Origin of the sequence: Paenibacillus oralis, assembly GCF_003863965.1 — a bacterium.
Taxonomy (GTDB): Bacteria; Bacillota; Bacilli; order Paenibacillales; family Paenibacillaceae; genus Fontibacillus; species Fontibacillus oralis.
Genome location: NZ_RRCN01000001.1, coordinates 6,113,426 through 6,171,096, shown reverse-complemented (window position 1 = coordinate 6,171,096; position 57,671 = coordinate 6,113,426). Strand labels below are relative to the sequence as shown.

Below are 57,671 nucleotides of genomic sequence, written 5' to 3'. Positions count from 1 at the left end.
ACGTGTGCCGGGAAGGCAAGAAACGTATGAAAAAGCCGAGAAGCAGGAAAAATAAAGAAGAAGCGTGACCCAGCAGACAAAGATAAATAGTAGAGGATGAGAGACCCCATGAAATGCATTTCGGTGTATACCGACAGCTTTGAACAGTTTTCGGATGTGTTTGAGCAAGTGATTGACCTGCAGTTAGGCGAAAATGATGAACGCGAAGTGGAAGGTTTGATCGTCAGCAACTCCGGCGAAGTGCCCGAGCACTATTTGGAACGGATGTCCGCCAAACCGGAAGTCGTCGTGATGAAAGACAAAACCAGAGGCATCACTATTTTGCAGCACGGAAAAGTATTTGAAATCCTGCTTCCTTCCGATGAAGCTGCGGAGATCGTAAGCTAAGCCTGCGACAAACCAACAGAATCCCCTTTGCTTAAGCCGATGAGCATTCCTCCGGTTTAGGCGGAGGGGATTTTTTTGTGCTTGCTGGCCTTGGTGAACTCCGGCTCTCGTGTTCGCTCCCACCCGTTCACCGAGCACGGAAATAACGCCCCTAAAAGGCGTTATTTTGTCTATTTTAAGTGTTCAGAACAAAATAGGGACATTTTATGGCTTTATTTGGAGGGAGACGTAGATCACAGGCCGATTTTCCGGCCATTCCGGTGAAATAAGAACATAAATTTCCGTTATTTTCCTCCAACAAAATAAAAATACCAAAATAACGCCCCAAAAGTCCTCTATTTCGATTCGCGAGATACTTCGGAAGGGCAATTGAGAATTTGAAATGTAACCGGATCCATGTAATTCATATGTCAATTAATATGACGCGATTTTTGACTGATTTGTTAACTCGGCGCAAAATCGACAGAATTTGGTGATACGTTAATTGACGCGGTTTTAACGTGAAATTATGATATAGATAAATTTTTACAGTTTATTCAAATTATTCGGGCCCGTTGATTTGGAAAGCTGACAATGAAGGAAAAGAAAGGAGAGGGGCGCATGGATTCCGCAAGTGAAGCCGCCAGTTCATTCGTGAATGGGGATGTCGCCAGGCACCCCTGCTACAGTGAAGCTGCGCACCGTTATTTCGCGCGGATGCACGTACCGGTGGCCCCGGCTTGCAATATCGGGTGCCATTATTGCAACCGGAAGTTTGACTGCGTTAACGAGAGCAGGCCCGGCGTCGTCAGCGAGCTGCTGACTCCGGAAGAAGCGGCCCGCAAAGCGGCGGGCGTTGCCGCCCAGCTTCTGCAATTGTCCGTCGTCGGCATTGCCGGTCCGGGCGATCCACTGGCCAATCCGGATAAGACGTTTGATACGTTCCGCCGGATCCGCAGCGCCGTTCCGGATGTCACGCTTTGCCTAAGCACAAACGGCTTGAACCTGATGAAATACCTTGATCAAATTGTTGAACTTGGCATTGCCCACGTCACGATTACGATCAATGCGGTCGATCCGGACATCGGCAGCCAAATTTACGGCTGGGTGTATGACGAGGAATCTGGCCGCAAATATGAAGGCCGGGAAGCGGCAAGCTTGCTTATCTCCCGCCAGTTGCTCGGGCTGAAAGCTCTAAGCGACAAGGGGGTGCTGGTCAAAGTCAACTCCGTGCTGATCCCGGACGTCAATGACGAGCATATGCCGGTTCTGGCCGGCATGGTGAAGCGCTTGGGGGCTTTTATGCACAACATTATGCCTTTGATTGTCGCTCCGGGCAGCCGTTATGAACAGGAAGGCCGCGCGGCGCCGCCGCCTAAGCTGCTGCACGCCGTCCAAGAAGCTTGCGGCGGGGCGGGGGCGCAGATCATGAGGCATTGCCGGCAGTGCCGCGCCGATGCCATCGGCCTGCTCGGCGAGGATCGCAGCGGTGACTTCACGCGGGAGAAGCTCGCGTCGGCGCCGCCGATTGATCCGGCAGCGCGGGAGCGGCTGCAAGCCGATCTGGAGGAGAAGGTGAAGCGTCTGGAGGAACGCCAGGCGGCGAAAGCGGCTGCCGGACGAAAGTCCGGGAGCAGGTGCGCTTGCCCGGCGGCCACCGCTTCGGGAGCGCCCGCGGAAGCTGCTGGCTACAGGCTGCGCGCAGCGGTCGCCTCCCGGGGCGAAGGCCGGGTCAACCTGCATTTCGGCCACGCCAAAGAGTTTATGGTGTATGAGACCGATGGACAGAACGTCACCTTCCTCGGAATTCGCAAAGTGCAGGCTTATTGTCACGGCAAAGCGAGCTGTAACGGGGACAAGGCGGCGACGCTGCGGGAAATTATCGCCAGCTTAAGCGATTGTTCGGTGCTTTTTTCGGCGGGCATCGGCAAAGTACCCGAAGCTAAACTGAAGGCGGCCGGCATCATCCCGGTAGTCAAACCCGGCCATATTGAAGAGCTGATTTTGCAGCATGCCAAATATGACCGTTACTTGCGTCCGCGGCCCGAGGCCCCCGCAAACCCGCTCGCAGGCACGTAACACGTTAATTCCCGTCGCTATTTTTTCAACTCAAATCAAATTTCCTAAATGGAGGTCATTCCTATGAGACAAATCGCATTTTACGGAAAAGGCGGAATCGGCAAATCGACGACTTCGCAAAATACGCTGGCCCAGCTGGCCAAAAAATTCAATCAACAAATTATGATTGTCGGCTGTGACCCGAAAGCGGACTCCACCCGGCTGATCCTGAACACGAAAGCGCAGCAAACCGTTTTGCATTTGGCGGCGGAGCGGGGTTCGGTCGAGGATTTGGAGCTGGCGGACGTCATTCAGGAAGGGTTCGCCGGCATCCAGTGCGTGGAATGCGGCGGTCCGGAACCGGGTGTCGGCTGCGCGGGGCGCGGCATTATAACGGCGATCAATTTCCTCGAAGAGGAAGGCGCCTATGAAGGGTTGGATTTCGTTTCGTACGACGTGCTTGGCGACGTGGTTTGCGGCGGTTTCGCCATGCCGATCCGGGAGAAGAAAGCGGAGGAAATTTACATCGTCTGCTCCGGCGAAATGATGGCCATGTACGCCGCCAACAACATTGCGCGCGGCATTTTGAAATACGCCAACAGCGGCGGCGTGCGCCTCGGGGGCTTAATCTGCAACAGCCGCAACACGGACCGCGAGGATGAGCTGATCACCGAGCTTGCCCGCCGCCTGAACACACAGATGATCCACTTCGTGCCGCGGGATAACGTGGTGCAGCATGCCGAGCTGCGGAGAATGACCGTTACCCAGTACAACGAAAGCCATTCCCAGGCCGCCGAATACGAGCAGCTGGCCGACAAAATTCTGCACAACGACATGCTGACGATACCGACACCAATCAGCATGGAGGAGCTGGAAGACCTGCTGATGGAGTTCGGGGTCATCGAAAACGAGGAAGAGGCCATGAAGCGGATGAAAACCGCGCTTTAAGCGCAGCCGCGCGTTTGACTCCAGATTAAGAGATAAATAAAGGAGCGGGAGGTTGGAGAATGGGAACGACGGACGTGATCCAAAAGAAACAGCTCGTCGAGGAGATCCTGGAGATTTTCCCCGAAAAGGCGAAAAAAGAGCGCAAACGCCACTACGAAGTGATAGAGGAGGACAACAAGCAGGACTGCAGCAAATGCGCCATCAAATCCAACGTCAAGTCACGGCCGGGCGTGATGACGATCCGCGGCTGCGCCTACGCCGGCTCCAAAGGCGTGGTATGGGGACCGATCAAGGACATGGTCCACATCAGCCACGGGCCGATCGGCTGCGGCCAATACAGCTGGGCCACGCGGCGGAATTATGCCAGCGGCATGCTGGGGATCGACAATTTTACGGCCATGCAGGTGACCAGCGATTTTCAGGAAACGGATATCGTGTTTGGCGGGGACAAAAAGCTGGAGGTCATTTGCCGGGAAATCAAGGAAATGTTTCCGCTGGCCAAAGGGATTACCATCCAGTCGGAATGCCCGGTCGGCCTGATCGGCGACGACATCGAAGCCGTGGCCAAAAAAATGAGCAAGGAGCTGGGTATCCCGATCGTGCCGGTACGCTGCGAAGGCTTCCGCGGCGTCAGCCAGTCGCTTGGGCATCATATCGCCAACGACGCCATCCGCGACTTTCTGATGGGCCGGGCGGAGCTTAAGGAATGCGGCCCTTACGACGTCAACGTTATCGGCGATTACAATATCGGCGGGGATGCCTGGGCATCGCGGATTTTGCTGGAGGAGATGGGCCTAAGGGTCATCGGGCAATGGTCCGGCGACGGCACGCTCCAGGAGATTATGACCGCGCATAAAGCGAAGCTGAACCTCATCCATTGCTTCCGCTCGATGAACTACATGTGCGAAGTGATGGAGAACCAGTACGGGATCCCGTCCTTGGAGTACAACTTCTTCGGTCCGACCAAAACGATTGAAAGCTTGCGCAAGATCGCGGCCTTTTTTGATGAGACGATCCAGGAAAATTGCGAAAAAGTAATCGCCCGCTATAAGGACGAAATGGACGCGGTAATCGCCAAATACCGTCCGCGCCTCGACGGCAAGAAGGTCATGCTCTTGATCGGCGGCCTGCGGGCCCGGCATACGATCGGCGCTTACGAGGACCTGGGCATGGAAATCGTGGCGACCGGTTATGAATTCGCCCACAAGGACGACTATTTAAAAACGATTCCCGAGCTGAAACAAGCGACGATCCTGATGGACGATCCGGGCTCGTACGAACTGGAGGAGATCGCCCAGCGGCTTGATATCGACCTGATGGGCGCCGGCGTGAAGGAAAAATACGTTTACCACAAAATGGGCATCCCGTTCCGGCAAATGCATTCCTGGGATTACAGCGGCCCTTATCATGGATTTGACGGGTTTAAGGTGTTCGCCAGGGACATGGATATGGCTATCAACAGTCCGGTATGGAATTTGGTGAAGGACCGGCAAAAAAAGGAGGTGACGGCATGAGCGAACCTAGGACGATTTTGGACCATAACAAGCTGTTCGACAGTGAAAAATACGTCCGGCAGCGGGAAAGAAAACGCGAGTTCGAAAACGCCTGCCCGGAGGAAGAGGTGCTGCAAACCGCAGCATATACCAGGTCGCAGGAGTATATGGACAAAAACTTTGCCCGCCAGGCGGTGGTTGTGAACCCGGCGAAAGCTTGCCAGCCGCTCGGCGCGGTGATGGCCGCCTTGGGCTTTGAAAAAACGCTGCCGTTCATCCACGGCTCGCAAGGGTGCACCGCCTATTTTCGCAGCCATTTCGCCCGCCACTTCAAAGAGCCGGTTCCCGCGGTGTCCTCGTCGATGACGGAGGACGGCGCCGTGTTCGGCGGGATGCGCAATTTGATCGATGGGCTGGAGACAAGCGTCGCGCTCTACAAACCCGAAATGATCGCGATGAGCACCACCTGCATGGCCGAGGTGATCGGCGACGACTTGTCGGCCTTTATCGGCAACGCCCGGAAGGAAGGCGTGCTGCCGGAGGGGATGCCGATTCCTTTTGCCAATACGCCCAGCTTTTCCGGCTCGCATATCACCGGCTACGACAACATGCTGAAGGCGATTGTTAGTTACCTGTACGAACGTTCCTCAGGGCAAGCCGCCGATCCGGACAGCAGCGGCAAGCTGAACGTTCTGCTTGGATTCGAGCCGTATACCGGCAACTTCTCCGAGCTTAGGCGCATCCTGGAGCTGTTTGGGGCGGACTACACCGTGCTGGGCGATCACAGCGGCAATTTCGATTCCGGAGCGGACGGAACTTATGCGTATTATTACGGCGGAACCCGGCTGGCCGATGTGCCGGCCGCGGCGAATGCGGCGGGGACGCTGGCACTGCAAAAATACAGCCTGCGCAAAACGGCGGAATATATCGGGGAGGCTTGGGGGCAGCCGGTCCAGTCGCTGCACACGCCGCTGGGCGTCGCGGCCACCGACCGCCTGCTGGAAACGATCGGCGAATTGAGCGGCAGGCCGGTCCCGGAAACGCTGCTGCAGGAACGGGCCCGGGTCGTCGACGCGATAACCGATTCCCACAATTACCTGCACGGCAAACGGGTGGCGATGGCCGGAGACCCGGACTTGCTATTGGGTTTGATCGGCTTTTGTCTGGAGCTGGGGATGGAGCCGGTTCATATCGTTTGCTCCAACGGTGACGCCGAATTCGCACAGGAGGCAAACTTGGCTTTGTCGTCCAGCCCTTACGGCGCGGAGGGTAAAGTGCATATCGGCCGCGATCTTTGGCATATGCGCTCCCTATTGTTTAATGAGCCGGTGGATCTGGCCGTCGGCAGCAGCCATCTGAAATACGCGGCCAAAGAGGCCGGGGTGCCGCTGCTCCGGGTGGGCTTTCCGATATTTGACCGGCATCATCTGCAGCGCTATCCGATCATCGGATATCAAGGTACCTTGAATCTGCTGACCTTATTCGTAAATACGGTGCTTGAGCGGCTGGATGAAGACGCTCCGGCCCACAGCTTTGACCTTGTGCGTTAACGTACAGGGTCAATCGGTTATCCGCCAGGATGCCGGGATGCCGGGACAAGAACATTTCGGATAGCAGGAGGGATCAGAACGGATGGAAGCGATGAGTATCACAGGTTATGCCGGAATGGGCGATTCCTGCGGCAAAGAGGAACCGCAAAGCAAGCCGTGTCCAAGGCCAAAACCCGGCGAAGCGGCGGGCGGATGTTCGTTTGACGGAGCGCAAATTACGCTTGTTCCGATCGCGGACGCGGCGCATCTGGTTCACGGTCCCAGCGCGTGCGCCGGGAACAGCTGGGGGACGAGGGGCAGCTTGTCGAGCGGGCCACGGCTGTCGGCGTATGGTTTTACGACCGATCTGGGCGAACACGATATCATTTTCGGCGGAGAGAAAAAATTGCGCGCGGCGATCGAATACATCGCGAAGCGTTTTGCGCCGCCGGCGGTTTTTGTATATTCGACCTGCGTCTCGGCGCTTACGGGGGAAGACATCGATGCGGTATGCAAGCGGGCGGCCGCCGAACTGGGGATCGCCTGCATTCCCGTCAACAGCCCCGGATTCGTCGGCAGCAAAAACTTAGGCACCCGCTTAGCCGGGGAGGCGCTCCTTCAATACGTGATCGGCACCGCGGAGCCTAACGCCGCCATGGACACGGCCGTAAATCTGATTGGTGAATACAACATCGCCGGCGAAATCTGGGATATTGAAAAGCTCCTGAATCAGGCCGGCATTCAAATTCATGCCAAAATTACAGGGGACGGAAGATATAAGGAAATTGCCGGGGCGCACCGGGCCAAAGTCAATATGATCGTGTGCAGCCGGGCGCTGCTGGGCCTTGGGGTCAAAATGGAGCGCAAATACGGGATTCCTTATTTTGAGGGATCGTTTTACGGGGCCAAGGAAACGAGCTATTCCCTGCGTCAGCTGGCCTATCTGCTGGGCAGCCGGGAGGTGGAGCGGCGCGTCGACCGCCTGGTCGAGCATGAGGAAGCCCGCGTGATGCGCGAGCTGGCACCGCTCCGCAAACAGCTCAAAGGCAAACGGGCGGTGCTGTATACCGGCGGCGTCAAAAGCTGGTCGGTGATCTCCGCGTTGCAGGAGCTCGGGATCAAGGTGGTTGGTGTCGGCACGAATAAAAGCACCGACGGAGAAATCGCCCGGATCGCCGAACGGGTCGGAGACGACGCGGTATACATTGCCGAAGGGGGAGCCGGGCGCATCCTCAAAACGGTGCGCGAACGCAAGGCCGACTTGGTCATCGCCGGCGGACGCAACATGTACATGGCCTTAAAAGAGCAGATTCCGTTCGTGGACATCAATCAGGAACGGCATACCGCGTTTGCGGGTTATGACGGGTTAATCCGCCTTGCCAAGCAGATGGCGTTTGCCCTCGAGCATCCGGTGTGGGATCTGGTGCGGACGCCGGCTCCTTGGGAAAGGGAGGGACATGATGACGATTAACAAAACGAACAAGCCGTTAAGCAGCAATCCCCTGAAAATCGGCCAGCCTCTCGGCGGAGTGCTGGCGCTGCAGGGCATTTACCGTTCGATGCCGATCATCCACGGGTCCCAAGGCTGCGCCGCGTTTGCGAAAACGCTGCTGACGCGGCATTACCGGGAGCCGATCGCGGTGCAGACAACCGCGCTGCAGGAGATGGACGTGATTTTCGATGCCGACCGGAATTTGGAGGAGGCGCTTGAGACGGTGCTGGCGAAGCATCGCCCGGATTGCATAGGCGTCATTAGCACCGCGCTCACGGAGGCGTCGGGCGCGGATTACGCCGGAAGAATCAAAACATTCAAGCGCAAGCGCAATCTCCGCGACACGCTGCTGGTCACCTGTTCGCTGCCCGATTACCGCGGCTCCCTGGAGTCGGGGTACGGCGCGATGGTCGAGTCGGTCATCGACGGCCTGCTGGAGCAGACGGGGCGCAAACCGCAGCGGCCGGTAAAAAGGCAAGTTAACCTGCTGCCCGGTTCTTTTCTGACGGCGGCGGACGTGATGGAGCTCAAAGAAACCATCGCTTCGTTCGGTCTGGAGGTCATCGCCTTGCCCGATGTGTCCACCTCGTTATCGGGGCATCTGCTGACCGGTTTTTCGCCGCTCACCCGCGGCGGGGTGCCGCTGGATTCCGCCCGCCAATTGCTCCGCTCGGAGCTGACGATCGCCATCGGTTCCAGCATGGAGCGTCCCGCCCGGAGACTGCAAAACGCGGCGGGCGTTCCTTACCGGGTATTTGAGGGCGTAACGGGCCTTAAGGCGAGCGACGAATTTTTTTATTTTCTACAGGAATTCAGCGGGGAACCCGTCCCTTGGCGTTACCGCTGGCAGCGGGAAAATCTGCTCGACGGCATGCTGGACGCCCACTTCAATTATGCCGGGGCAACGGCGGTCGTAGCCCTGGAGCCGGATCACCTCGGTTCGGCGGTCTCCTGGCTGAAGGAGATGGGCGTTGGCTTTCAAGGTCTGGTCGCCTCTTGCGAGACGCCATCTTTGCAGCGGCGGGACGAGAAAATCTGGATCGGCGATTTGGAGGATGCCGAGCGGCTGGCGGCCGGGGCGGACCTCTGGATCAGCAATTCGCACGGAAAAAGCGGGGCCGAGCGCTGCGGCGCAGCGTTTATGGCGATGGGTTTTCCGGTTCTCGACGAGCTTGGAGCCTACATGTCCCTGACGGTGGGATACCGCGGGACGCTGGAGCTGATCAACAAAGCGGGCAACCGGCTCATCCGAAGGGAGGAGAACCAGCATGCGCGTAGCGTTTGCCACGGATGACGGCGTTCATGTAAACGCCCATTTCGGACACAGCCCGATGTTTGCCGTTTATGAAGTCCGCCCCGGGGACGCCAGGTTTATAGAAAACCGGATCGTTCCCACGCAAATTTCCCCGGATGAATCGGGCAAAATCGATGTGCGGATTTCCCTGATCGGCGATTGTACGCTGGTGTTTTTGATGCAAATCGGAGCATCGGCCGCGGCGCGCGTGACCCGGCGGAAAATGATGCCGGTAAAGGTGGCGCCCGGCGTTCCGATCGAGGAACAAATCGGCAGGCTGCTGGAAATGCTGCGCGGCAAGCCGCCGATGTGGCTGAGCAAAGTGCTGCTTGCCGAGGAGGAGGCCGCTTCGGAGCAAGAAGAGGAGAGCCGCAACGAGGGATAACAAGGAGGGGGAGGCATGGAAGGAGCTAAACGATGGGAAGGACGAAATGCTGAATTTGCGGGGGAACGGGACCGGCGATTGTTAGCGTCTTTTAACCGGTCTCTTTGTCAAATGATCGATGCTTACGATTACTTCGGCAAGGGCAGAGGCCTAAGCGAGGAAGACAAGATCGTCCGGCTGCTGTTATTTACTCCGGAGGAGAAGCAGGCGCTAAGTCAGGACTGCACACCCAACTCCAAGCTGCGGTTACAGGTCGAGCATGTGTTTCAAGCAATGGCGGTGACGCTCGAGGTGGAAACGGAGCAGCTTATGCAAAGCATGGTGGAAATGAACGGGGAGGGGTTCGGAAGGGCTATCGTGTCCAGCGGCCGGTTGATCCTCTCCTCGGTCACGCTGCGGGCCGGGCTGCGGTTTCCGTTTACTTCCGCGGCGAAACTGGAGAAATTTGTGTTAAACCAAATGCGGGAGGCGCTGGATTGGCTGGATCGGCATCAGGAAGTCGCGGCTGCGCGCTAACGGGGACATCTTTAAGTTTTTAAAAAGGGAGGGGGGACGACGTGCCGGGAACTACGGAGCAAAACGCGGTGGAGAAGATGGAAAGCCCGCAATACGTGGAGGAGAACCAGCAGCTTGTAAAGGAGCTTCTCCGCTATGACCGCCAGCTCAAATTGCTGGGACGGGAGGGTCAACGCAAACTGAAGGAAGCGGCGGTGATGGTTGCCGGCATCGGCGGGCTGGGCGGAACGGCGGCGCTTTATTTGGCGGCCGCGGGGATCGGCAAGCTGATCCTGGCGCATGAAGGGATAATCCGGCTGCCGGATTTGAACCGGCAAATCCTGATGGATTCCGCCCAAATAGGGGAGGAGCGGATGGCTGCGGCAGTGGAGAGCCTGAAGCGAGTCAATCCGGAGGTGATCATTGAAGGGTATAATGCCCGGATCACGCTTGCGGAAAGCGGGCCTTGGGTAAGAGCGGCCGATATCGTGATCGACGCGAGGTACGATTTTCCCGAACGCTATGCATTGAACCGCTTATGCGTCGCCGCCGGGAAACCGCTGGTCGAGGCGGCCATGTACGGGTTTGAGGTTTCCTTGACGACGATCGTCCCGGGAACGACGCCATGCCTTGCGTGTCTGTACCCGGAGCGCCCGCAGGAATGGGAACCCCTCGGCTTTCCCGTTTTGGGCGCCACCTCCGGCCTGGCCGGCTGCCTGGCCGCTTTGGAGGCGGTGAAGTGGATTACCGGGGTTGGCCGTCCGTTCATCAATGTCATGCACCGGTTCAACACGCTGAATATGAGCAATTATACCGTTTCGCTCCGCTGCAATCCCGACTGCGGGTGCTGCAAAAACGTTTGAGGGAGGAGGGAACTATTATGAGGGACTTGCGGATTTGCGACACGACGCTGCGCGATGGGGAACAGGCGGCTGGCGTGGCTTTTACGGCCGCGGAAAAACTGGAAATCGCCAAGTGCCTCGCCGCCGCCGGAGTCGAGCAGGCCGAGGTGGGTATCCCGGCTATGGGCGATGACGAATGCCGGGCTATCCGCCGAATCGCGGCGCTGGGGTTGCCCATGCGGCTGCTGGCCTGGAATCGGGCGAGCTGCACCGATATCGATGCCTCCCTCTCGGCGGGCGTGGATTCGGTCCACATCGCCCTGCCCGTATCGCCGATCCAAATGCGCGCCAAGCTGGGGGCGAGGCCGGCCCAAGTCATCGATATGGGCAAACGCGCCGCATGTTATGCGCTGGAAAAAGGGCTTGCCGTATCGATCGGCTTTGAGGATGCTTCCCGCGCCGATTTCGCTTTTTTGCGCGAATTGGTTTGCGGCTTCCGGAAAGAAGGGATCCGGCGGTTCCGTTACGCCGATACCTTGTCCGTTCACCATCCCGGTACGCTGTATTCGAGGGTTTCGGCGCTGCTGGCCACCTGCCCGCCCGACATCGAGCTGGAAATCCACTGCCACAACGATTTTGGCTTGGCGGCGGCAAACACGCTGGCCGGTATCGAGGCGGGAGCTGGGTGGGCCAGCACGACCGTGCTCGGCATCGGCGAACGCGCGGGCAACGCCGCGCTGGAGGAGGTGGTGATGGCCTGGAAGCATTTGTACCGCGGGGAATGCGCGGTGTGTCCCGACAAGCTCAAGCCTTTGGCCGAGCTCGTTGCCCGTGCGGCCGGAAGAGACATCCCCGATGCCCGGCCGCTGGTGGGTCGGCTGGCCTTTGCCCATGAATCCGGGATTCATGTGAACGGCCTGATGAAAGACCGCCGGACGTACCAGGCGCTTGATCCTTCCGAGCTCGGCGCGGATCATGTCATCGTGTTGGGCAAGCATTCCGGCCGCAGCTCGGTGCGCCTGGCGCTGGACGGGGAAGGGCTTAAGGTGAGCGAAGGAATTATCGAGACATTACTGGAGCGGCTGCGGCGGACGGCGGGTGAACGCAAATACCCGGTGGACAGCCGGGAAATCGGGGAGTGGGCGAAAGAGGAGTTGGCGAAGTAAAAGTTAGGCTAGTAATGTACCAGGGCGCTCTTGTTTACCCGAAAATGGCGAACACACCACTAGCGTTGCATCAAATCCGATCTGCCATACCAATATTCTAACGGTTGCCACAAGCGCTATTTGCTCCCAAAACGTTGATTTCCAATTGTAACGGTTGCCATGGAGCTTATTTCACTGAAATCCGGCTATTTTGCTTAAATTCAGGCAAATAACGGCGCTCGCAACCGTTAGAATCTAGAAAGTGGATTTTTTCGCAAAATAGCCGCTGCTGCAACCGTTAGAGTTCCGGGTAGCTTTTACGGGAATTAGAGCCGGTTTTCAAGGCTTCGACTGGCCGTCTTCGAGCCGTAAACAGCAGAAACCCCCTCTCGTAAACCAACTGATGGCATACCGAGAGGGGGTTTTTGGCTTGCGCTTTGAAGAGCGCTCTAGTCGTTTTTAAATCTGGACGAAAGCATCAGCAGCAAAAACGACAGCAGGATCGTGCAGCCCGTGAGCGCCCAGGCGAGCGGCATATTGCCGGCATCGACGGCAAAATAAATGGCTGTCGGTATCGTTTGCGTCCGGCCGGGAATGTTGCCGGCGACCATCAAGGTGGCGCCGAATTCGCCCAGCGCGCGGGCGAAGCCGAGAATAAAAGCCGCTTGCAGCGACCGCAAGGAGAGCGGCAGCACGATATGAATAAGCACCTGCCACTCGTTGGCCCCTTGCGCGCGAGCCGCTTCCTTGACGTCTTTGTCCACCGACAGAAACCCGGTTTTCAGCGTTTGATAGATCAGCGGAAAGCTGACGACGCTGGCGGCGACGATCGCTCCGAGCGGCTGAAACACAAAGGACAGGTTCAACCAGGCGGAGGCCGCCTGACCGATCCAGCCGTTTCGGCCAAGCAGCACGAGCAGGATAAAGCCGACGACGCTGGGCGGCAGCACAAGCGGCAGCAGGAACGCCGTCTCCAGCAGCGATTTGCCGTAAAAAACCGCGGCCGCCATCCGCCATGCCACCACAAGTCCGAGGAGAAATGCAATCACCGTTGCGGCAATCGATACCTGAAGCGACAACAGGACCGGCGACCAAAAATTTTCCGACACGAATAATGAATTCATTACGGGCCGTTACTCCGCCGGGTTAAATCCGTATTTTTTAAACACTTCCATCGCCTCATCGGTTTGCAAAAACTCGTAAAAAGCTTTAGCCTCGTCCGGATGTTGGCTGCCCGTCAGCACGCCGGCCGGATATTCGATCGGGTCATGGCTTGCCGGGTCTGCGGTTAGCGCAATCTTCACTTTGTCGGAGACGGCGGCATCCGTTTTATATACAAAACCCGCATCCGCATTGCCTGTTTCCACATAGGACAACACCTGCTTCACATCTTTCGTCAAAACCAGCTTGGGCTGCAAACTGTCCCAAAGCTTAAAATAGGAAAGAGTTTGCTGGGCATATTTGCCGGCGGGCACGGATTCGGGTGTCCCGATGGCGATGTTTCCGGCCTGCTCCAGGTCCTCCAGCGCGTTAATTTGAACGGCAGAGTTCCCCGGAACGATGAGCACCAGGTCATTGGTCAGCAGGTTTACCGATAATTCTGAATCGATGAGTCCTTTGTCCAGTAATGCGTCCATCTGCTTCTTTCCGGCCGACAAAAACAAATCCGCCGGCGCGCCTTGCTCGATCTGCTGCTGCAGCGTCCCGGATGCCCCGTAATTAAAGGTAAGATTAACATCGTTGTGGGCGGTTTCGTAAATTGTTTTTAACTCGTCCATACTCTCGGTAAGGCTGGCCGCGGCGGAAACGAGCAGTTCGACTTTCGGGGAAGCGGTTGAATTTGCGCCGGACGCTTCCGCCTGGGCGGCGGTATCCTTATTGGCCGATGCGGCGTTGTTTGCTGCGCTTCCGCAGCCGGAGATGACCAGCATAAGCGCGGTCATCATCGCGGCCAGCAAAGGTATCATTTTTCGTTGAAACATGAATCTTCCTCCCTGGTTATAACTAATTATATCTAGATTATACTAAACATAATGAAGTGTATAGAGATTTCACGCACATTTCAAAAATAAAATTCGTCCTGACCGCGCCGTTCATTGAAATATAGCGGGAACATCAGTAAGATAAGTCTAGCTGGAACAATTCATAGATGACGTGTACAAGGAGAAACTCATGACCGAACCGATCTCTTACACGACCGAAGAAATCGCCAAATTACTTAAAGTATCCAAATTAACCGTTTATGATCTGATCAAAAAAGGAGAGCTGCCCGCATATCGCGTAGGCAAACAAATGCGGGTGGATTCCACGGATCTCGAAGCGTATAAACTTAAAGCGAAAAGCGGAAGCACAGCGGGCGGCACTGCGCCAGGCCGGCTTGGCGGCGGACCCGCCGGCTTCGTTGCGGCGGACGTCCAACTAACGCCGTTGACTCCCGTATCGCTGCCGGTCAGCAACGCTGACCCCAATGACGGAGTAAAACCGCTGGTCATCACGGGGCAGGACCCAGGCCTTGATTTGTTGGCGAAAGCGCTGGAAAAGCGAAGCTCCAAATTCCGGCCGCTGCGCTCCTTCGCCAGCAGCATGGACAGCTTGGTGGCCATGTATAACGGCGGGGCGGATATCGTCAGCACGCATTTGTACGATGGCGACACCGGGGAGTACAACCTTCCGTATATCCGTAAATTGTTTATATCATTGCCTTATCTTGTGTTTCATTTCGTGACGCGCAAAGCGGGATTTTACGTAAAGCAGGGGAACCCTTTGGGAATCACGGCCTGGGAGGACCTGGCGCGTCCGAATATTCGTCTGATCAATCGGGAAAAAGGCTCGGGCGCCCGAGTTTTGCTTGACGAGCAGCTGCGGCTTAGGGGCATCGTCCCGTCGTCGGTAAACGGCTACGAGCAGGAAGAAACGACCCATATGGGGCTGGGCGGACGGATCGCGCTGGGGCAGGCCGATGTCGGCGTCGGCAGCGAACGCCCGGCCCGCATCGCCGGCTTGGACTTTATCCCGCTGATCGCGGAGCGGGTTGACCTGGTGGTGCTGAACAAACCCGAAAACCGGGAATGGATTGCTCAGCTTCGCGAGGCGCTGCTGTCCGCGGAGCTTCGGGACGTGCTTTTTACCTTGGGAGATTACGATTTGTCCTCAACCGGACAAGTGATCGCCGGCAGTGAAGCCGGGTTGTGAGATGAAGCGTGAAGGGTGAAAAGGACAAGCAGGAGGAATGATCATGAAGTATCGGCGTCTTGGAAAAAGCGGGCTTGAAGTTTCGGTGCTCGGCCTCGGCACAAATGCATTCGGAAAACGCGCGGATCGGGAAACATCCATTAAACTGATCCACCAGGCTTTGGACAGCGGCATCAATTTTATCGATACGGCGAATATTTATGCGGGCTCCGAATCCGAGCGGATCATCGGCGATGCTTTGGCGGATAGAAGGCAGGGTGTGGTGCTGGCGACGAAGGCCGGGCTAGTGCGGGGAGAGGGACCCAACGCCAGCGGCTCTTCCCGGCTGCATTTGCAGCAGGAACTGGAGCAAAGCCTCAAACGGCTGAAAACCGATTATATCGATCTGTACCAAATCCATACGTTTGACCCGTATACGCCGCTGGATGAAACGCTGCGTACGCTGGACGACATGGTCCGCACCGGGAAGGTTCGCTATATCGGCGCCTCCAACTACGCGGCCTGGGAATTGATGAAAGCGATCGGGATCAGCAAAGTCCGCGGCTGGACGAGCTACGTTTCGACGCAGGTCAGTTATTCGCTGGCGGACCGGACGCCCGAACAGGAGCTTGCTCCGATGTGCGTGGATCAAGGCGTAGGGATTATACCGTATTTTCCGCTGGCTGGCGGCATTCTTAGCGGCAAGTACTATTCCGTCAAAGAGGCGCCGGCGGGCTCCAGAGCGGATACCGATCCTAACTTCGGCAGGTTTTTGGATGAGGAGCGGATTGCCCTTGGACAGCAGGTGAGCCGGCTCGCCGCCGAGCGCGGGACCTCGTCCAGCGCGCTGTCGCTGGCGTGGCTAATGACAAGGCCGGCGGTCTCGACGGTGATCGTGGGCGCGACGCGGCCGGAGCAGCTCGAGGATAATTTGCGCAGCGTATCCATGGACCTTGATCCGGACATCCTCGCGCAGCTTGATGAGCTAAGCGGCCGTTTCCGCTATGCAAAGCCATTTGCCTTGTATCGGCTGCCGTAATCCGGGCTTGGATCAAACTTGCTTTTAGGAAGGCAGGAATCGCATACATGACAAAAGGGAAGTCAACAACTTTCAAAATTGCACTGTTCGTTCTGCTGGTGGCGGGAGCATTGGCAGGATGCCAAAACGAGGATAAGGGCGCGGATAAAAATGCAGCTTCGCCGGTGCAGACGAATGACACCTCCGCCGGGCGAACGCCGAACTCAAGCGTTGAGACAGGGGCTTCGCTAACGCCGGGTTCCCCGGAGCTTCGGACGAGCGGCGGTAATATCACAGACCAGCAGCGCATTATTCCGGGCACGTATATCATCGGCTATTATGATCCTGCGAATGTGGGTATTGCTGAAGTCAAGAAGCTTGGCGGGGATCAATACCATTTGAACGTACAGGTCGTCCGGGGCTTTAGCCATCATAATGGGGAAATCGATGGCGATTTTCGCGTTGACGGGCAACGGCTGGTGTTCACCGATGAACTATATCGCAACGTTTCTTTATCGTTTACGGATGGCGCGCTGACGATTGATTACCCGGAGGAAGAAGGTTTCGGCGGTGCCAATGCGGAACCCAGAGGGACGTACTTTTTGCAAAATTCGGGGACCGAAGACGCGCCGTTCCTGACCGGACTATATGATCAAGCGGGGGTGGAGGAGGTCTACCGGAACGGGTTTACGGATGTGTTTACCTATCCTCTGGACGATGATCAAAATCTGCTGCTGCTGCGTTCTCAAAGCAGCGTCAACCACGCCGTCACGGCCAGCGAGCACATCGTCATACATAACCATAAAGAAGACCGCTTCATCCTGATCGGGGAAGTAGTACCCTACGATCTTGACGGCGTACGGGAGCAATTAAAAGCGTATAACGTCGATGAGGAACTTGTCTATGAAGTCACTCGCAAGGAATATGCCGATCGTTATAAAGAAGTGTTGATGAAGAGGTTCGATCAGGGGCAGCCGGAATTTTTGAACGGAGCGGTCAATTTAACCGATGAAGAGGCTTTTTATATCGTCATGGGAATTGAAAATAGCACGGCAGCGGAAAACAACCGGCGGGACGATCAAAACATCGGTTCCATCTTCATCCAAGAGGTGGACCATGCGGACGAGCAGTCGGTCACGATTCATATTTACGAGGAAGTCCGCAATGACGAGACCGACACGCATACGGCGACAGCGGATTGGTTGTCGGTAGACCGTCAGACCGGCAGGGTAGTTAGCGAGCTGTTCGATTAGGGGCAGAAATGCGTGAAGGAATGCTGGTTATCTGCACATTGGGCGGCAATCGCAAGCAAAAAATGGCGGCACAAGGATGATTTTCCGGTGCCGCTATTTTTTTATTTACTTGCCAGAAGCCAAAACTCATCGCAACTAAGGTCGTTCCTCTCCCTCTCATTGGAAAAATCCAATAGATTGCCGGAGATCGAACGCCATTTTGAACTCTCATCGGAAAATATCCAATAGAATTCACTCAAGTTGCCCGTTTTACGCCCGCCGAGCCTAATCTATTGGAAAATCTCCAATCAAGCGGCTGTATTTGCCACGGAATTTCCAATTCTATTGGATATTTCCAATCTAATTCAGGATAAGGTATGTATTTTTTGTCGTCCAATTATAGACCAAGAATTTGCTTCATTCCCTTTCCTTCCAACACGGAATTAGGTAGTTGCCGCCGACGATACTCCAGCATCAGCAGATGATGGCGCGGGGGCCGAGTTGCTGCTTTCCGGCCGGCTGCTCTCGAATTGCTGTTTGGCCGCATCGGAAATAAGAACCGTATCTCCATGCGCATTCGACGTTTCTTCTCCGTTCACCGGCTCCTCCTGCGGCTTTTCCTCAACTTCCTCTTTAACCTCAGGGATATGTGCGAACAGCGTCCCTACCGTTTCCTGCTCCATCTGCATCTGCATCGCTCTGGCCATCATTCGTTTCTCCGCCGCGGACGCGCCGCTTTGGGCAATTTGCATAAGCTGCTCCAGTCTGGATGGAGGTGGCTGCTGAGCGGAAGCGCCCGATCGCAGCATAGATGACATGGATTCCAGTTTCATTATGGGAAATCCCCCCTTCTATTGAAAAATGCTGCCTTTTACATATATCGGCCAGATGGCCCTTTATCTTTAATGCAGAGCGCTCATGGGGAGAGTTCGGCTTCTGCGCTAACGGTTGTAACCTATGCTTATTTGGCCCAAAAGACGGTGTTTCCTTTTCTAACGGTTCTAAGCGCGCTTATTGGTTTGGAATTGCCCCTTAACTCCAGGTAAAACGTGAAATAAGGCCGATGGCATCTGTTACAGCTTGGAAGTCCCGTTTTTGCCCGAATAGCGCCGCTCAGAACCGTTAGATTTTTTTTGCACTCTTTTGTGCTCTTGACCAACTTCACCTGTTAAGCACCGATTTCGGTTTTGACCCAAATTTCCGGCAGATTAGCAAAAGATATAGTAAACTAAGCTAGTAGTACGGAGCGGATGATAAGTTATTAATCAACTTTCGCGGCAAAAAATCGGCAGACAAGTCTTGATTTAGCTGGGTAAAGCAGCAATCCATTGCCGGAGTTGACGCTGAATCATAGGCGGACGGTGTCTTCCCTAAATCGGGCAAGCAACATGACCGCTTTGTTACGATTCCGCTTAAACATGGAAGCATCAACGATGAAGAGGGCGATCCGCTGAGGTCAGCGCACCCATTTTTTGCACCGTAGCCGTTTCGAGCAGTGGCACAAATCGACGCCAGGTGAGGGGGTTGTCTAAAGGGTTGGTGTCTTGGTATCTTGGTGTCTTGTCCCTGCCTGCAGCCTTTGCACGATTATCCCTTTCGTCCAGGAAGGGCAGGGGGTGGGGGCTAGAGCAAGGGTTCCAAAAAAAGAGAGAAGAAAAAGAGAGGGGGAAAAAATGAGGCGGTACAGGTGAGATTTTCGCCTTGATAAGGGAACGTACGTTTGTTATAATAAAACAAATAGAACGTACGTTCGTAAATTCTTGATTCGGGGGCGAGCGAACATGGAGGTCAATGCGGGAACGGAACTTCAACCATTCAGCAGCCGTTATAATAGCGAGCAGGCCTGCATGGAGGCGCTGATCGCGATGAAGTGGCGAAGCGGCTTCGTCTGCCCGCGCTGCGCTCACACCCGGTGCAGCCGTCTGACTTCCCGGCATATCCCCTTGTTCGAGTGCGGAAAGTGCAAGTATCAAACGTCGGCTTTGGTCGGCACGATTTTTGAACGAACGCATCTGCCCCTGCTCAAGTGGTTCAAAGCGCTGGAGTTGTTCCTGCTCCCTGACGGCATCTCGGCGATACGGCTGAGCAAGGTGATCGGAGTCACCTATAAAACCGCCTGGTTGATGCTGCACAAAATACGCCATGCCGCCCTAGAGTTCGATGCCCGGGAGCTGCTCTGCGGAGACGTGAAGGTGAACAGCGACCTGTATGGGTGTAATCCGTCCCGGTTTCAGTTTTCGCAGCCGTACGCCTCGGCGGTAGTAGCGGGATGCACGGTCACGGAGTCGGGCGAGCCGGAGCAGGTCAAAATCCGCATGGTGCCGCATAAGAGGGGAGACGGGAAAAGAGCAAACCGTCTCGAACTCGCCGCGTTCATCAACGGGCATGTGGATGTCCGTACATCGGCGGTAGAGTCGTTTCCTCTAGCCTATCGGCTGTATGCGCCCTTGCGGAAAGTGGTGAGAGAGGCGTGGGAATCGCTGAAGAGTACATATATAGCCTTGGGATTGAAGCATCTGCAGGCGTACCTGAACGAGTATACCGTACGCCGCCGGCTGCACCTGCCCGGAGCGGAAGATACGATGCGGCAGAAGTTGCTACACATGTGTGTGGCGATTCCGGCGATCCCTTACCGCCGGCTAATTGCACGCCAACCGAACCAGCCCCTTGCGGCTGCGGCTTGATCGAGACGTTGGAACGGTGGGAGTTTGACGCAGATCAACTTAATGGGTAGGGGTTAGCTTAATGCGGATCAACTTGATTGGTGTGAGTTAGCATGAACGGTGTGGGCGTTGCTGCAAATGGAAGGGTTCAGGCTACAGCAAAATCACGGTCTTTTCGTTTCCCTCGCGTCTTGTCCTTGATCTCCTGTCTTGATCTCTAGTCCGGTCTGTTTCACCTCCCCTAAACCTGATTCCTTCTCCTAAGCCCGTCTAAATTATCTCGAACCGATCTGCTTCTCCACCAAATATTTTCTTCTCCCGAGCTTGTCTGTTTCTCTGCTACCTGATCAAACGGGATAATCGTGCAAAGCGGCCAGACGTGAGTGTTGATCTGAAGCCCAACCCACCGGTCTTCTCTGTCCTCAAGCTTCCAATGCCCTTCCGCGTTCTTGCCACGATCGGTTTTGGACTTGACTTTACCAAACGAAGCGGTGTTTTTCTATTTTGCAAGCCGCCTATCTTAATTCTTTGAAAATCTTCAGCTCAAAGGCTCAAGCTGATTTTTGCTCTGTGAAAGTTGAGTTATTATTTACTTAATGTCAATTTTAAGAGCCGTAATGATGCAAGGGTGCATATGAAAATGAATGGAGTTTAGGCATAATGAATCATCCATCTCTGCTTTCCGGAATCGTTAAGGAATTCATTCGGCAGTGTCCCAGACGAGAAACCGTCCGCAACCGGATAGAAGTCGCTCAAACGCTGAGACAAAACGGTATTCCCGTGTTTGAGGCGCTGCTTGATTTTCAGGAAAAATACGGGGGAATGTTTTACGAGTTCGGCGGGCTTAAGGATCAAAGTTTCGTGCTCGATGCCATGGGGCCTTCCCTGTACGGCGGCGGCTTGCCCAAGGTCATGAAGTATGGGGACGAGGAAGTTGTTGAATGCCTCTATTTTAGGGACATCTATTGGGGTAGAAGCTGTTACATGGATAGGTATGGAGCGCTGTATGTTTTGCTGGTGAACGGCGAGCTGATGTTTTTCGAAAACCGGGCAGAAACGTTCATCGAAAACCAGGCTATTCTGTACGGCTTGTTGGGCAAACAGAAACAATGGGTGACAAGCACGGTTTATGAATCGCAGGTATCGGCCTGGATTTCAAATGCAGCGCCTGCTCCTATCTTGCTTACTCCGAGCCATCAAGAAGCATCACAATGGTGGAAAAGCCCGGACGAACGGTTATATGTGCATATCCAGCGGGTTAAAGGAAAAGATGTGACCGGCACCGCCTACGCTGCGGAAGCGGATGATCTTTCACAACTTACTTCCAGGGATGTTTATTCCGCCCAAGGCTTTCCTTTTCATTGCTATTATTACCCGGAAAAAAAGCTTCTGTATACCGGCGACATCCGGCAACAGTATTATTTTAACCGCAAGCTGTACAACACCGGCGACTATGCTAAAGTAACGATTGCGCATGTGCGGGATACGAAGGAAATGCGGTTGTATTTAACCGGACAGAAAAATTACCCCGTCGAGCGGCCAATAGAAGACTTTTTGTTGAAGCTGCCGGCGCTTGAGCTGCCTGCCGGGGATTATGACGATACGTTGATCGGCTATGCGCGGGAACAGGGAGACGAAATGATCTTAAAGCTGATATCCCATATCGCCGATATGGAATATCGCGATCTTCCCGGCAGATCGGCCGCGGAACAGATGGTGGACGGCTTGTTGTACCGGGAATTTTTGCGGCGGATGGCCTTATTTGCAGACTCCTATTCCATAAGTGCGCATCCACTATATTTTAACGCTCAAAAGCTGGTGGAGAGACCCGACGAGTATGAACAGGTTGAAGAGGATTACGCTGTGTTGCGGAGAATGAGGGGGGCTTCTCCGAGCTTTATCAGCCGGATGGCTTTGTTTTATATGAAACGCGCCCGGGAAGGAAACGAGGCGGCCCGAAGGGCTTACCGCGTATACGAACCATTACTGTTGATGTACGGCATCGGGGGATATATCTTGAAGGAGCACGGTTTCATCGAGGTTGGCGGCGGCGCGTTCCATCAAGGGAGCTGGCGCAATCACATCGGGAAGGAGCCGATAGAGGATCTCTACCGGCGGATAGAGCAAGCTTGGAAGCATCGCAACCGGGAATATGCCTTGGAGGAAATTCGGCGGATCAAATGGGATCAAAAAACGGCCCGAACCGGACGGTTAAGTGCTGAAAACAACGTTGAAAATTCCGAAATGCTACGAGCCCGGTTCAATCGGTTGGAGCTTCGGCTTGGCCTAAGCCCGGATGATGTTGAGGAAAGTGACGATCCTGCTTGGGAAGGCGAACGGTTGATGCCGGCGCTTCTCAAGGCTCGCCTCAAACTGCGCAAGTTTTCGGGAACCGTCGCACCGTTAATATGCGAAAAATATGTGCGGTGGTCCATGTTGTTGGACCGGCAGCACCCCGTTTCCTTACAGAATCCCTGTTTGTACGAGCCGTTCCTTGAACTGCTTCGCGAACAGGATAATATAGAGGAGTGGGACAAACGGGCGGCCGTCTTGCTGCAGCTTTTTGAACGGGAGCCCATGGTGAATTATGCCGATTATTTACGCAGCAAACATCAAAGCTGATTTGAACCGGAGGGGAGATTATGTCCAATACACCTACACCGGATATGGAGCAAATGGTTGCAGATTTCTACGAGGTGGAACATGGCGGACACTTTTTGGAAAGCGACGGATTTACAACGTTGCCGATCGTGTTCGATGTACTGAATAAAATGCATGCAGAGGTCTGTTTTTTTGAATAAAAAGGAAGTTGTTGACTAAAAACCTGCCTAATTGCAGGTTTTTGTTTTGCTAAATTCCCGCATGTATTTGGTCTTACTTGGTGGCGATGTTGTCTTCCCCAAGCAGGGGAGGAAATGTTAAAATGTTGATATTCCAAAATGAAACTAGATTTCGCAGAGTGGAAGGCGGAGATTGTTTTATGAAACCGATTACGGTAGCAACCGATTACGATATGCAGAGCAAGTTGGAGGGGCTGCACGGCGTGCTGAGTGAAGGCGGAGACGACCAGGCGGCCGGGGAATTGCGGGAGATTCAGGACAAACTGGAGCGGAAAGAGCTGACGATTGCTTTTTGCGGACATTTTTCGGCGGGCAAATCGAGCCTGATCAACAGCTTGTGCGGCAAATCGGTTATGCCTGCGAGCCCCTTGCCGACCAGCGCCAATGTCGTTTTTATTCGCAGCGGGGCGCCTCGCGCGGTATTAAGCTCGTCCGATCCGGCCCAGCCGCCGGTGGAGATGCCCGTGGAGCATATCGCCGATTATGCCCGGAACGGCAAAGATTATACGCGCGTGGAGCTGTGGGACAAGATTGAACTGCTGGAACAGGGCGGCGCGCTGCTCGATACGCCGGGGGTCGATTCGAACGATGCCGGTCATGAGCTTGCCACGCACTCCGCATTGCATTTGGCAGACGTTGTTTTTTATGTGATGGACTATAATCACGTATCTTCGGAAACGAACCTGAGCTTTGCCAAAGCGTTAAGCGATTACGGCAAGCCGGTTTACATGGTTGTTAATCAGATCGACAAGCACCGGGAGGAAGAGCTGCCCTTTGCCCGCTACCGGGAATCGGTGAGCCAGGCTTTTAAAGTATGGAACATCGGGATGCAGGGCATTTTTTATATTTCTCTAAAGCGGGAAGAACATCAAGGTAATATGCTGCCGGCGCTGAAGCAAACGATTAAGGAAATTTTGGCGCGGGGAGCCGGCCTGCTGGATTACGGGGCATATATGTCGGCGGCGCAAACGGTAAACGACCATCTGGCGCAGATGGCGGAAAAAGAGCGGCCGCAGCGGGAGGCGCTGCTGGAGCAGGCGGGCGGCGAAACCGAGGTGCAAAAACTGGAAGAGGAATGGGCTAGACTCGAGCGGGCCGAAGCTTCCGGGGGTGAGACTGTCTGGGGGGAGCGCAGGCAGGAATGGATGAACCGGATCGGCAAAGTGATCGATTCCGCCCAGTTGATGACGCCGGCGCTGCGTGAGCAGGCTGGACTGTTCCTCGAAAGCCAGGCGCCGGGGTTCAAGGTGAAGGGATGGTTTGGCGGAGGCGGAAAAACGGAAGCGGAAAAAGCCAAACGCCGGGAGACGTTCCTAAGCGGCCTGGGCGAGCAAACGGAAGCGCAGCTCGGCTGGCATGTCCGCCAGGAGCTGCGGACGATCGGCCAACATTTGCAGCTGTGGGATGAATCCTGGGAGGAGCGGCTCGATGCGCTGCTGCCGCAGCCGGAGGCGGCCTGGATCAGCGAAGCTTTGCCCGGCGGGGCGATGTTGTCCGGCGAGTCGACGCTGCATTACGCCGCGGCGGTGGCGGCGGGCGTCGCCGGCCGCTACAAGCGCGCGGCCGCGGCGGTGCTGGATGCGCTGCTGGCGGCGCCGTCGCCGCTGCGCGCGGCGGAAGCGGCCGCGGCAACGGCCCGGCGCGCCGAGCTGGCGGCGCGCCTGCCGGCCGCCCGCGCGCTGGCGCAGCTCGCCGCCGCGCGGGCCGCACGCGAAGCGCGCCTGGGCGCGCTGCTCGGCGCGCCCGTGCCGCTCACCTCCGGGCTGCTGCCGGAGGTGCAAGAACCCGCGCCGCGCCCGGCCGGCGGCGCGGCCTTGCCCGGCGCCTGCGCGGCTTCGCCCGCGCCAGCGCCGGCGCTGGCGGATGCCGCCGGGGGCGACGCCCCGGCGGCCAAGGCGCAGCCGCGCCCGCCGCAGGCCCGCGGGCGCGCGCTGCAGGCCGCCGCGCGCCTTGCGGCCGCGGCGGAGCTGCTGGCTCCCCACCCCGCCTTCGGGACGGGGGTGCGGGAGCTGACCCGGCGCGCCGCCGAGCTGCGCAGCGGCACGTTTACCGCGGCGCTGTTCGGGGCGTTCAGCGCCGGCAAATCTTCTTTCGCCAGCGCTCTGCTGGGCGAAGCCGTGCTGCCGGTATCGCCGCATCCGACGACGGCGGCGATCATCCGGGTGATGGCGCCCAAAGGCGGACAGCGCCATAATTCGGCCAGCATCCGCTTCAAAAGCCGCGAAGCGATGGTCGAGGATTTGGCGTACTCCTTCGGGGCCCTGGGGCTTGGCGGCTGGCAGGAGAAAAGCTGGCTGGAGACAGTCAAACGTCTCGAAGCCGCCGAGATCCCGGCTGCCGGGAGAGCGCATTTCAGCTTCCTGAAAGCGGCGGCGGCCGGTTGGGAGGCCGCCGGGTCCCTGCTTGGCCAAAGCATCGTCGCAGACGCCGCCGAGTTCGGAAGATTTGCGGCGGAGGAAGAGAAAGCCTGCTTTGTAGCCGATATCGATTTTTATTACGCCTGCCCGTTGACCGAGCAGGGGATCGTGCTGGTGGACACGCCGGGGGCGGATTCGATCCATGCGCGGCATACGGGCGTTACGTTCCAATATATGAAAAATTCCGATGCGATTATTTTCGTGACCTATTACAACCACGCTTTTTCCCGGGCCGACAAACAGCTGCTCAGCCAACTTGGCCGCATGAAAGGCAGCTTTGCGCTCGACAAAATGTTTTTTGTCGTCAACGCGGCGGACCTGTCGGCGTCGGATGACGAACTCGCGGCGGTGGTGGAGTACGTAAGGGACGGGCTGCAAACCGCAGGCATCCGCGAGCCGAACCTGTTTGCGCTGTCCAGTCTGCAGGCGCTGCGGACGGAACAAGGCGGGGCTTCTGGAGACACGGGCTTTGCCCGGTTCCGGCAGCAATTCGCCAAGTTCTTGGAGGTTGATTTGGGCAGCCTTGCCGCGGCGTCCGCCTCCGCGCTGCTGGAGCAGACGAAGGAGCGGCTGGCGAAATGGATCGCGTCGGCCGATAGCGATGCGGAACAGGCGGAGCGGAAGCTGGCCGCGCTGACCGATAGCCGTGCCGCCTTTGAAGCCGCAGTCAAGGAGTTCATGGCCGTCGAGATCGGCCGGGAATGGAATCAGGAGAACGAAGAGCTGTTGTTCCACGTCGTACAGCGGTTAAGGCTGCAAGCGCTCGATGCGTATGCGGAATATTTCCACCCGTCACTGCTCCAGGACGGCGCGGGTCCATTGAAGCGGAACTTCTCGATCGCCATGCGCGGATGGGTTAGCCAAATCTCGGGCGAGCTGGAGCGCGAGCTGCTGGCGACGACGCTGCGTCTGGAGCGGAAAGCGGAGGCACTGCTGGCGAGGGAAGCGGAGAACTGGTGCCGCGGGAACGGGGCCGGGTTCGATATGCCGCTTGAAGCGCCGGCTCCGTCCGGGGAATGGAGCACCCCGGAGATTCTGGAAGGCTTGCTGGACAACGCGTATTTTTCGCCGGAAGACTATTGGCCGTATTTCAAAAATCCAAAAGCTTTTTTTGAGGGACAGGGAAAAATGCAGCTGCGCTCCAAGCTGGAAGGCCCGCTTACGGAGCGGCTTCAGGAGCTTGTGCACCGCATGCAGGGCGTTTTCCGCGACCATTATGCCGGCGAAATCGAAAAACGCAAGCAGCAAATCGCCGGATATTTCACGGGTCTTTGGCAGGAGTGGGAAGACAGTTTGAAGAGCCTGAAGGTTACCGAGGAAGAACTGGCCCATTGGCAACAAGCGGAAGCACAATTAGGCAGATATCGGGAGGAAGTGGAAGCTTTTCAGGAAAGATAATCCGGTTTTTGCCTGAGCTATGCAGGCTAACGGACCGAAGCGACCTTATTTGCCCCAAAATACGCCGTTTTCATTTCTAACGGACAGGAGTGCCGCTATTTGCCCGAAAAAGACCGGATACTTGCGCCTTAATGCTGAATAAGGTCTGTGGTGTCCGTTATATTTTGCAAACTGTTGATTTTATCGGAATAACGTCGCTGGTGTCCGTTAGGATTGGCTTTAACTCCGAACCTGCGACAACATCGCCGTATTGGACCATGGGGAATTCAAGGAATCTGGAACATACCGGAAATGGATGGCTAAAAAAGGGTCTATTACGTTTTGGTGGAAGCACAATTCTGCTATTTGTAACTTTTTAGCGAAAATTGTTCCGAATTTTAATTAGAAGTATTGCAATCTTGGCCATAAAACCTGAAAATAGGTGTAGAGTGTTAAATAATTGTTAACTCAGCGTTAAGGGGGATTTAACGTATCATGTGGGGTGCTCCTGCATCAAGAAGCCCTAAAACGATCATGCTGCTCGGCAGCGGCGAACTCGGCAAAGAAGTCGTAATCGAAGCGCAGCGCCTGGGCGTTCGCACGATTGCCGTCGACCGGTACGAGCATGCGCCGGCCATGGGGGTTGCCCATGAAGCCCACGTCATCGATATGCTGGATCCGGAGGCTTTGAAATCGCTTATTCTGCAAGTCAAGCCGGATTTGATCGTCCCGGAGGTGGAAGCGATTGCCACTCAGGTGCTGGTTGAACTTGAAAGCGAGGGCTTTACGGTGATTCCGACGGCCACGGCGGCGAGGCTGACGATGGATCGCGAAGGAATCCGTCGCCTGGCGGCGGAGAAGCTGGGCTTGCCGACCGCCGGCTACCGGTTTGCGGATAGTTTGGAGGAGCTGAAATCGGCGGCCGAAGAACTCGGTTTTCCCTGCGTGATCAAGCCGCTCATGAGCTCTTCCGGCAAAGGGCAAAGCGTGTGCCGCAGCCAGGAAGACGTGCAAGTGTGCTGGCGGATGGCGATGGAGGGCGGGCGTGCCAAAAACACGAGGGTCATCGTGGAATCGTTTGTGCCGTTTACGAGCGAGATCACGATGCTCACGGTCCGTTCGGTTTCCGGAACCGTGTTTTGCCCGCCGGTAGGGCATATTCAGCGGGACGGCGATTATGTGGAGTCGTGGCAGCCTCATTTTATGAGTGAGGAACAGCTGCGCGAGGCGCAGGACATCGCCCGCAAAATCACGGATGCGCTGGGCGGATACGGTCTGTTTGGGGTTGAACTGTTTATCACTCCGGACGGCGTCGTGTTCAGCGAAGTTTCCCCAAGACCTCATGATACGGGAATGGTCACGATGGTGACCCAGGATTTGTCGGAATTTGCGCTGCATGTTCGCGCGATTTTGGGCTTCCCGATTCCTTCGGTAGAGCTGCTGACGCCGGGGGCGTCGGCGACGCTGAAAGGCGGAGAGGGCCGGGAAGGCGAAAACTTCCGGATCGCGGGAATCGGCGAGGCGTTAAGCCTGCCGCGGACGCAGGTGCGCATATTCGGAAAACCGCTATGCAAACCGGGCAGACGAATGGCAGTCGCACTGAGTGCCGCAGAAGATGTGGAAACAGCTCGCAGCCGCGCGAAGGAAGCGGCAAATCTATTAAAGGTGGTATGGTTCAATTGAGTATTCAGGTGCTTTCTCCGGCTTTGGTCATTCGTAAAGGATGTTGTGACGATTGTCAACACATGCTTCCGTTAATGCGCCAGCTTCGTTACCCGACTACGCCCAGCGTGCTGAAGGAACGTCTATCCATGCTGGAAGAACATCCGTTGTTCAGCAGTCTGGTGGCGGAATTGGACGGGGTTATTGTCGGAACGGCTTTTCTGAAGCAATATCAAACCCATGATATGAGTAGACCGGTAACGCAGATCACGGCTCTGATCGTAGATGAGAAGCATCGGGGCAGCGGTTTTGGGAAACGCCTGATTGAGGAAGCGGAGAACTGGGGACGCCAGCGCAGCAGTTCGGAGCTGATCGTGTCCACGGCACGCGAGAATTACATGTCCGCTAAATCGTTTTACGAACACCTGGGCTTCACGAGCTTGGGCTATCGCTTAAGCAAGTCATTGCTGTAAAGCGAACGGACTATAATTGGCCTGATAGTTCTTAATTGATATAGGCCCCTCTTTTTTGGAAGGGGGGCTTTTTTGTGTTCTGAGCCTTGTGGTGCTTAGAGATCAGCTGCAAAAGTGCAGTTCATTTGCTGTGAATTTCCGTTTTGAGGCGGTTGAAATGCAAAAGTACATCTGTTTAGGGCCCATTGAATAAAAAAGACGACTTTAACGAGATATGAAATGCACTTTTGCATTTCGTAGAATTCTGCACCTTGTAGTATGCTGTTACTTCGTTGCTGCCTTGCTGCTGCCTTGCTGCTGCCTCGCAGCTACCTCGTTGCTGCGTTGCTGCTGCCTCGCAGCTACCTCGTTGCTGCGTTGCTGCTGCCTCGCAGCTACCTCGTTGCTGCGTTGCTGCTGCCTCGTTGCTGCCTCGTTTCTACCTCACCCCTACCTCACTGCCACCAGACAGCCATCTCACTTTCAACTAGCTTCCCGCCCCAATTCACATGCTTCCTCAATCCCCATGCCCCTTAATCTGCTGCAACTGAAATCTCACCCGTTTTATCGTTTTTCAATTTCCGCATCGCAGCGGATTTATGATGGGCAGCGACCGTTCTTGGGTGTGCCGAGGCATCTCCTGTTGGAATTTTAAATGTTAATTTTTTATTAATTAAAATATCAGATAAAGTTAATAAACATATCATAAATTGTTTAAATATCTAACATTGGCGAAATAAACAGTTGACAAAAATCGCCTTTCTCGTGTAAATATGGAGTTGTAGAGGTTTTTATACTGATTTGCGTAAAAATAACTTACACAAACATGACATAATAAAGGCGGTCAGTGAGAAACGCAAACCATTGTGAAGGCCACTGAAGCGGATTAAGGCCGGTTGCCTACACGCATACAATTTCTGGGAGGGTTAAAGTATGAAGGTGAAAAAAGGTTTAGCGGTTTTCTTGGTTTCTTTTCTCATCATTGGTTTACTTTCGGCGTGCGGTTCCAAAGGGGGAGGAAGTACGAGCGGCGGTAACGGAGCCGGAGGCGGCAACGGAAGCGGGGCGGCCGGAGGCTCGTCAGGCGGCGATTTGACCGTGATCAAGATCGCTTCCCAATCGCCTTTATCCGGCGGATCGGCGATCCAGGGGGAATCGATCAAGCTCGGGGGCCAAATGGCGCTTGAGGAACGGCAAGCGGAATTCAAGGAACTCGGCTTCGATCTGCAATACGTGCCTTACGACGATCAAGGCGATCAGAAAAAAGGCGTGGCCAACGCCGAACTGATCGGCGCCGATCAGGCGGTCATGGCGGTGCTGGGGCACCTGAATTCCGGCGTATCCATTCCGAGCTCGGTCGTTTATGAGAAATACAGTATTCCGATGGTATCTCCGGCCAGCACGGCCACCGAGTTTACCGACCGCAAGCTGAAGGTGGTGAACCGGGTTGTTGCCCGCGATGATTTTCAAGGGCCGGCCGGCGCCGAATATGCCGTCAAGACGGTAGGCGCCAAAAACATTTTTGTCATTCAGGACAAAACGGCTTACGGCCAGGGGCTGGCGGACGCCTTCAAAACCGCGGCCGAGGAGCTTGGCGCAACGATCGCGGGTTACGAAGGAATCACGGTCGGCGAAAAAGACTTCAACGGCGTTCTGAACCAGGTGCTCAGTAAAAAGCCGGACTTCATCTTTTTCGGGGGGATGTATGCGGAAGCCGGACTTATTGTGAAGCAGGCGCGGGAGAAGGGCATTACCGTTCCGATCATGGGCGGGGACGCGCTCGATTCCTCGGGAATGGTCGACATTGCCGGGGATAAACTGACGGAGGTGGCTTACAGCTCCGTATCGACCGACATCACCAAGTCGAATCAGGCCTGGGCGGACAAATATAAGGAGAAATTCGGCAAATCGGTTGAAAACTATTCGGCATATTCCTATGACGCGATGAACGTTATTTTGAACGGGGTGAAAAAGGCGATTGAAGCTAACGGCGGCAAGCTTCCGGCGCGTGAACAGGTGCGCGACGCCGTGCGGGCGACCGCCGATTTCGATGGGGTGGCCACGAAAGTGAGCTTTGATGACATAGGGGACAACAAATACGCGAAGGTGTTCATCTATAAGTTTGAAAACCAAGCTTACCCGGGCGCGATGGTTTCGGAAATTGAACAGCCTAAATAAGTACGTACACACTTCTAAAAAAGGGGTTAGGCCATAATGGATACGATCCTGCAAACTCTTCCCCAGGTATTGGTGGACGGCCTTACTTTGGGCGCGGTTTACGCCGTGGTGGCGATCGGGTATACGATGGTTTACGGCATTCTGGAATTCATTAATTTTGCCCATGGCGAAATATTTATGACCGGCGCTTTTGTAGGAACGGCGGTGCTCCTTGGGATGGGCTCCGCCGGCTGGCTTGGCGCTCTGCCGGCCGGACTGGCTTACTTTTTGATCCTCGCTACGGCGATGGTGTTCACGGGGGTGATGGGAATCGGGATCGAGCGGGTGGCCTACCGGCCGCTCCGCAATGCTCCCAAATTGATCTCCCTGATCTCCGCGATCGGCGTCTCCTTTCTGCTTCAGGATATCGTGCGGTTTATCGCCGATGTGCGCACGGGCAATTTCGTCGTTACCGGCATTTCGCTTTACGGCGATAACCTTATCCTGGGCGCATCGTCGCTGTGGGCCGGGTTTAACGACGCTTTTCTGAAAACGAACACGATTATCGTCGTGGCCGTCGCCGTCGTCTTGATGATCGGCCTTGATCTGTTTGTCAACCGGACCAAGTGGGGCAAAGCGATGCGCGCTGTGGCCCAGGACCGGGAGACGGCGGCGCTGATGTCGATCAACGTAAACAAGGTGATCGCCTTGACGTTTTTTATCGGCTCCGCGCTTGGCGGCGGCACCGGCGTGCTGTTCGCGCAGCAATACGGAACGATCGACCCTTACATCGGCTTTATTTTGGGCATGAAGGCATTCACCGCGGCGGTGCTGGGCGGAATCGGAAATATCCGGGGCGCGATGTTCGGCGGTTTGTTTATCGGCGTGCTGGAAATGTTCTCCTCGGCCAACCTGTCGGTCATTACCGGCGGAACGCTGGGCGGGGAATACAAGGATGTCGTTGCTTTTCTGATTTTGATTGCGGTCCTGATTTTCAAACCGGAGGGCCTGTTCGGCAGAGCCCTCAAAGAGAAAGTGTAGGTGAAACTTCGTGAATCGACTGAGTGCATGGCTGGAACGCAGCAAAGCCGCGCAAGCCTCGCTTTTTTCGTTGTTTGTGATCGTTACGGCCGCGAGCGTTTATTTTTCGGATAAATCGGTGGTTGCGTTTTTGCTGCTTTTGGGTTCCTTGCTGTTGCTTTATTACACTACGTTTCCGGTTCCCGTCAAGTGGACGGCCGGAGCCGTTCTGGTGCTGCTGGTCATTCCGTTCGCTACTTCGGGCGGGCCTTCGCATCAATCCTATATGGAGGTCGCGACGCAGTGCGGCATTTACATCGCGATGGCGCTTGGCCTCAACATCGTGGTCGGGTTCGCCGGCCTGCTCGATCTCGGGTTTGTCGCTTTTTTCGCCGTCGGGGCTTACACGTACGCGATTTTTGCCACCCCTCAGGCCAACGAATTTATTTCCGGGGGTATGTTCCCGCTGTCCGGCGGAGCCTTCTGGATCTTCATCGCGATCGGCGGGTTTATGGCCGCGTTGTTCGGTTTGCTGCTTGGCCTGCCGGTGCTGCGGGTTAAAGGCGATTACTTGGCGATCGTCACGCTGGGTTTCGGCGAAATCATCCGGATCATTTTCAACAATTTGGATAGACCGGTGAACATTACGAACGGGGCGATGGGGTTGTCTTCGATTCAGGCGCCCAGCTTGTTCGGCTACAAGTTTACGTTTCCGAACCAGTATTATTTTATCGTGGTGTTCATTTTGGCGCTCGTCATCTTCAGTGTAAAAAGATTGGAGCATTCCCGGCTCGGACGGGCTTGGAAGGCGATCCGGGAAAATGAAATCGCCGCTCAATCGATGGGCGTGCCGCTGATCCGGACCAAGCTGACCGCTTTTGCCATCGGCGCTTCGTTTTCCGGGATGATGGGCGTTGTGTTCGCCGCCAAGCAAACGTTCATCGATCCGACCAGCTTTACGCTGCTGGAATCGATCACGATTTTAGTCATGGTGCTGCTGGGCGGCATGGGCAGCGTGCCGGGGGTTATCCTCGGCGCGGCGCTGGTGACGATTCTCAATTTGCAGGTGCTGACGGAGCTGACCAATTGGCTGAACCAGTTGACACTGCAAGGGGTGCTTAATATCCCCAGCTCGATCTCCCCGTCCAAAATGCAGCGCCTCATATTCGGCGCCATCCTCGTGCTTATCGCGATATTCAGGCCTAACGGCTTGATTTCGGCCAAAAACCGGAAGGTGGACGGCGAGCGGCTTAAGGCGCAGCGTTCTTCCCCTGTGCTTTCGTTTCGGCAGCAGGGCAAACAACAGAGCGGAGGTGTCGGCAAATGACTATTTTGAAGGTGCAGGGTCTCGTGAAACGCTTCGGTGGACTGACGGCGGTGGACGGGGTCGATTTTTCGTTCCCCCGCGGCAAAATATCCGCCGTGATCGGGCCAAACGGGGCCGGAAAAACGACTTTTTTCAATATGATTACGGGCATATATACGCCGGACGAGGGCGCGATCGAATTGGAAGGAAAATCGATCGTGGGCGTCAAACCGCATCAGGTGGCAAGCCGGGGAATCGCCCGGACATTCCAAAATATCCGCTTGTTCGGCAGCATGACCGTGCTCGAAAACGTAATGGTCGGCAGGCATATTCATTTGAAAGCGGGTTTGCTCGGGACTTTGCTTTCCTTGCCGAAATTTCGTCAGGAAGAGGAGCAGGCTCAGCTTGAGGCTTACCGGCTGCTTGAATTCGTCGGCCTTGCGGAGCTGCTGAACGAGCAGGCGGGAAGCTTGCCCTATGGCGCGCAAAGACGGCTGGAAATCGCCCGGGCGTTGGCGGCGGGGCCGAAGGTGCTGCTGCTGGACGAACCGGCGGCGGGCATGAACCCGCGGGAAACGGCGGAGCTGATCGGACTCATCCGGCAGATTCAGGAAAACACCGGGATGACGATTATTTTGATCGAACACGATATGAAGCTGGTGATGGAGTTGTCCGAGCATATTCTGGTGCTGGACTACGGGATGAAGATTGCCGAAGGCGGCCCCGATGCGATCCGCAGCCATCCGAAAGTGATTGAAGCGTATTTGGGAAAAAGCGCGGTTGCTCCGGAAGCCCCCAGGCTTGAGGTGATTTCATGAGCCTTTTGGAGCTGTGCGAAGTCCGCGCTTATTACGGTGCCATCGAGGCGTTGAAGGGAATCTCGCTCAAGGTGGAGGAGGGGGAAATCGTCTCGCTGATCGGCTCCAACGGCGCCGGCAAATCGACGACGCTGAAAGCGATCTGCGGGCAGGTGAACACCGCCGGTGAAATCCGCTTTGCCGGGAGCGATATGTCTTCTCTGCCGCCGCACCGGGCGGCCCTGAAAGGGATCGCGCACGTGCCGGAGGGGCGGCGTATCTTCCCGCGTCTGACGGTGAAGGAAAATTTGGAGCTGGGGGCTTTCTCCACCCGCGACAAAAAGGCGGTCAAGCAGCGGATGGAGCGGGTGTTTGCCTATTTTCCGCGGTTGAAGGAGCGGCTTGGGCAAATGGGCGGAACGATGAGCGGCGGGGAACAGCAAATGCTGGCCATCGGCAGGGCGCTGATGATGGAGCCGCAAATCCTGCTGCTCGATGAGCCGTCGATGGGGCTGGCCCCGATCATTGTGGAGCAGATTTTCGAAATCATTCAGGAGCTAAACCGGGAAGGCATGACCGTGCTGCTGGTGGAGCAAAACGCTTTTCAGGCGCTGCAGATCGCCCATCGCGGCTACGTGATGCAGACCGGGGAAATTTTGCTGGAGGATGAAGCCGGCCGGCTGCTGTCCAACGAGCAGGTTAAGGAGGCTTACCTGGCCTAGAGATGCGACCGATTCTGTACGGTATTTTAGCTTCTTTGTTCTTCTCGTCGACGTTTGTGCTGAACCAGACGATGAAGTGGTCGGGCGGGAACTGGATGTATGCCGCGTCGCTGCGCTTTCTGTTTATGATTCCGTTTTTACTGGTGATTGTAGGCGTTCGCGGGAGGCTGGCCCCGTTGTTCGCGGAAATGAGGAAACGGCCGTGGACCTGGCTTGGCTGGAGCTTCGTCGGCTTCGGTATCATGTACGTTCCCGTGTGCTTTGCGGCGGAGTATGAACCGGGCTGGCTGATTGCGGGAACCTGGCAAATTACGATTGTGGCGGGTTTGCTTGTGGCCCCGGCTTTCTCGGTAATGGTCGACACGCCGGCAGGACCTGTCCGCAGGAGGGGAAAGGTCCACTGGCGGGGGCTTGGCATCTCGCTGATCATCCTGGTTGGCGTTGGGATGATGCAGCTCAGCCAGGCGCAAGCGATTTCGGCGCGCGAGCTGCTGCTCGGCGCCGTGCCGGTTGTAGTCGCAGCGTTTGCGTATCCGCTGGGCAACCGCAAGATGATGGCCGTCTGCGGCGGGCGGCTGGACGCTTATCAGCGCGTGCTGGGCATGGCGCTGGCCACCTTGCCGCTGTGGCTGCTGCTCTCCGCTGCCGCCTTCTGGCAGGACGGTCCCCCAAGCTCAAGCCAGGCCGGCCAGGCGCTGCTTGTCGCCGTTTGCTCGGGGGTCATCGCTACCGTGCTGTTTTTCGCGGCGACGGATATGGCCAGAGGTTCGGCGCGGAAGCTCGCCGCCGTGGAGGCTACGCAATCGGGGGAAGTGGTGTTTGCGACCGTGGGCGAGCTTTTGCTGCTGCCCGTTCCGCTTCCCGCCTTGCCGTCTTTGCTTGGAATGCTGCTGGTTGTCGCCGGCATGATTCTGCACAGTTGGGCTTCGGGAAGCAAGCGTTCCCCGGCCCTTCCCGATAAGGAAAGCGGGCCGGTCGTATCGCCGTAATGTCTGCGGACGGACGGCAGGTGCGTAAAAACAACAAAGGACTGCGTTTCCCCAATGCATGCGCAGCCGGTGGCCGGCTGCCGGAGAGGAAGGCAGTCCTTTTCGTTTGACTGGTCTGAAAACCCCATAAAAATAGCGGAACTTTGTGGTCTTATTTTCCGGAATGAAGCATGTTATACCCCATTAGCGGAATTTTATGTCCTTATTTTCCGATGAATGGTGCCTAAAGCGGCAATCTCCCAGCGTTTCAAGAAAATAGCGACATCATTTTCCTTTATTTCACTCAAAGTGGGGGATATGGCCGAAATAACGGCATTTTTTTCCTTTATGTGTTCGCTTAACATTCTACCATCCGGCCTCAATTCGCGGCATACAAATGATGCTGTTCCAGCGAAGCCGCGGTTCTCCGGGAATAGCAGTACAGCTCACGGTACGTTTCCAGGTTGCCGCGGAACACCAGCTTCAGGAAAGAGCAGGTCGACAGATCGGAGGGGGTCGTTAACCCGGCGGACTTGTCGAGCAGCTTGACACCGGCTTCCTGAAACACGGCGCTGACGAACTGGGAGCAGAAGTAGGATTTTTCCCCGCCCAGCTCCATATTGAGGATAATGCCCAAAAGGCCGAGAAAATTATAGTTATACTGTTCGCCGTTCTCTTCGAATTTTTTCACATAGTTTCGCATGTGCAGATAGGTTTCCTTGCTGACTTTGCAGCTGTATAAGGCGCAGGTTGCTTTTTCGAACACGCCGCCGTGAATGTCTTCCTTGACGAATCCGCCGTACATCGGAATCAGCGGATGCTTTCGCCCGAAGCTGTATACTTCGCGAAGCTCGGGGTCAAAAGCGATGGAGGCATGATTGAACGGGGCTCTGGTGTAGAGGCCGATCATCTTGGCGACCCAGGTTTTCGGATTGCTTAATAAGATGTAGATTTGCATTTGATTTGACATTGTTTAACCACCAACATTTGAATTGATTACAGTTCCATTTGATATTATCATGGTACTTCGTTTGCGGGAATACAAAAACAGACCGGAGGCGGAAATAAAACTAGACTAAGGTCTTGCTTCTCGTCCTTCCGCGTTTGCCGGTGCGGACATTTACTTTTCGCAGACGATAGGATAAAATCGGGGGGAAATCCAGGGATAAAGACAAGGAAAGAGGATGAAAGAGGATGGTCCATCGATGTTTAAGTTGATTTTGGCCGATGACGAAGAAGATGTGCGGGAAGGGCTGCTGCAGCTGATCGACTGGGAAAACGTCGGGTTTACGGTGGCGGACACGGCCGAAAACGGCAAGGAAGCCGCGGAAATGATCGAGAAGCATGTGCCCGACGTGGTCGTTACCGATATTCAAATGCCGTTTATGAACGGCCTGCAGTTGGCCGAGTGGATTCGCGGCCATTATCCGGCGACGAAGATTATTATCCTGACCGGTTACGAGGAATTCGAGTATGCTCAAAAAGCGATCCGGCTCGGCATCGATGAGTATATTTTGAAACCGTTTTCAGCCGCGGAACTGGCGGACATTTTGCGCAAGGTCAAGAAGCAGATCGACGCGGAGCTCGCCGAAAAGGAAAACGTGCAGCTGCTGACCGAGCACTACCGCAAAAACCTCCCCGTGCTCCAAAGCCTGTTCCTGTCCTCGCTCGTCTCCAGGCGGCTAAGGGAAACGGAGATCCAGGAAAAAAGCCAGCATTACGGGCTTGATTTAAACGGCAGCGAATACATGGTTTCAATTCTTCGCATCGATGCCGCCCCAAGCCGCAAGGAAACCGTGAGTACTGGCAGCGGCGAGCCAGGCTCCATCATGGCAAACGGATCGGTATCTTTAAAGGATACGAACGACACCCAACTTCAGCTGTTCGCTGTCTATAATATCGCCGAAGAAATCGTAAAGCGGCATCCGGCGGATAAAGCGTTTATCCACCATGACGAGGTGGTGCTGCTGAGCATCCGGCGCCATGAGGGCCGTGAGGATCTGGCCGCCCGGACGCTGCAATTGCTGGAGGAAATCCGGTTCAGCGTGGAGCGGTTTCTGAACTTGACGGTCACGATCGGAGCCGGCCGGGCGGCCGTCCGTCTGAACGATGCCGTGTCCTCCTATGAGGAAGCGCTGAAGGCGCTCGATTACCGGGTGATCCTCGGCGGGAACAAAGTGATTTGGATCGAGGATGTGGAGTCCCGGGAGTACGTTTCGCTGGCGGTCGATGAACTGAAAGAGAAGGAGTTGGTCCGCTGCCTGAAAGTGGGAAGCGATCAGGAGCTGGAGCGGCTTCTGGAGGACATGTTTGGCGTATTGGCCGACAACAAAGTATCCTATCAGGACTTTCAGGTTTACCTGCTGGAAATGTTGACTTCGGTCATCAAAGTGGCCAAGGACAGCCACGCGGATTTGGACAAGCTGTTTGGCGAGGGGCCCGGTTTTCTTGGGCAGTTTGCCAAATTTGCGCACGCGGACGAGGCGAAGTCCTGGTTTTTGGACATGTGCATGAAGCTGAAGCATTCGATCGCGTCGGACCGCCAATCCAGCTATAACAAACTGGTGGAGGAAGCCAAGGAATACATTTTGGCAAATTACGGGGACCACGATCTCTCAATCGCCAAGGTATGCCAGCATTTGCATATCAGCGCCGGTTATTTCAGCAATATTTTCAAAAAAGAAACAAAAACGACCTTTGTGAGCTATTTGATGGGGGCACGGATGGAAGCCGCCGAGCATTTGCTCGTTGCCACCGATTTGAAGGCGTTTGAAATCGCCGAGCGGGTCGGATTCTCCGATCCGAACTATTTCAGCTTTTGTTTCCGCAAAAAATACGGCATTTCCCCGAAAGAATACCGCGGCGGGGCGAGAAATCCATGATGAGGCTGTGGAAATCGGCCAAACAGCTGCTTGGCGGCTTTCATATCCGGAATATTCAGGTACTCATTTCTTTTTCCTCCATCACCGTTACGGTGCTTACGGTACTGCTGGTCAGCACGATGCTGTACAACCGCTTTACCCGCGCCGCCGAGGAGAACGTGTATCTTAGCCTGGAGGAAATCGTTGAACAGGTGAACTCCAATTTGGAGCTCTACGTGAGCGGCATGAAGGACGTATTCGAACTTACTGAGCACAAAATCGCTTCAACACCCGAAGCGGCCTCGGACGAACAGCTTGAGGACGAGCTCGGTACGGTGCTGAATACGCGGGAGGATCTGGTTTCGATCGCATTGTTTACCGAAAAAGGCGAACTGGTGCGCAATGTGCCGGCGATCCCGATGCGGCAAAATACGAGGCTCCAGGAGCAGCTATGGTTCGAATCCGCAATGGAGAACCCGGGGAAGCTGCAGTTTACGCCGCCCCATATTCAAAATTTATTCAAATGGGAGTACCGCTGGGTCGTGTCGATGAGCAAAACGGTCCCATATTGGGACCGGAATTCGCTGAAACAGGGCTTGCTGGTCATCGACATCAACTTTCGCACGATCGATCAGCTCAGCCAGCGCGTAAGTCTCGGCAAAAAAGGCTACGCTTACATCATTGATGCGGTCGGAAATATCGTATACCATCCCCAGCAGCAGCTTATTTATGCCGGATTGAAATACGAAAATATCGAGCCGGTGCTTAACTACGCCTACGGCCGGTATTTCGACGAATCCGACGGGGAGCAGCGCATTATTACGATTCAGACGGTCAAGCCGGCCGGCTGGAAAATCGTCGGTGTGGCTTACGCGGACGAGTTTTTGACGACGAAGCGGGAACTCGGCGTCTTTTTGTCCTGGTTCCTGCCCGTGGTGATCGTCATTATCCTCGCCATCAACATCTACGTGTCCGCACGCATTTCACAGCCGATCCGCAGGCTGGAAAGATCGGTGCAGATGGTTGAACGCGGCGATTTCGGCACGAATGTGTACGTAAGCGGCGCTTACGAGGTGGAGCAGTTGTCCAAACGCTTCAACCTGATGCTGCGGCGGATTCGCGAGCTGATGGACCAGATCATCCAGGAGCAGGAAGCGAAGCGGAAAAGCGAGCTCGACGTGCTGCAGTCGCAAATCAATCCGCATTTCCTCTATAATACGTTGAATTCGGCAACGCGCCTGGCGGAGCTGGGACGGAACGAGGAAGTCGTGACGACGATCACGTCGCTGTCGCGGTTTTTTCGCATCAGTTTAAGCCAAGGCAGCCATATCATTTCCGTCCAGGAAGAGCTGGAGCATGTGCGGCACTACCTGATCATCCAGACGATCCGTTTCAAGAACAAGTTCAGGTACGAGATCGAGGCCGATGAAGCGGCGCTCGAATGCCGGACTTTGAAGCTGATCCTGCAGCCTCTGGTGGAAAATGCGATCCATCATGGTATCGAAAAATCGGCGGAAGCGGGTTTTATCGGCGTGGAGGCCCGTTTGGAGGAGGAGCATCTGGTGTTCCGCATCCGCGACAACGGCGTCGGCATGCCGCCGGAGACGGTGGAGAAGTTGATGAAAGGCGCGGTGCGCAGTGAATCCGGTTCGGGCGTTGGCGTACGCAATGTGCAGGAGCGGATCGCGTTGTATTACGGCCCGGGGTACGGATTAAAGTTTGACAGTGAGCCGGAGGAAGGGACATTGGTAACGATTACGATTCCGGTGGTCAAGCCGGAGAATGCGCAAAAAGACGGGGTGGAACCATGAGCAGACGTATGCCAAAATCGATATCCGGAATGCTGCCGGTTGTACTGGCCGTTTTGTTGTCTTCGTGCACCTCCGGGTCCGGGAATTTGCCCACGGATCATGAACGACCGGTCGTTGTCGATATGATCGTCAAAATGGACCGCGGTGATTATTGGAAGACAACGAAGCTGGGGGCGGAGGTTGCCGCGAAAGAATACAACGTCCAGCTAAATTTTCTCGCGCCGGATAACGAAAACGACGTGGAGGGCCAGATTCGGCTGATGGAGGAATCGATCCAGCGCAAACCGGACGCAATCGTCTTGGCGGCGACCGACTATGAAGCGCTGGGGCAGGTAACGGACCGGACATCCTACGCCAATATTCCGGTCATCTCCATCGATTCGGAGGTGGCTTCCACGAAAGTGAAAATGTACGTTGGGACCAACAATTACGAGGCAGGCCAGAAGGCGGCGGAACGCCTGGTGGAGCTGACCGGTCCGGATAGCGAAATCGGCATCATCAATTTCGTGAAAGGGGCCCGCAACGCAGGTCAGCGGGAGGAAGGCTTTCTCGACTATGTCGCCCGGTTTCCCGGGGTCAAGGTCGTCGATACCCTGTATTGCGGCTCGGACGAAACGCTGGCGTACAACTTGGCGGTGGATATGCTGAAACGGTACCCCGGCCTGGACGGCATCGTCTCCCTAAGCGCGGAGTCCTCGATCGGGGCAGGCAAAGCGGTGGATGAATCGGGAAACGATCATTTGAAAATGATCGCTTTTGACAATCCGCCGGAAATGCTGGAGCTGCTGCAGGAGGAGAAGGTGCAGGCGATGGTCGTGCAAAATCCGTTCAACAACGGGTATTTGGCCGTGGTTGCCGCGGTGAAGGCGGCGCACGGCGAGAAATTGGAAGACAAAATGCCGACCGACACCAAGCTGATCGATCTGGGCAATATGCTGTGGCCGGAAAATCAAAAGCTGCTGTTTCCTTTCGTCAAGTGATGCTCCTTATTCTATATTAATGAGGAGAATCGGCGAACTCGGGGCATATTACTGAGGAACTGCGCTATACTTGCGTAACTTTAGTCCTGGGAGGATATCCGCGATGGAAAGAAGTTTGCTGGCCACGGGATTGGTAGATACGGTGCGGGCGGCCGAGGATGTGTGGAGCGTCCGTACGCTCATCGTTAACGTCTGTTTCGTCGGGAATACGAAGCAAGGGGATTGGGTGCTGGTGGATGCCGGAATCGGGCCTTTGACGGAAGCGCTAGTGGAGGAAGCCGAGTCCGTTTTTCACCGGCCGCCGGCGTGCATCGTTTTGACGCACGGCCATTTCGACCATGTCGGGGGCGTGAAAGAGCTCGCGGGAAAATGGGACGTCCCGGTATTTGCCCACCCCGCGGAGTTGCCTTATTTAACGGGGAAAAAAGATTATCCGGAGGGCGATCCTACCGTTGGCGGCGGCCTTATGGCGGGCGTGGCGCCGCTCTATCCCAACCGGGCGATCGATTTGGGCGGGCGGGTTCGCGCTTTGCCGGATGATGGCCAGGTGCCCGGGATGCCGGCATGGAAGTGGATTTATACGCCGGGGCATAGTCCGGGGCATGTCTCGTTGTTCCGCGAGCATGACCGCTTCCTGATCGCCGGTGACGCCTTCATCACCGTCAGGCAGGAATCGGCGTTGACCGTAGCCGCGCAAACGGTGGAAGTGCACGGTCCGCCGATGTATTTTACGCCGGACTGGCCGGCGGCTGGGCGTTCGGTCGAGCGCTTGGCGGCGCTTTCGCCGGAGACAGCGGTGACCGGGCATGGGCAGCCGCTTGGCGGGGAAGCCTTGCGCGCCGGGCTGAGTCGTCTTGCCGAGCATTTTGAGGAGCTCGCGGTCCCGGAGCAGGGAAGATATGTCCCTGAAGGGATGCGTTAAACCTTTAGCAGCAGAAACAACCGGCAGCAAGCCGTTCGGAACCTTCCGGACGGCTTGTTGTTTTTTAGATGCTTGACCGGCCCTGCTCTGATCAATAATTGCAAATCATACAACTAACTTTAGATCCATTTACCCAATCATTCGTTTAATTGCATTTCATACATTTATTTCCTCGTTTTTAGCCTCATTCTTCGAAAGATAGCGGAGTAACTGCAGGTTTTACACTTAATCAAGCGCTGTGGCAGCATTTCCGGATGAGTAACTGTACATTTTGCAACTATTCCATTCAATAGTGACCAAGACCGTGCGCTGGTAAAGGGAGGAGAAGAGGATTCCGGAGGCTAAGGGACTCCAGAGCCGTTATCCACGGAAAAACGAAGGTCTGCAAAATGTAACGGACCCGTATGACCTTATTTCGCTCGAATCGGCCCGGATGAACGGGTTTAGAGCGAAATAGAGTCATTTGAGTCCGTTAGGCTGGGAAATACCCGGGAAATGGGCGAGTCAGGTTCTAACCTTGAAGTAAGTTCCATAGGAACCTGACTCTAACAGTGGGTGGAATCCCATACCCATCCCTCCCGCGTATCCAACGTATGGGTTTACGTTCGTTTTCCTCATCAACCTCATTAGAATTTTTATAGAACATCTCAGAATTTTAGATTCGAATTCGACACTAAACAATGCATAATGAAAACGTATCCAAGAGAGAACTCACAGAAATCCAAAATGATTCAGGAGGTCAAATACGAATGAAAAAGATGACTACGGTAATGTTGGCTGCGGCCATGCTGGGCGCAACGATGGCGGGCTGCTCCAACGGCGGGAGTTCGGCCAGCGGCGGCAGCAACGGAGGGGGGAGCTCTACGCCGAGCGTCGGCGTGGCGATTTACAAATTTGATGACACGTTTATGACCGGCGTCCGCAACTCGATCGAGAAAAACGCGGACGGTATCGCGAAGGTAGATATCGTAGACAGCCAAAACTCGCAGCCGACGCAAAACGACAAGATCGATTTGTTCCTGACGAAAAAGACGAACGCGCTGATCGTCAACCCGGTGGACCGGACGGCGGCAGGCGTCATTATCGACAAGGCGAAAGCGAAGGATACGCCGGTGGTGTTCCTGAACCGCGAGCCGCTGCCGGAAGATATGAAGAAGTGGGACAAAGTTTATTATGTCGGCGCGAAAGCCGAAGAATCCGGGACCCTGTCCGGACAAATCATCGTGGACTACTGGAAATCGCATCCTGAAGCCGACAAAAACGGCGACGGCGTGCTGCAATACGTCATGCTGAAAGGCGAGCCGGGACACCAGGACGCTGAGCTCCGCACGCAGTATTCCGTACAGGCGATTGAAGACGCCGGAATCAAAGTGGAAAAAGTAGCCGAAGACACGGCGATGTGGGACCGCGTAAAAGGCCAGGAAAAAATGGCCGCGTTCCTTGCCGCAAATGGCGACAAAATCGAAGCCGTGCTGGCAAACAACGACGACATGGCGCTGGGCGCGATCGAAGCTTTGAAAGCCGCCGGCTACTTTACGGGCGACAAGTACATGCCGGTTGTCGGCGTAGACGCTACAGCTCCGGCCATTCAGGCACTTGAACAAGGCACGATGCTGGGAACGGTGCTCAACGACGCCGAGAACCAAGGTAAAGCCGCTGTAACGCTGGCCTCCCTGCTGGCCAAAGGCGAGGAAGTGAACAAGGACTCCGTCGGCTTTGAAATCACCGACAATCAATACGTTTGGATTCCTTACCAAAAAGTAACGAAGGAAAACGCGGCCGACTTCAAATAAGCTTTCGGCGTCCAGACGGGCAGCGCTTCTCATCATCATAAGGTTCATGGGAGGCTTTAGCGCCAAGCGGTGCGAGCCTCCCGGTTCTTCTTACAGGGATAGGGTACCGGAGGGAACGAAGCTGGCCTCTAAGTTTACAGACCATAGAAAGGGGCGACAAAGGATGGCTGAACCGAAATTTTTGCTGGAGATGAAGGGCGTCTCCAAGGAATTTCCCGGCGTTAAAGCGCTGGATGGCGTAACGCTGCAAGTTAGACCCGGCACCGTGCACGCGCTGATGGGCGAAAACGGGGCGGGCAAATCGACGCTTATGAAATGCCTGTTTGGCATTTACAAACCGGACGGCGGCGAGATTTTTATAGGCGGGCAAAAAGCGGAAATCCACAATTCCAGCGATGCGCTAAAGCTTGGCGTTTCCATGATTCACCAGGAGCTGCATCCGGTGCCTTTCCGCAATGTGATGGAAAATATATGGCTCGGACGTTTCCCGCGCATCGGATGGGGTCCTTTTCAATTCATTGATCACAAGAAGATGTACAAGGACACGGAAGAGCTGTTTAAGCAGCTTGATATCGATTTGAAACCCGATACGATCGTCGGCAAGCTGTCCGTTTCCAAGGTGCAATCGATTGAGATTGCCAAGGCCGTATCGTTCAACTCGCAAATTATCGTGATGGACGAACCGACGTCATCTTTGACCAGCGTCGAGGTGGAGCATCTGTTCCGCATCATTAACGACCTGAAGAGTCGCGGCGTTTCCATCATTTACATTTCACATAAAATGGAAGAAATTTTGCGGATCTCCGACGATGTGACGATCATGCGCGACGGGAAAAAGATCGGCACCTGGCCGGCGGCGGAAATGACCACCGATCTGATCATCTCCAAAATGGTCGGCCGCGATTTAACGCAGCGGTTCCCGGATCGGCACAACGTACCGAACGGCGTCGTTATGAAAGTGGATAATTTGACGTCGATCGATTCGCGGTCGTTTAAGGACGTGTCGTTCGAATTGCGCAAAGGGGAGATTCTGGGCGTCGGCGGATTGGTCGGGGCGCAGCGGACCGAGCTGATCGAGGCGTTGTTTGGGCTTCGCGAGATTAAAGCCGGGACGATTTCGATGAACGGGAAGCAGGTAAAAATCCGCAGTGCGGGCGAAGCCAAAAAACACGGTTTGGCCCTGCTGACCGAGGAACGCCGCACTACGGGGATTTTCCCGGTGCTGTCCGTTCACGAAAACGGGGCGATCGCCAACCTCAGACGTTACGTCAAGCCTTATGGCCTGCTGGACGAACGGAAGAAGAAAACCGAGGTCAATCAAATGGTCGAAAAGCTGCGGACCAAAACGCCGTCGCCCAAAACGCTCATCATGAACCTCTCCGGGGGGAATCAGCAGAAGGTGCTGCTGGCCAGATGGCTGCTCACCGAACCGGATATTCTGCTGCTGGACGAACCGACGCGCGGCATCGACGTCGGGGCGAAATATGAAATTTACACCATTATTGCGGATTTGGCGCAGCAAGGCAAAAGCATCATCATGATTTCATCCGAGATGCCCGAACTGCTGGGGATGTCCGACCGTGTCATGGTTATGTCCGAAGGCCGCCTGACCGGGATTTTGGATGGAGACAAGGCCACGGAACAAGAAGTTATGCGTTTGGCTGCCCAGCATTAAGGCTTAAAGAAGGAGGAGAAATCATGAATACGAAAAAAATCCAAGGTTTTGTGACCGAAAACGCGATCTATATCGTTTTGGCGGTGCTGCTGATCGGCATTGCCGTATATGACCCCAGCTTTATCGGCTTAAACACGCTGCGCGATATTTTGATTCAGTCCTCGACCCGGGTGATCATCGCCCTCGGCGTTGCCTTTATTCTCATTACGGGGGGGACGGACTTGTCCGCCGGCCGGATGGTCGGTTTGACGGCGGTCGTGTCGGCTTCCATGCTGCAAGAAGCTGATTATGCGCGGCGCTTCTTCCCGAACTTGCCGGAACTTCCGCTGTTCGTTCCAGTCTTGATCGCCATTGCGGTAGGTCTTGTTTTTGGCCTCATTAACGGCATCATCGTCTCGAAATTCAAGGTTCCGCCGTTTATCGCCACGCTCGGCACCATGGTCGCGATTTACGGGATCAACTCGCTGTATTTCGACACGGAGCCGAACCAGTCGCAGCCGATCGGCGGTTTGCGGGAAGACTTTACGACGCTTCTAGGTTCGGGCAGCATCGGCAGCGGGGACTTCTCGATTCCTTATATCGTCATCATCGCGATCGCCGTCTGCTTTATCGTGTGGGTTATGTTCAATAAGACACGGCTCGGCAAAAACATGTACGCCATCGGCGGCAACGAACAGGCGGCCAAGGTTTCCGGGATCAACGTTGCCAGAAACCTGATCCTGATCTACTCGATCGCCGGCGCGCTGTACGGCCTCGCCGGGGTGCTGGAAGCGGCGAGAACCGGCGGCGCGACCAACAACTACGGCAACATGTACGAGCTTGACGCCATCGCGGCCTGCGTCGTCGGCGGCGTTTCCACCACCGGCGGGATCGGTACCGTGCCGGGCATCATGGCCGGGGTGCTTATTTTCACCGTCATCAACTACGGCTTGACCTTCGTTGGCGTCGGCCCTTACTGGCAGCAAATCATCAAAGGCGCGATTATCGTCGCCGCCGTAGCGTTCGATATGCGCAAGTACGCAAGCAGAAAGTAATAGTTCAACACTCGGAGGACGCCGCCGGCGTCCTTTTTTGAAGTGGGCCTGCGTTTTTTTGTGGAGGTCATGGAAATAGCGGTAAAAAAGGGCCTTATATTTGCTAAAAAGGGAGTGCACTTTAAAATAGAGGAATTTTTTTCCTCTATACTTAGAAAAAAGGGGGTGGACAGGCGCTTTTCCCAGCTATCTCCCTAAATAACGACGAAAAATTCCGCTATTTTGCACATGAGGGGGGAAATCTCAAAATAAGGCCATAAATTGTCTCTTTTTCCGGCAGAGGTTTGATTTGTGCATCAGAGAACCAACGGAACGAATTCCCTGGGGGGTGTTTCTTTTGCATGCGTGATAGGCGCCTAAAAAGCCGATTTTTTCCAAGTTTTGGACGCGCATCCGAACCGGCAATATGTTAAAATGTGACAAGAACAGAGAAAAAAGCCGATAAAACCATCCGGCTGAATAAGGAGTTTTTACGTCATGGGCAAACGGAGCAAAAAAATCGTAACGGCAGGGCTGTTGATCTCCCTCCTGGCCGGGTTATTGGCGCCCGCTCACGGGGGCGGGGACTTGGCTCACGCGGCAGCGTCCAACACCCAGTCATTGGCAGCGGTTTATGCCCGCATTCAAACGGAAAACGCGTCGCAGGTCGTGGCGCTTGTCAATAAAGAACGAGTCGCGGCGGGGCTGAAACCGCTCGTGGTACATACCAATCTGACCAAAATGGCCAAAACCAAAGCGATCGATATGTACAAAAACAATTACTTCGATCATAATTCCCCAAAATATGGCTCGCCCTTCGACATGATGGACGCGTCCAATATCACGTTCACTTATGCCGGAGAAAATATTGCCAAGGGGCAGCGGTCGGCAAAGGAAGCCGTAAAGGACTGGATGAACAGTCCGGGACATAAAGCGAACATTTTGAATCCGAATTATAAGCTGATCGGCGTCGGTTATTATAACGGATACTGGGTCCAAGAGTTTATCGGGAAATAAAATCTAAAAATTGAAACCTCTCGGAAGCTGCAGCGTAAACATAAACATAATCTGAATTTTTTATCGGGAGGAAAAAAACAATGTCCATTTTTAAAAGATTGCGCGACTTGACGATGTCCAATATTAACGCCCTGATCGACAAAGCGGAGGACCCGATCAAATTGACGGACCAATATATCCGGGACATGCAGGAGGACCTGGAGGACGCGGAAAAAGCGGTGGCCGCGCAAATCGCCATTGAAAAGAGATTCAAAGGCTTGTATGAAGAGCAGCAGGCGCTCGCCGAAAAACGCACCCAGCAGGCTCATACGGCGGCCCAGGCGCAAAACGTCGATTTGGCCCGCCGTGCCCTGGAGGAGAAAAAAGCGGCCGAAGCGAAGGCTGCGGAATACAAAGCCAGCTATGAGCAAAACAAAGCGGCGGCCGATAACCTCCGCGCCATGCTGGACGAAATGCGCAAGCAGCTGACGGAAATGAAAAACAAACGCGAAACGCTTGTAGCGCGTTACAACGCGGCCAAAGCCCAGAACGAAATCAACAAGGCGATCGGCGGCTTCAATTCGGACACTGCGGCGAGCGGCCTGAAGCGGATGGAAGAAAAAATGCTGCAGATGGAAGCGCAGGCGGAAGCCAGCAACGAACTGGCCTCGAAAGACAAGTCCCTGGACGAGGAATTCGCCAGCCTGAACAAGGATAGCGAGGTTGAAGCCGAATTGGCCGCTTTGATGAAGCAATACGAAGAGAAGAAATAACGACGACGAACCCAAGAAGTGAGGCTTGACCGAAGATGAGCGTTTGGAAGAGAATCGGAAATCTGTTCGCCAAGCCGGAGCCTCCGCTTATGGAGAAAAGCATGCTGTCGCTGGCTCCGGGAGACATTTGCGAGGTTTCGCTCGTTTCGTATGAAGTGACCGGACGGGTAAACAACCGCAGCCGCAACGCCGTTGTTTTGACGCTGCAGGACGGCAGCCGGATCAGCTACCTGCTCATCGAGGAGCGCGAGACGCTGCAATACCAGCTCTATCAGCCGATTGACGGACGTCTCGACGATCCGTCCGAAGTCCCTGGGCAAATGGAGCTGGACGGCACCCTGTATCATCTGGAGGAGGAGTACGGCGGATACGTTGCGGTCGACGGCAGAACCCCTTTTATGCAGGGTGGAGACCAGCATGTCTGGCAGTACCAGTCCGATGACGGGAAGCTGCTGCGCATCGAATGGCAAAACGGGCGGTTTATGCTGTATGAAGGAACCAAAGTGATTCCGGCCGATGTGAAAGTCATTCGAGCCAGCTAGAAGAAGGCGGGATTCAGGCAGTGCGCGATGCACTGCTTTTTCTTTTGAAGCGGAGCCTTCCGCCGGCGAACCTGGCCCGGCCGGTTGCTGCCGCGGGAATTTGCATCTTCCAACAAGAAGTTTTATGTTATTTACATAAGTTGGATAGGTTAAAATAACGGAATATGACGAAAACGGGAGGAAGGATATCGATGGGATCGAGTTCTCGGATTTGGCGGGTCGCCGGACTTTTTTCCGCCATATCGACGTTGCTGCTGCTGTCCGGTTTCCTTTTTGCCGTATTGGATATCGCCCAGCCGGCGTTTTTGAACGGCCCCGAAAGCGCTGTGCCGCCTAAAACGGAGCAGCCCGCCGTAGCCGGAAGCTGGGATGTGACGGCGATCGGGGATTCGCTGGCGAAGGGCACCGGTGACGATACCGGGAACGGATTTGCCCGCAGAACGGTGGAATTGCTCAAGGAGCAAGGGACTTCCTCCATGTTGATCAACAATCTCGGGATCAATGGGATGTCGACGGAGGAACTGCTTGTGTCGCTGGATGATCAGGGCGTAAGGTACGCGCTGGGACAGTCGGGGATCATCCTGCTGTCCATAGGCGGCAATGATCTGTTTAGAGGGGCGGAGCAACTGACCTCGGGGGAACAACTGCCCACACCGGCGGAACTGAATGCCTCAATCACGAAAGCGTCGGATTTCTTCCGGCAGGCGGTAGAGAAGCTGCATGAAATCAACCCGCAGGCCGCGTTGGTTTATGTCAGCTTGTACAACCCGTTTTCCGATCTGGAGGAGATGCGCGAGCTCGGAGATGACGCGGTCATGCGTTGGAATGAGATGGCTCTAAAAGCGTTGGCCCCCTATAACGGAACTCTGGTGGTGCCGACCTATGATTTATTTACGCATAACGCGGCGCGGTATTTGTCGAGCGACCATTTTCATCCGAACGGGGACGGGTATCAAGCGATCGCCGAACGGATCGTGCAGAGCATGGGACAAAAATAAAGCATAACGGGACATCAACAAAGGGGGCTACTGCGATGGCACTGCATCAGGAAGCGGTATTGGATGAGCGGCAAGTGGTCCTGTCGGTAAGGGGACTTAAGAAAAAAATCCGCCGCAAATGGATTGTTCATGAGGTAACGTTCGACGTTCAAGAGGGGGAGATTTTTGGCTTTCTCGGTCCCAACGGCGCCGGCAAAACGACGACGATCCGTATGCTGGTAGACCTGATTCGCCCGACCGAAGGCAAGGTTTCCATCTGCGGATACGACGTGCAGCGGGAGCCTGAGCTTGCGCTGCGATGTGTCGGCTCCATTGTGGAGAATCCGGAGGTTTATTCCTATTTGACAGGCCGGGAAAATCTGGAGCAATTTGCCCGGATGATGCCGGGCATTGACGCAGGGCGGATTGACGAGGTGGTTCACATCGTCGGCCTGAACGGGCGGATTGACGACAAGGTGAAGACCTATTCGCTGGGGATGCGGCAGCGCCTGGGGATTGCCCAGGCTTTGCTGGGGCGGCCGAAGCTGCTTATTTTGGATGAACCGACCAATGGGCTGGACCCCAAAGGCATCAAAGAAATGCGCGATTTTATCCGGCGGTTGGCGGCGGAGGGACTGGCCGTGTTCGTGTCCAGCCACTTGCTGAGCGAAATTCAGCTGCTGTGCGACCGGGTGGCGATTATTAGCCGGGGCCGCGTGCTGACGGTCGGCAAGGTCGAAGAATTGATCCAGGTAAGCACCAACTATGTCGTCTGGGAGCTTGAACCGCGCGAGCGGGGAGCGGAGCTGCTGCGCGCAGCAGGGGCCGATATTTTCGAGGAAGCCGAGGACGTGCTCGACGACGCTATCATCGCGGGGATCGGGAAGTCGGCCCTGGTCACCCGGATGCAGCCGGAGCAGGTTGACGAACTGGTGTCAAGCTTGGTGAAGGACGGGGTTCGGGTCCGCGCCGTGCAGAAGGTCAATCCGACGCTGGAGCAGCTGTTTTTGCAAATGACGGAAGGTGAGAGCTTTGAATAACATTCTTCCTTTGGTGAAAAATGAAACGATCAAGATGATCCGTAAAAAGCGTTTTTATGTCATCTTGCTCGTTTTGATCGTCTTGGTGCCGATGTTTGCTTACGCGCAGCTGCGCGAGTCCGTGGAGAAACGGGAGAAATACGGCAGCGATTGGCGCCGGGAAGTGCAGCAGGCGATTACGGACAACCAAAACTCCCTGGGCAGCGACCGGGTGCCGGAGGAGTGGAAAAAATACCGGCAAATCTATATACAGCAGATGAAATATTATTTGGAGCATGATGTGAATCCGCAGGAACCCGGCGGGGTGACGTTTACCCGGGAATTTCTGGACAATGCCGCTACCCTGTTCATTCCGCTGCTGATTATGGGCGTCGGGTCGGATATCGTGTCCTCGGAGCGAACGAGCGGGACGATTAAAATGCTGCTCACCCGGCCGATCCGCCGCTGGAAGATCCTGCTCAGCAAGCTGATTACCTTGCTGATGTTCGTGTCGCTGATCATCGTTGCGACCTGCATCATCTGCTATCTGATCTCCGGCTTGTTTTTCGGATACACCGGGCTTACCATGCCCGTATTTACCGGGTTCCAGCTTCACGGCGCGGAGGTGGACATCTCGGGAGTACACGCGGTGCCGCAGTGGCAATATATCCTCATGCAAACCGGATTAATCTGGTTCGTCAGCATCGTGGTCGCGTGTCTCGCGTTTATGGTGTCGGTGCTGGTCCGCAGCACCTCGGCGAGCATCGTCATCATGATGGCGGCGCTGATCGCCGGGAATATTTTATCCAACATGGCTTCCGCCTGGACGAGCGCCAAATATCTGTTTATGGTCAACCTCGGCTTAACGAATTATTTATCGGGGACGCCGGCGCCGATTGAAGGGATGACGCTGGGATTTTCACTGATTGTACTCGCCGTATGGGGGGCCGCATCGCTCATCGTTTCATTCCTCGTCTTTACGAAACAGGATATATTGAATTAAAATGGACAAGGATCACAAAACATCTGTTTGCATTTAATGCATTTAGAGGTAGTTCAAAAAGTCATCTTTTGATCACGAAGAATTGCATGAAGCTTAATCGGCATCGAATCTTGAATTCAGCCGGGCCTTCCGGTGCTCAAGTACCCAAAACGTACGCTCCGCTCCTCAGGCCCTAGCTTCATCCAACCTTCTCGGTGCTGAAAACCTGACTTTTTGAACACTATTTAACTAAAAAGAAGATTACATAAAGTTAAAGGGGGAGCATGAATGGCCGAACAAATCGATTTGTTCGAGGACGTTGCCGGACCGGATTCCGCCAAGGCGTCTTCGGGATACGACGCGGACGACATTCAAGTGCTCGAAGGGCTTGTCGCGGTACGCAAACGGCCAGGTATGTACATTGGCAGTACGAGCTCGTCGGGTCTTCATCATTTGGTATGGGAGATAGTGGATAATGCCGTCGACGAGCATCTGGCCAAGTTTTGCTCCAAAATCGACATTACGCTGCATAGGGACGGCTCGGTGACCGTGGTGGACAACGGGCGCGGCATCCCGACCGGGATGCACAAAACCGGCATTCCTACGCCGCAGGTCGTTTATACGATACTGCATGCCGGCGGCAAATTCGGCGGGGCGGGCTACAAGAAGTCCGGCGGTTTGCACGGGGTTGGCGCATCGGTGACCAACGCGTTGTCCGAGTGGCTTGAAGTTCATATTTACCGGGAGGGCAAAATCCACCGGATGCGGTTTGAATATTGGGTCGACGATAAGGGAATTGAACATGTCGGCGAACCGGTTACCGGACTTGAGGTCATCGGCAATACAAACAAAACCGGGACAAAGGTGACGTTCAAGCCGGATATTCGCGTGTTCACCGGCGGGATCGGCCTCAATTACGATACGCTCGCGGAACGTTTGCAGGAGATCGCTTTTCTGAACTCGGGTCTGAAGGTAACTTTAAAAGATGAGCGGTCCGACCGTTTCGACGAGTTTTTTTATGAAGGCGGAGCGAGCCAGTTCGTCGAGTTTCTGAACGATGGCAAAGACGTGCTGCACGAGGTCGTGCATTTCTACGCCGAGCGGGACGACATCGAGGTGGAGGTCGCCCTCCAATACAATTCGGGCTACACCGAAACGTTGGCCTCTTTCGTGAACTCGATTCCGACGAGAGGCGGGGGGACGCACGAAACGGGCTTCAAAACGGCGTATACCCGCGTCATGAACGAGTATGCGCGGAAAAACGGCCTGCTCAAAGAGAAGGAGAAAAACCTCGAAGGCAACGATTTGCGCGAAGGCATGATGGCCGTCATCAGCGTGAAGATGTCCGAGGTCGAGTTCGTCGGACAGACGAAGGACCAGCTCGGCAGCGCTTCGGCGCGCAGCGCGGTCGACGCGGTGGTCAGCGAGAAGATGGCGCTGTTCCTGGAGGAGAATCCGCAGGTCGCCCAGACGCTGATCAAAAAAGCGGTTCAGGCCTCGAAGGCGCGGGAAGCGGCGCGGAAGGCGCGCGACGAAATGCGCTCGGGCAAGAAAAGGAGCGAGAGCTCAAACCTCGGCGGCAAACTGACGCCGGCGCAGTCGAAGGATTTTACGCGCACCGAGCTGTTTATCGTCGAAGGCGACTCCGCCGGCGGATCGGCGAAGCAAGGCCGCGATTCCAAGATTCAGGCGATTTTGCCGCTCAAAGGCAAACCGATGAATCCGGAAAAAGCGAAGCTGGCGGACATCTTGAAAAACGACGAATACCGGGCGATCATAAGTGCGATCGGCGCGGGGATCGGGACGGAATTTGCCGTGGAAGACAGCAATTATTCCAAGATCATCATCATGACCGACGCCGATACGGACGGAGCGCATATCCAGGTGCTGCTGTTGACGTTCTTTTACCGGTACATGAAGCCGCTAATCGATGCGGGCCGGGTGTATATCGCCCAGCCGCCGCTGTACAAAATCACCCGCCGTTCCGGCAAGCTGGAGACGGTGCGGTATGCCTGGAGCGACGAACAACTGCAAAATTACTTGAAAGAGTTCGGCAAAAATTTCGAACTGCAGCGCTACAAAGGCCTTGGGGAAATGAATCCCGAGCAGCTGTGGGAAACGACGATGAATCCGGAAACGCGGACCATGCTGCAGGTGCAGATTGAGGACGCCGCCAAAGCGGAACGACGCGTGTCTACGCTGATGGGGGATAAGGTTGATCCGCGCAAGCGCTGGATCGTGGAAAACGTGGATTTCACGGAGTTTGAGGAATAGAAGGTGAATTGATGTGAGCATGCTGGAAAATTTTTTGCCGGCGTTTCTGGAAGAGGTTGTGGGCGACCGCTTTGGCCGGTATTCCAAATACATTATTCAGGACCGCGCGATCCCCGATGTGCGCGACGGACTGAAGCCGGTGCAGCGGCGGATTTTGTACGCGATGTACGATGCCGGCAATACCCCGGATAAGCCGTACCGCAAATCGGCCAAAACGGTCGGGGACGTCATGGGGAACTACCACCCGCACGGCGACTCGCCGATTTACGAAGGCATGGTGCGGATGGCGCAGCCTTGGAAAATGGGGCATGTGCTGGTGGACGGCCACGGCAACTGGGGTTCGCAGGACGATGACCCGGCGGCGGCGATGCGGTATACGGAGGCGAGATTGTCTCCGATCGCCATGGAACTGATGCGCGATATCGAGAAGCGGACGGTCCAGTTCAAGGATAACTTCGACAACACGGCGAAGGAGCCGGTCGTGCTGCCCGCGCGTTTTCCCAACCTGCTCGTTAACGGTGTGAGCGGCATCTCGGCCGGGTTTGCGACGGAAATTCCGCCGCATAACCTGCGCGAGGTGATCGACGCCTGCATCGCCCTGATGGAGAAGCCGGGGCTGACGCTGGAGGAGATCCGCCTGTTCATCAAAGGCCCGGATTTCCCGACCGGCGGTATCATTATGGGCGAAGAGGGCATCCGCGAGGCTTACGAGACCGGAAAAGGCCGGATTTACCTGCGCTCGAAAACGGAGATCGAAACGCTGCGCGGCGGGAAGCAGCAGATCATCGTTACGGAAATTCCTTACCAGGTCGTGAAATCCCGGCTCGTGTCGGCGATGGAGAACATCCGGCTGGAGAAGAAGGTGGACGGGATCGCCGAGGTCCGCGACGAAAGCGGCCGGAACGGACTGCGCATCGTCGTGGAGCTGAAGAAGGACGCGGATGCGCAGGGGATTCTCGCCTATTTGCTGAAGAAAACCGATCTGCAGGTTACGTACAATTTCAACATGGTGGCGATCGTCAACCGGGCGCCGCGCCAGCTTGGCCTCAAGGCGATGCTGGATGCCTATATCGCCCACCAGCGCGAGGTCGTAACCTACCGCACGCAATACGAACTGGAGAAGCTGGAGGACCGCGCCCATGTGCTCGAAGGGCTCGTCAAAGCGCTGAACATTTTGGACGAGGTGATCGAGGCGATCAAAGCCTCCAAAAACCGCCAGGACGCGCAGAACAATTTGCAGTGGATGTTTGGCTTTACGGAGCGGCAGGCGGACGCGATTTTGACCTTGCAGCTGTACCGTTTGACCAATCTGGAAATTACGTCGCTGCAGAAAGAGCTGGATGAGATCCAGAAGAAAATCACGGTGCTGCGCGGCATTCTGGAGAGCGACAAGAAGCTGATCGCGCTGATCAGAAAAGAGCTGCTGGAAATCCGCGAGAAGTACGGGATCGACCGGCGTTCGGTGATCCAGGACGAAGTGGAAGAGCTGAAGGTCAACCTGGAGGTGCTGGTGGCCCAGGAGGACGTGCTCGTTACGCTTTCGCACGAAGGATATATCAAGCGGACCAGCATGCTTTCCTTTACGCGCTCCGGCGGCGAGCGGGAGGGCTCCGGGGTGAAGGAAGGCGACTACATCAAACATCTGTTTGAAGTCGATACGCTGCAGAATTTGTTGATCTTCACGCAGCGGGGCCAATATTTCCTGCTTCCGGTCCATCAAATTCCGGAGTTCAAATGGAAGGACAACGGGACGGCGCTCGTCAACGTCATTCCGCTGGCCAAGGAAGACCGGATCGTCAGCGTCGTGCCGCTGCGCAGCTTTGATGAAGAGCCGGAGCTCACCCTCGTGTTCGTGACGAAGCGGGGCCAGGTGAAGCGCACCGAGCTGAAGGATTACGAAACGAAACGGACCGGCGCGGTGGCAGCCTGCAAGCTGGGCGACGGCGATGAGGTGCTGAGCGTGACGGTAAGCCGGGGGCGGCAGGAAATTTTGCTGCTGACGAAGCAGGGGATGGCGATCCGCTTTGCCGAAAGCGAAGTCAATGCGATGGGCCGCGTCGCTGCGGGAGTGCGCGGCATCAACCTGAAGGAGGACGACGAGGTCGTCGCCGCCCTTTGGGTCGAAGGCGAGGAAGGCGAGATTCTGGCCGTTTCCGACCTCGGCTACGGCAAGCGCAGCCTGCTGCTCGATTACCCGCTCCAGAGCCGGGGCGGCAAGGGCTTGCAGACGTTCGAATTCAAGGAAGGCAAGCGGGTCAAACCGAACGGAAGCCGGCTGGTCGGCGGCGTTCACTGCAAAGAGCCGGTGCCGCTGCTGGCGGTGACGAAGGAAGGCCGGATGCACAGCTTTAGCTCGGAAGCTGCGCCGCTTGCCGAACGGAAATCGGTCGGCAAAGCGCTGGCGCACGTGGACAAAAACGACGAGATCGTCGATCTTTTCGTCAAGGAATAACGCAGCAAACCAGTTGGAGTAACGGTTAAAAAAGCTTCGCGTACGAATGTTCTCTCTGTACAACGTGCGCGGAGCTTTTTTGCCGTGTGATTGGGGATAACCGGTTAGGTGGGAGGGGGGATCGTTAGAGATAAACCGCAAGCGGTTGCTTGATTGGATATTTCCAATAGATTAGCCTCGGCAGGGCGTAAAACGGGCGATTTGAAGAAATCTATTGGATTTTTCCAATTAAGGAGGTGTGAAGCATTTCGGCTCACCCGGTCAAATGGCGAATAAAAGCTTCCAGGGTGGCGTCCATAAACATGTTTTTACGGTAGACCAAGCCGACTTGTTTGCGCGGAGCGGGCTCGGCAAGCGGAATGATGGAGAAATCGCCAAACCCATCGCCAAAACCGTCGCCCAATCTGCCCATTACCGTTCCGTCCAGCGTCCAGGCGTACGAAGCCGGCAGGATCGTTCCGCCGACATGGCTGCGAACCATCCGCACCTGGGACTCCATCGTCGACAGCTCCATGACCGGCTTCAGCGCGATGCCGTGTTCGGTGCAGGCCGCGTCGAACAGCTGGCGGACGAAAAACTTCGGCGGGAACAGCACCAGCGGCAGCTGGACAAGCTGCTCCAAGGTCACCTCCGGCAGCCCGGCAAACGGATGCCGGCTGGCGACGACCAGCACCAATTCCTCGTCGAACAGCGGCCGGCTGACGATTTGCTCGTCCTGCAGCGGCAGGAAGACGACGCCGAGATCAAGCTGA

General features: G+C 55.5%; 46 protein-coding genes and 1 pseudogene (2 of these 47 running past the window's edge). 42 read left to right on the top strand and 5 right to left on the bottom strand.

Annotated elements, in window-relative coordinates; all coding sequences use genetic code 11:
• From nth to EHV15_RS27430, 12 genes are all read left to right on the top strand, one after another.
• On the top strand, positions 1 to 68 hold the 3' end of the coding sequence (gene nth, locus EHV15_RS27485; RefSeq protein WP_128634035.1) for an endonuclease III. 604 nt of this gene lie to the left of the window's left edge; only the last 68 of its 672 coding nucleotides appear in the window; its start codon lies beyond the left edge, outside the window; its stop codon occupies positions 66 to 68.
• 40 nt (positions 69 to 108) lie between these two features.
• A complete protein-coding gene (locus EHV15_RS27480; protein WP_128634034.1) occupies positions 109 to 387 on the top strand; it encodes an NAD/NADP transhydrogenase alpha subunit in 279 nt (92 codons plus the stop codon).
• 600 nt (positions 388 to 987) lie between these two features.
• The gene (gene nifB / locus EHV15_RS27475; protein ID WP_128634033.1) at positions 988 to 2,445 is read left to right on the top strand and encodes a nitrogenase cofactor biosynthesis protein NifB; all 1,458 of its coding nucleotides are present in this window, start codon (positions 988 to 990) and stop codon (positions 2,443 to 2,445) included.
• A 63-nt stretch (positions 2,446 to 2,508) separates the two neighbouring features.
• Positions 2,509 to 3,372, top strand: a complete 864-nt coding sequence (nifH, locus tag EHV15_RS27470; protein ID WP_128634032.1) for a nitrogenase iron protein — start codon at positions 2,509 to 2,511, stop codon at positions 3,370 to 3,372.
• 59 nt (positions 3,373 to 3,431) lie between these two features.
• Positions 3,432 to 4,886, top strand: a complete 1,455-nt coding sequence (gene nifD, locus EHV15_RS27465; protein WP_128634031.1) for a nitrogenase molybdenum-iron protein alpha chain — start codon at positions 3,432 to 3,434, stop codon at positions 4,884 to 4,886.
• A complete protein-coding gene (gene nifK, locus EHV15_RS27460; protein ID WP_128634030.1) occupies positions 4,883 to 6,415 on the top strand; it encodes a nitrogenase molybdenum-iron protein subunit beta in 1,533 nt (510 codons plus the stop codon). Before nifD ends, nifK begins: the two co-directional genes overlap by 4 nt.
• A gap of 82 nt (positions 6,416 to 6,497) precedes the next feature.
• Positions 6,498 to 7,865 carry a nitrogenase iron-molybdenum cofactor biosynthesis protein NifE gene (gene nifE, locus EHV15_RS27455; protein ID WP_246061802.1) on the top strand — a complete coding sequence of 456 codons (1,368 nt, stop codon included), beginning with the start codon at positions 6,498 to 6,500 and terminating at the stop codon, positions 7,863 to 7,865.
• Positions 7,852 to 9,180, top strand: a complete 1,329-nt coding sequence (nifN, locus tag EHV15_RS27450; RefSeq protein ID WP_246061801.1) for a nitrogenase iron-molybdenum cofactor biosynthesis protein NifN — start codon at positions 7,852 to 7,854, stop codon at positions 9,178 to 9,180. The genes nifE and nifN overlap by 14 nt, the downstream gene beginning before the upstream one ends.
• Entirely contained in the window at positions 9,155 to 9,565 is a 411-nt protein-coding gene (locus EHV15_RS27445) for a NifB/NifX family molybdenum-iron cluster-binding protein (RefSeq protein WP_128634029.1), read from the top strand. Before nifN ends, EHV15_RS27445 begins: the two co-directional genes overlap by 26 nt.
• Before the next feature lie 15 nt (positions 9,566 to 9,580).
• The gene (locus tag EHV15_RS27440) at positions 9,581 to 10,081 is read left to right on the top strand and encodes a DUF269 domain-containing protein (RefSeq protein ID WP_128634028.1); all 501 of its coding nucleotides are present in this window, start codon (positions 9,581 to 9,583) and stop codon (positions 10,079 to 10,081) included.
• Between the two features lie 41 nt (positions 10,082 to 10,122).
• On the top strand, positions 10,123 to 10,923 hold the full coding sequence (locus tag EHV15_RS27435; protein ID WP_246061800.1) for a HesA/MoeB/ThiF family protein: 801 nt from the start codon (positions 10,123 to 10,125) through the stop codon (positions 10,921 to 10,923).
• A gap of 17 nt (positions 10,924 to 10,940) precedes the next feature.
• Positions 10,941 to 12,068: a homocitrate synthase/isopropylmalate synthase family protein gene (locus EHV15_RS27430; RefSeq protein WP_128634027.1), complete on the top strand. Its 1,128-nt coding sequence runs from the start codon at positions 10,941 to 10,943 to the stop codon at positions 12,066 to 12,068.
• Positions 12,069 to 12,496: 428 nt separating this feature from the next.
• Here EHV15_RS27430 and modB read toward each other — a convergent pair whose 3' ends face one another.
• Together modB and modA are read right to left on the bottom strand one after the other, a co-directional pair.
• Positions 12,497 to 13,171, bottom strand: coding sequence for a molybdate ABC transporter permease subunit (modB, locus tag EHV15_RS27425; RefSeq protein WP_128634026.1), 675 nt, complete (start codon positions 13,169 to 13,171; stop codon positions 12,497 to 12,499).
• 9 nt (positions 13,172 to 13,180) lie between these two features.
• The gene (gene modA / locus EHV15_RS27420) at positions 13,181 to 14,029 is read right to left on the bottom strand and encodes a molybdate ABC transporter substrate-binding protein (RefSeq protein WP_128634025.1); all 849 of its coding nucleotides are present in this window, start codon (positions 14,027 to 14,029) and stop codon (positions 13,181 to 13,183) included.
• Positions 14,030 to 14,219: 190 nt separating this feature from the next.
• Here modA and EHV15_RS27415 point away from each other — a divergent pair, with 190 nt between their 5' ends.
• From EHV15_RS27415 to EHV15_RS27405, 3 genes are read left to right on the top strand one after another with little or no spacing between them, the layout of a single operon-like run.
• Positions 14,220 to 15,239, top strand: coding sequence for a helix-turn-helix transcriptional regulator (locus EHV15_RS27415; protein WP_128634024.1), 1,020 nt, complete (start codon positions 14,220 to 14,222; stop codon positions 15,237 to 15,239).
• Between the two features lie 43 nt (positions 15,240 to 15,282).
• Positions 15,283 to 16,257, top strand: a complete 975-nt coding sequence (locus EHV15_RS27410) for an aldo/keto reductase (protein WP_128634023.1) — start codon at positions 15,283 to 15,285, stop codon at positions 16,255 to 16,257.
• A 47-nt stretch (positions 16,258 to 16,304) separates the two neighbouring features.
• Complete coding sequence (locus tag EHV15_RS27405) at positions 16,305 to 17,489, top strand: hypothetical protein (RefSeq protein WP_128634022.1); 1,185 nt, start codon at positions 16,305 to 16,307, stop codon at positions 17,487 to 17,489.
• Between the two features lie 422 nt (positions 17,490 to 17,911).
• Here the strand turns inward: EHV15_RS27405 and EHV15_RS27400 are convergent, their stop codons facing one another.
• Positions 17,912 to 18,301 (bottom strand): hypothetical protein, encoded by a 390-nt coding sequence (locus EHV15_RS27400; protein WP_128634021.1) that lies wholly within the window; start codon positions 18,299 to 18,301, stop codon positions 17,912 to 17,914.
• Between the two features lie 948 nt (positions 18,302 to 19,249).
• Here EHV15_RS27400 and EHV15_RS27395 point away from each other — a divergent pair.
• The 12 genes and pseudogenes from EHV15_RS27395 (at position 19,250) to EHV15_RS27340 (ending at position 35,870) form a co-directional block, all read left to right on the top strand.
• A complete protein-coding gene (locus tag EHV15_RS27395) occupies positions 19,250 to 20,152 on the top strand; it encodes a transposase (RefSeq protein WP_128634020.1) in 903 nt (300 codons plus the stop codon).
• A 639-nt stretch (positions 20,153 to 20,791) separates the two neighbouring features.
• Complete coding sequence (locus tag EHV15_RS27390) at positions 20,792 to 22,753, top strand: hypothetical protein (protein ID WP_128634019.1); 1,962 nt, start codon at positions 20,792 to 20,794, stop codon at positions 22,751 to 22,753.
• A gap of 59 nt (positions 22,754 to 22,812) precedes the next feature.
• Positions 22,813 to 22,932, top strand: a pseudogene (locus tag EHV15_RS27385) (hydrolase); the annotation flags it as partial.
• Positions 22,933 to 23,111: 179 nt separating this feature from the next.
• Positions 23,112 to 26,786 carry a dynamin family protein gene (locus tag EHV15_RS27380; RefSeq protein WP_178075979.1) on the top strand — a complete coding sequence of 1,225 codons (3,675 nt, stop codon included), beginning with the start codon at positions 23,112 to 23,114 and terminating at the stop codon, positions 26,784 to 26,786.
• A 474-nt stretch (positions 26,787 to 27,260) separates the two neighbouring features.
• The gene (gene purT / locus EHV15_RS27375) at positions 27,261 to 28,448 is read left to right on the top strand and encodes a formate-dependent phosphoribosylglycinamide formyltransferase (RefSeq protein WP_128634017.1); all 1,188 of its coding nucleotides are present in this window, start codon (positions 27,261 to 27,263) and stop codon (positions 28,446 to 28,448) included.
• On the top strand, positions 28,445 to 28,900 hold the full coding sequence (locus EHV15_RS27370) for a GNAT family N-acetyltransferase (RefSeq protein WP_246061799.1): 456 nt from the start codon (positions 28,445 to 28,447) through the stop codon (positions 28,898 to 28,900). Before purT ends, EHV15_RS27370 begins: the two co-directional genes overlap by 4 nt.
• 912 nt (positions 28,901 to 29,812) lie before the next feature.
• The gene (locus EHV15_RS27365; protein ID WP_128634016.1) at positions 29,813 to 31,057 is read left to right on the top strand and encodes a branched-chain amino acid ABC transporter substrate-binding protein; all 1,245 of its coding nucleotides are present in this window, start codon (positions 29,813 to 29,815) and stop codon (positions 31,055 to 31,057) included.
• Between the two features lie 36 nt (positions 31,058 to 31,093).
• Complete coding sequence (locus EHV15_RS27360; RefSeq protein ID WP_128634015.1) at positions 31,094 to 32,077, top strand: branched-chain amino acid ABC transporter permease; 984 nt, start codon at positions 31,094 to 31,096, stop codon at positions 32,075 to 32,077.
• Between the two features lie 19 nt (positions 32,078 to 32,096).
• On the top strand, positions 32,097 to 33,383 hold the full coding sequence (locus EHV15_RS27355) for a branched-chain amino acid ABC transporter permease (RefSeq protein WP_425464492.1): 1,287 nt from the start codon (positions 32,097 to 32,099) through the stop codon (positions 33,381 to 33,383).
• Positions 33,380 to 34,180: an ABC transporter ATP-binding protein gene (locus tag EHV15_RS27350; RefSeq protein WP_128634013.1), complete on the top strand. Its 801-nt coding sequence runs from the start codon at positions 33,380 to 33,382 to the stop codon at positions 34,178 to 34,180. Before EHV15_RS27355 ends, EHV15_RS27350 begins: the two co-directional genes overlap by 4 nt.
• A complete protein-coding gene (locus EHV15_RS27345) occupies positions 34,177 to 34,881 on the top strand; it encodes an ABC transporter ATP-binding protein (RefSeq protein WP_128634012.1) in 705 nt (234 codons plus the stop codon). Before EHV15_RS27350 ends, EHV15_RS27345 begins: the two co-directional genes overlap by 4 nt.
• Before the next feature lie 2 nt (positions 34,882 to 34,883).
• Complete coding sequence (locus EHV15_RS27340; RefSeq protein WP_128634011.1) at positions 34,884 to 35,870, top strand: DMT family transporter; 987 nt, start codon at positions 34,884 to 34,886, stop codon at positions 35,868 to 35,870.
• A 358-nt stretch (positions 35,871 to 36,228) separates the two neighbouring features.
• Here EHV15_RS27340 and EHV15_RS27335 read toward each other — a convergent pair whose 3' ends face one another.
• Positions 36,229 to 36,819, bottom strand: coding sequence for a C40 family peptidase (locus EHV15_RS27335; RefSeq protein WP_128634010.1), 591 nt, complete (start codon positions 36,817 to 36,819; stop codon positions 36,229 to 36,231).
• 235 nt (positions 36,820 to 37,054) lie between these two features.
• On the opposite strand from EHV15_RS27335, the gene EHV15_RS27330 reads away from it, so the two are divergent.
• The 15 genes from EHV15_RS27330 to gyrA all read left to right on the top strand — a co-directional run bounded on the left by EHV15_RS27330 (position 37,055) and on the right by gyrA (position 56,919).
• Positions 37,055 to 38,731, top strand: a complete 1,677-nt coding sequence (locus EHV15_RS27330; protein ID WP_128634009.1) for a response regulator — start codon at positions 37,055 to 37,057, stop codon at positions 38,729 to 38,731.
• Positions 38,731 to 40,521 (top strand): sensor histidine kinase, encoded by a 1,791-nt coding sequence (locus EHV15_RS27325; RefSeq protein ID WP_128635564.1) that lies wholly within the window; start codon positions 38,731 to 38,733, stop codon positions 40,519 to 40,521. The genes EHV15_RS27330 and EHV15_RS27325 overlap by 1 nt, the downstream gene beginning before the upstream one ends.
• The gene (locus EHV15_RS27320; RefSeq protein ID WP_128634008.1) at positions 40,518 to 41,501 is read left to right on the top strand and encodes a substrate-binding domain-containing protein; all 984 of its coding nucleotides are present in this window, start codon (positions 40,518 to 40,520) and stop codon (positions 41,499 to 41,501) included. Before EHV15_RS27325 ends, EHV15_RS27320 begins: the two co-directional genes overlap by 4 nt.
• A gap of 103 nt (positions 41,502 to 41,604) precedes the next feature.
• The gene (locus EHV15_RS27315; RefSeq protein WP_128634007.1) at positions 41,605 to 42,423 is read left to right on the top strand and encodes an MBL fold metallo-hydrolase; all 819 of its coding nucleotides are present in this window, start codon (positions 41,605 to 41,607) and stop codon (positions 42,421 to 42,423) included.
• 749 nt (positions 42,424 to 43,172) lie between these two features.
• Positions 43,173 to 44,216, top strand: coding sequence for a galactose ABC transporter substrate-binding protein (locus EHV15_RS27310; RefSeq protein WP_128634006.1), 1,044 nt, complete (start codon positions 43,173 to 43,175; stop codon positions 44,214 to 44,216).
• A gap of 163 nt (positions 44,217 to 44,379) precedes the next feature.
• Complete coding sequence (locus EHV15_RS27305; protein WP_128634005.1) at positions 44,380 to 45,891, top strand: sugar ABC transporter ATP-binding protein; 1,512 nt, start codon at positions 44,380 to 44,382, stop codon at positions 45,889 to 45,891.
• Positions 45,892 to 45,914: 23 nt separating this feature from the next.
• Positions 45,915 to 46,925, top strand: coding sequence for a galactose/methyl galactoside ABC transporter permease MglC (mglC, locus tag EHV15_RS27300; RefSeq protein ID WP_128634004.1), 1,011 nt, complete (start codon positions 45,915 to 45,917; stop codon positions 46,923 to 46,925).
• A gap of 477 nt (positions 46,926 to 47,402) precedes the next feature.
• Positions 47,403 to 47,921, top strand: a complete 519-nt coding sequence (locus tag EHV15_RS27295; protein WP_128634003.1) for a CAP domain-containing protein — start codon at positions 47,403 to 47,405, stop codon at positions 47,919 to 47,921.
• Between the two features lie 80 nt (positions 47,922 to 48,001).
• Complete coding sequence (locus tag EHV15_RS27290) at positions 48,002 to 48,673, top strand: PspA/IM30 family protein (RefSeq protein ID WP_128634002.1); 672 nt, start codon at positions 48,002 to 48,004, stop codon at positions 48,671 to 48,673.
• A gap of 35 nt (positions 48,674 to 48,708) precedes the next feature.
• Complete coding sequence (locus tag EHV15_RS27285; RefSeq protein WP_128634001.1) at positions 48,709 to 49,215, top strand: DUF4178 domain-containing protein; 507 nt, start codon at positions 48,709 to 48,711, stop codon at positions 49,213 to 49,215.
• A 191-nt stretch (positions 49,216 to 49,406) separates the two neighbouring features.
• Complete coding sequence (locus EHV15_RS27280) at positions 49,407 to 50,213, top strand: GDSL-type esterase/lipase family protein (RefSeq protein ID WP_128634000.1); 807 nt, start codon at positions 49,407 to 49,409, stop codon at positions 50,211 to 50,213.
• Between the two features lie 35 nt (positions 50,214 to 50,248).
• Positions 50,249 to 51,232 (top strand): ABC transporter ATP-binding protein, encoded by a 984-nt coding sequence (locus EHV15_RS27275; protein WP_128633999.1) that lies wholly within the window; start codon positions 50,249 to 50,251, stop codon positions 51,230 to 51,232.
• Positions 51,225 to 52,214, top strand: a complete 990-nt coding sequence (locus EHV15_RS27270) for an ABC transporter permease (protein ID WP_128633998.1) — start codon at positions 51,225 to 51,227, stop codon at positions 52,212 to 52,214. Before EHV15_RS27275 ends, EHV15_RS27270 begins: the two co-directional genes overlap by 8 nt.
• A 267-nt stretch (positions 52,215 to 52,481) precedes the next feature.
• Positions 52,482 to 54,467 carry a DNA topoisomerase IV subunit B gene (parE, locus tag EHV15_RS27265; protein ID WP_128633997.1) on the top strand — a complete coding sequence of 662 codons (1,986 nt, stop codon included), beginning with the start codon at positions 52,482 to 52,484 and terminating at the stop codon, positions 54,465 to 54,467.
• 13 nt (positions 54,468 to 54,480) lie between these two features.
• Positions 54,481 to 56,919 carry a DNA gyrase subunit A gene (gene gyrA, locus EHV15_RS27260; protein WP_128633996.1) on the top strand — a complete coding sequence of 813 codons (2,439 nt, stop codon included), beginning with the start codon at positions 54,481 to 54,483 and terminating at the stop codon, positions 56,917 to 56,919.
• A 253-nt stretch (positions 56,920 to 57,172) separates the two neighbouring features.
• Here gyrA and EHV15_RS27255 read toward each other — a convergent pair whose 3' ends face one another.
• Positions 57,173 to 57,671: the 3' portion of a LysR substrate-binding domain-containing protein gene (locus EHV15_RS27255; protein ID WP_128633995.1), read on the bottom strand. 407 nt of this gene lie beyond the right edge of the window; 499 of the gene's 906 nt are visible here — the last part of the coding sequence; the start codon falls outside the window, past its right edge; the stop codon is at positions 57,173 to 57,175.

Bases quoted from the DNA above. Each gene is read 5' to 3' on its own strand.
- EHV15_RS27480 (WP_128634034.1), top strand. From the start codon at position 109: ATGAAATGCATTTCGGTGTATACCGACAGCTTTGAACAGTTTTCGGAT.
- nifB (WP_128634033.1), top strand. From the start codon at position 988: ATGGATTCCGCAAGTGAAGCCGCCAGTTCATTCGTGAATGGGGATGTC.
- nifH (WP_128634032.1), top strand. From the start codon at position 2,509: ATGAGACAAATCGCATTTTACGGAAAAGGCGGAATCGGCAAATCGACG.
- nifD (WP_128634031.1), top strand. From the start codon at position 3,432: ATGGGAACGACGGACGTGATCCAAAAGAAACAGCTCGTCGAGGAGATC.
- nifK (WP_128634030.1), top strand. From the start codon at position 4,883: ATGAGCGAACCTAGGACGATTTTGGACCATAACAAGCTGTTCGACAGT.
- nifE (WP_246061802.1), top strand. From the start codon at position 6,498: ATGGAAGCGATGAGTATCACAGGTTATGCCGGAATGGGCGATTCCTGC.
- nifN (WP_246061801.1), top strand. From the start codon at position 7,852: ATGATGACGATTAACAAAACGAACAAGCCGTTAAGCAGCAATCCCCTG.
- EHV15_RS27445 (WP_128634029.1), top strand. From the start codon at position 9,155: ATGCGCGTAGCGTTTGCCACGGATGACGGCGTTCATGTAAACGCCCAT.
- EHV15_RS27440 (WP_128634028.1), top strand. From the start codon at position 9,581: ATGGAAGGAGCTAAACGATGGGAAGGACGAAATGCTGAATTTGCGGGG.
- EHV15_RS27430 (WP_128634027.1), top strand. From the start codon at position 10,941: ATGAGGGACTTGCGGATTTGCGACACGACGCTGCGCGATGGGGAACAG.
- modB (WP_128634026.1), bottom strand. From the start codon at position 13,171: ATGAATTCATTATTCGTGTCGGAAAATTTTTGGTCGCCGGTCCTGTTG.
- modA (WP_128634025.1), bottom strand. From the start codon at position 14,029: ATGTTTCAACGAAAAATGATACCTTTGCTGGCCGCGATGATGACCGCG.
- EHV15_RS27415 (WP_128634024.1), top strand. From the start codon at position 14,220: ATGACCGAACCGATCTCTTACACGACCGAAGAAATCGCCAAATTACTT.
- EHV15_RS27410 (WP_128634023.1), top strand. From the start codon at position 15,283: ATGAAGTATCGGCGTCTTGGAAAAAGCGGGCTTGAAGTTTCGGTGCTC.
- EHV15_RS27405 (WP_128634022.1), top strand. From the start codon at position 16,305: ATGACAAAAGGGAAGTCAACAACTTTCAAAATTGCACTGTTCGTTCTG.
- EHV15_RS27400 (WP_128634021.1), bottom strand. From the start codon at position 18,301: ATGAAACTGGAATCCATGTCATCTATGCTGCGATCGGGCGCTTCCGCT.
- EHV15_RS27395 (WP_128634020.1), top strand. From the start codon at position 19,250: ATGGAGGTCAATGCGGGAACGGAACTTCAACCATTCAGCAGCCGTTAT.
- EHV15_RS27390 (WP_128634019.1), top strand. From the start codon at position 20,792: ATGAATCATCCATCTCTGCTTTCCGGAATCGTTAAGGAATTCATTCGG.
- EHV15_RS27380 (WP_178075979.1), top strand. From the start codon at position 23,112: ATGAAACCGATTACGGTAGCAACCGATTACGATATGCAGAGCAAGTTG.
- purT (WP_128634017.1), top strand. From the start codon at position 27,261: ATGTGGGGTGCTCCTGCATCAAGAAGCCCTAAAACGATCATGCTGCTC.
- EHV15_RS27365 (WP_128634016.1), top strand. From the start codon at position 29,813: ATGAAGGTGAAAAAAGGTTTAGCGGTTTTCTTGGTTTCTTTTCTCATC.
- EHV15_RS27360 (WP_128634015.1), top strand. From the start codon at position 31,094: ATGGATACGATCCTGCAAACTCTTCCCCAGGTATTGGTGGACGGCCTT.
- EHV15_RS27350 (WP_128634013.1), top strand. From the start codon at position 33,380: ATGACTATTTTGAAGGTGCAGGGTCTCGTGAAACGCTTCGGTGGACTG.
- EHV15_RS27345 (WP_128634012.1), top strand. From the start codon at position 34,177: ATGAGCCTTTTGGAGCTGTGCGAAGTCCGCGCTTATTACGGTGCCATC.
- EHV15_RS27340 (WP_128634011.1), top strand. From the start codon at position 34,884: ATGCGACCGATTCTGTACGGTATTTTAGCTTCTTTGTTCTTCTCGTCG.
- EHV15_RS27335 (WP_128634010.1), bottom strand. From the start codon at position 36,819: ATGTCAAATCAAATGCAAATCTACATCTTATTAAGCAATCCGAAAACC.
- EHV15_RS27330 (WP_128634009.1), top strand. From the start codon at position 37,055: ATGTTTAAGTTGATTTTGGCCGATGACGAAGAAGATGTGCGGGAAGGG.
- EHV15_RS27325 (WP_128635564.1), top strand. From the start codon at position 38,731: ATGAGGCTGTGGAAATCGGCCAAACAGCTGCTTGGCGGCTTTCATATC.
- EHV15_RS27320 (WP_128634008.1), top strand. From the start codon at position 40,518: ATGAGCAGACGTATGCCAAAATCGATATCCGGAATGCTGCCGGTTGTA.
- EHV15_RS27315 (WP_128634007.1), top strand. From the start codon at position 41,605: ATGGAAAGAAGTTTGCTGGCCACGGGATTGGTAGATACGGTGCGGGCG.
- EHV15_RS27310 (WP_128634006.1), top strand. From the start codon at position 43,173: ATGAAAAAGATGACTACGGTAATGTTGGCTGCGGCCATGCTGGGCGCA.
- EHV15_RS27305 (WP_128634005.1), top strand. From the start codon at position 44,380: ATGGCTGAACCGAAATTTTTGCTGGAGATGAAGGGCGTCTCCAAGGAA.
- mglC (WP_128634004.1), top strand. From the start codon at position 45,915: ATGAATACGAAAAAAATCCAAGGTTTTGTGACCGAAAACGCGATCTAT.
- EHV15_RS27295 (WP_128634003.1), top strand. From the start codon at position 47,403: ATGGGCAAACGGAGCAAAAAAATCGTAACGGCAGGGCTGTTGATCTCC.
- EHV15_RS27290 (WP_128634002.1), top strand. From the start codon at position 48,002: ATGTCCATTTTTAAAAGATTGCGCGACTTGACGATGTCCAATATTAAC.
- EHV15_RS27285 (WP_128634001.1), top strand. From the start codon at position 48,709: ATGAGCGTTTGGAAGAGAATCGGAAATCTGTTCGCCAAGCCGGAGCCT.
- EHV15_RS27280 (WP_128634000.1), top strand. From the start codon at position 49,407: ATGGGATCGAGTTCTCGGATTTGGCGGGTCGCCGGACTTTTTTCCGCC.
- EHV15_RS27275 (WP_128633999.1), top strand. From the start codon at position 50,249: ATGGCACTGCATCAGGAAGCGGTATTGGATGAGCGGCAAGTGGTCCTG.
- parE (WP_128633997.1), top strand. From the start codon at position 52,482: ATGGCCGAACAAATCGATTTGTTCGAGGACGTTGCCGGACCGGATTCC.